This window comes from Polaribacter sp. 2305UL8-11, assembly GCF_058147165.1.
Genome location: NZ_JBYVJW010000001.1, coordinates 1 through 57,671, shown reverse-complemented (window position 1 = coordinate 57,671; position 57,671 = coordinate 1). Strand labels below are relative to the sequence as shown.

Genomic DNA, 57,671 nt, shown 5'->3' with positions numbered 1-57,671 from the left:
GAAACAGATTTTGTACATACACGCTTAACACACAGTTTAGAAGTGTCTGTAGTTGGTAGAACTTTAGGAAGAAGAGTTGGTAAAGTGTTGTTAGAACGTCATCCAAATTTAGCAGCATTAGGCTATACTTTTAACGATTTTGGAGCTATTGTAGCTGCAGCAGCTGTAATGCATGATATTGGAAATCCGCCTTTTGGACATTCAGGAGAAAAAGCCATTGGCGAGTACTTTAAAACAGGAAAAGGAGCAAAATACAAAGACCATTTAACAGAAAAAGAATACCAAGACTTAATAGATTTTGAAGGAAATGCAAACGGATTCAAAATTTTAACGGAATCTAGAGAAGGCATTTCTGGAGGTTTACGATTAAGTTATGCAACTTTAGGGGCGTTTTTAAAATACCCAAAAGAGAGTTTGCCTAAAAAACCGACAACTCATATCGCAGACAAAAAATATGGCTTTTTTCAATCAGAAAAAAATGAGTTTTTAGATGTTGTTAATGAATTGGAGATGCAAGAAAAATCTACATCAGCAATTTCTTATTACAGGCATCCACTAGCGTATTTAGTAGAAGCTGCAGATGATATTTGTTACACCATTATAGATTTTGAAGACGGGATAAACTTAGGTTTAATTGATGAAGATTATGCATTAGAATATATGTCTAAATTAATTAAAAACATCAATAGAGATAAATATTACGCATTAAAACATACTACAGATAGAACCGCATATTTAAGAGCGATAGCAATTAGTGCTTTGATAGAAGAAGCTGTAGAAATTTTCTTAGCAAACGAAAAAGCCATTTTAAATGGAGTTTTTGATAAATCTTTGTTAGACAAATGTAAGTATGAAGCACAAATTAACGACATTATTAAAATAAGTGTCGAAAAGATCTATAAAAGTAAAGAAGTTATAGAAAAAGAAGTGGCAGGTTATCGAATTATTGCAGATTTATTAGATGTTTTTGTCACTGCTTTAAACAACAAGTTTGATGGCAACCAATCTAACTTTGACAATTTAGTATTGAATCTGTTACCAAAAGAATATCAAACGGAAACAGCTAATTTATACAATAGAATTATGCAAATATGTAGTTATGTTTCTAGAATGTCAGATAGTTATGCAATAAGAATGCATAAAAAATTAACAGGGAATATTATTTAATTTATAATTATAATCCCTAAATTTGAGAATTCCAAAAATTAAACATAAAAAATGAAGAAAAAATTACTATTTATCCTTACAATTACTTTAGGAGCATGCTTAGCTTATTTTACTTTAGACACAGAGACTAAATTAGAAAAAAGCAGAAAAAATTACGCTAAACTTGTAAATAATCATCGTTTTAATAAAACAATGCATTTATCTAAAAAGGAAAGAAAATCTTTAGGATTACCTCCTAACGCGTATTTTGAGCAAGAATACTTAAATCAAATAAACCCAGTAACAGGTAGAACACATCCAGAAAACATTTTAGCTGTTCAAAAGAAATTAAACTCAGAAAGAATTCAAAGAAGAGTTCCTGGAGATGAAGCAAATAATCCTTGGGTAGAAAGAGGGCCAAATAATGTTGGTGGTAGAACAAGAGCAGTTTTGTTCGACCCAAATGATGCAACACATAAAAGAGTTTTTGCTGGAGGTGTAAGTGGAGGTTTATGGGTAAATAATAACATTACTAGTGAAGAAACTTCTTGGCAACAAGTGGGGATTTCAGAAAATTTAGCAATTACATGTATTACTGTAGACCCAAATAACCCTCAGATTATGTATGTAGGTACAGGAGAGTCTTACACAGGTGATAATGGTTCTGGAAGTGGAGTTTGGAAATCTATAGATGGTGGTAATTCTTGGTCAAACGTTTTCACAGAGACAAGTTCTAACTTATCTAGAAGATTGTTTTTTATTAACGATATTTTAGCTTGGAACAACCCAACAACCAATAAAACAGAGGTTTTTATTGGAGTGGGTGGAGGTTATTATAGCCCAAGTGGTCAAAGTTTGGGTACTTTTAAAACAGGTTTGTATAAAACAACAGACGATGCTGCAACTTGGACTAAATTAACTGTAGATACACCTGCATTAAATTCTTACGAGCCTAATGATTTTGAAGTTGGTGCAGACAATACAATTTGGGTAGGTACAAAAAGAAATAGACTAAACAGTGGAGGAGGTACTGTTTTAAAATCTACAGATGGTACAAACTTTAGTGAAGCACATACAATTTCTATAACAGGATCTACAGTTTATAGAACAGAAATTGCTGTTTCTAAACAAGATCCAAAAAAAATAGTTGTTTTAGCAGAAGTAAGAACATTTTCTGGAGGAGAACAAGTTGCTCCATTTCTATCTTTCTTTAAAACAGATGATTCTTTTGTTACAACAAAAGACATTATTTTACCAAAGGATGCAGATAATGGCATACCAGATGAAGATTTTACTAGAGGTCAAGCTTTTTATGATTTAGTAATAGAAACAGACCCAACTAATGATAATATTTTATATGCAGGAGGTATAGACCTTTTTAGATCTTCAGATAGGGGTTCTTCTTGGACACAAATATCTAAATGGTCAGATAATAATAATTTAGCACGTAAAAAAATACCACCAGTTCATGCAGACCAACATGGTTTTGTTTTTCATCCAACAGATAGTGACAAAGCTATTATAGGTAATGATGGAGGTGTGTATTATGCAATCTCTTTAGAAGAGGCAGGGAAAATACACATCCCAAATAACTTTATTGTCGCAAGAAATAAAGATTATAATACATTACAATTTTATGATGGTGCTATTGGTCAAAATTCTGCATCAGATGATATAATGGCTGGAGCACAAGATAATGGGACACAATTTATTAATGGAGCAGCAAACAACTCATCTAATGCAAGTGTAGATGTTTTTGGAGGAGATGGAGCATACACATTCATAGATAAAGATGGTGAATATATGATTGCTTCTTTTGTGTATAATGTAAAAGGTAGAATAAATTTACCATATACAGGTGCAAGTGCTTCTCTAGACGAAGATCAAGGTTCAGGTAGTTTTATAAATCCACAAGAATTAGATGATAATTTGGATATTTTATATGCTAATGCACATACATCTACAGTTAATGCCATAAGAAGATATAAAGGAATTAAACCAGGAGAAACATTAGAAAAAATAAATTTAACAAACCCTCTTTTAACAGGAAGAGCTACTGAGTTAAAAGTGTCTCCATTTACAACATCTTCTAGTACTCTATTTGTTGGTTTATTTAACGGAGCTTTATTAAAAGTAACCAATACAAATTTTGCAAATCCTACTTGGACAAGTGTTAATACACCAGTTACTGGTGCTATTTCTGCAATTAATTTTGGGAATAGCGAAAACGAAATTTTTCTTACATACCATAATTATGGAGTAAAAAGTATTTGGTATACTGCAGATGGAGGAGCTACTTGGCAAGATAAAGAAGGAGATTTCCCTGATATTCCTGTAAAAGATATTATGATGAATCCTTTAAACAATGATCAAGTAATTATTGCTACAGAATTAGGAATTTGGACAACAGGTAAGTTTGGAGTTGCTTCTCCTAAATGGGTGCAAGCTCAAAACGGAATGTCTAGCGTAAAAGTAAATTCTTTGAGTTTAAGAACTTCAGATAATACAGTATTAGCTACTACTTATGGTAGAGGTATGTTTACAGGTAAATTTACTGCTGCTGTTGCTTCTGTAGATCAAGTTTTATCAGGAAATAAAGCTTTTACAGTTTATCCTACAATATCTAATGGTAACTTTACAATTCAGGCAACAAATCAACTAGGAAAGACAAACATGAATATTTTTGATATTAGTGGTAGACAAGTATATCAAACAAAAGTAAATTTTGCAAGTAATAATAAACAACGTATTTCTACAAAACTAAATGCAGGTGTTTATATTGTAAATCTTATTGATGAGAATAACAAAAAATCTTCTCAAAAGATTATCATAGAATAATTTAGTGTAACATATAGATTATAAACATAAAAAAGACGCTTTTAAGCGTCTTTTTTAGTTGCTATAAATGCAAATTGATTCGCCAAACTTTTTGCGTCCAAACCAATTTTATGTTGTAATTTTTTTATATTACCATGTTCTATAAACACATCTGAGATTCCTAAAACCTTTATAGTTTTTTTATAGTTATTTTCTGATGCAAATTCTAAAACAGCACTTCCAAACCCACCTTTTATAGTACCATCTTCAACAGTAATAATTGTTGTGTGTTCTTCAAAAATTTGATGTAATAACTTTTCATCCAAAGGTTTTACAAAACGCATATCGTAATGAGAAAAATTGTCTTTATTTTTAAGCGATTCTAGAGCCTCATTAACATTTTTTGCAATAGTTCCTATAGATAAGATAGCAATATTTTTACCTTTCTTTAAACAAAGTCCTTTACCAATTTCTATGCTTTTAAAAGGCTTTTGCCAGTTAATTATATTTCCAGATCCTCTTGGATAACGAATTGCAATTGGTTGATTCAACCTTTTTTGAGCAGTAAACAAAATATTTCTGAGTTCAATCTCGTTTCTTGGTGCAAAAACAATTAAATTAGGTATACATCTTAAATACGCCAAATCATAAACACCATGATGAGTGGCCCCATCTTCGCCCACTAAACCAGCTCTATCTAAGCAAAAAATTACAGGCAAATTTTGTAAGGCAACATCATGTATAACTTGGTCGTAAGCTCTTTGTAAAAAAGTTGAATAAATATTGCAAAATGGTACTAAACCTTGTGTAGCCATTCCAGCAGCTAAGGTAACAGCATGCTGTTCTGCAATACCTACATCAAAAGTTCTCTTTGGGTATTTTTCTAGCATAAATTTTAAAGAGCTTCCTGTTAACATTGCAGGTGTAATTCCTATAATTTTATCATTTTTATCCGCTAATTCAACAATCGTTTTGCCAAAAACATCTTGATACTTAGTGTATAAATTAATTTCTTTTTTTTCTCTTTCTCCAGAAATTTTGTCAAATTTTCCTGGAGCATGATAGGTTACTTGGTCTTCTTCTGCTTTTTGCAATCCTTTTCCTTTGGTTGTAATAACATGTAAAAATTTAGGTCCTTTTACAGTTTTTAACCTATTTAATTCGGATAAAAGTTTGGGTAAATTATGACCATCAATAGGTCCAGAATAATCAAAATTTAATGCTTTTATAATGTTGTTTTGTGCAGCTAATTTTTTATCACTTTTTACCTTTGTTAGATATTCTTTTAAAGCCCCTACAGAAGGATCTATTCCAATAGCATTATCATTTAAAATAATGAGTAAATTTACGTTAGAAACTCCAGCATGATTTAAAGCTTCAAATGCCATTCCACTTGCAATAGAAGCATCACCAATAACGGCTATATGCTGTTTTTTTGTTTCACCTTTTAAGTTGGATGCAATTGCCATACCTAAAGTAGCAGAAATAGAAGTAGAAGAATGCCCAACACCAAAAGTATCGTATTTACTTTCTTTTCTAGAAGGAAAACCAGCTATACCTCCAAATTGTCTGTTGGTATGAAAAATATTTTTTCTGCCTGTTAAAATTTTGTGCCCATAAGCTTGGTGTCCAACATCCCAAACTAATAAATCGTTAGGTGTATCAAACAAATAATGTAGGGCAATAGTTAGCTCTACAACCCCTAAACTGGCACCTAAATGACCTTCTTTTGTAGCAACAACATCTATAATAAACTCCCTTAATTCTTTAGCCAATAAAGGCAGTTGTTCAGGATTTAATTTTCGTAAATCTTCGGGATTTAATATGTTATCTAACAAATTCTTCATTCAAAACAAAAATACAACTTCAAATTTTGTGTCCGTAAAACAGACTGTTAAGAATTACAAATCTATCGTAAATATTTTACTTAAATTCGTCATTATTAATCCACTTTAAATATGATACAACCTTTTGACGATACTTATTTTATGAAAAAAGCTTATCAAGAAGCAGAATTTGCTTTTGATAAAGGTGAAATTCCTGTTGGTGCAATTATCGTTTTAAAAAATCAAATTATTGCTAGAGCACATAATTTAACAGAAACTTTAAATGATGTTACAGCTCATGCAGAAATGCAAGCTTTTACAGCTGCTGCAGACTTTTTAGGTGGTAAATATCTAAAAGATTGTACTTTGTATGTGACATTAGAGCCTTGTCAAATGTGTGCAGGAGCTAGTTATTGGGCACAAATTGGTAAAATTGTGTATGGTGCCTCTGAACCAGAAAGAGGTTTTATTAATTTAAAAACAACATTGCATCCTAAGACAAAAGTAGTTGGCGGAATTTTAGAAAACGATTGTTCTCAAATTTTAAAACGTTTTTTTATTGAAAAACGCAATCTGAATTAAGAGGCAGAACTGTTAAAATTTTAACAAACTCTTCTTAAAAAATTTGTAGTGTAGATTGTTTTAATCAACTTTATCATTAAAATTAAACTAAACCAACTTCTATACATGAAAAACTTTATTTTAAGTTTCTTGGTTATTTTTACTGTATCAGTAATTTCTGCACAAGAAACTCCCAAGCCAAACTACAGAGCAGCAGCAAAATACTCACCAAAAAATTTAGCTAAAATGGTGCACTCTACAAGTGTAAGTCCACATTGGCTAAAAAAAGGAAACCGTTTTTGGTATGCTTACAAAACTTCTAATGGTTCTAACCATTACATTGTAGATTTAGATAAAAAAACTAAAAAACCATTGTTTGACAACGTAGAAATGGCAAAATGGTTAACAGAAATCACTAAAGACCCTTATGATGCTAAACATTTACCTCGTTTTCGTTTTAAATTTAATGAAGCTGAAAATGCGATTCGTTTTAGGGTAACATCTACAGAAGAAGTAGAGGTTGTAGATGAGAAGAAGAAAGAAACCAAAAAAGATACAACATCTACTAAAAAACCGAAAAAGAAAAAACCTAAAATGGAGAAAAAAGTCTACCATTTAGAATATAGATTAGGTGGAAATGGGTTAAAAATTATAGATACAAAAAAACCGAAGAAAAAGCCTTGGCAAAAATGGGCAAACATTGCTCCAGACAGTTCTATTGTTTTGTATGGTAAGAATCATAACATTTATTGGATGGATAAAGAAAACTTTAAAAAGTTTATTAAAGATGAAAAAGATAGCACTGTTGTAGAAAATCAATGGACCAAAGATGGCGAAGAAAATTATGGTTACACTTGGGGAGGAAGAGGACAAGATAATGTAGATAAAGAAAAAAATAAAGACAAACGTAAAGGAGTTTGGGGCACTTGGTCTCATGATTCTAAGAAGTTTGTGTTTCAAAAATCAGATTCTAGACATATAAAAGATTTATGGGTGATTAATTCTACAGGTAAAAAAAGACCGACTTTAGAAACTTACAAATATCACATGCCTGGAGAACAGGAATATTACAAATCGGAATTACTAATTTTTGATATTCCAACTAAAACACATATAAAAGTTCCTTTAGATACAGTTCGTCAGCAAAGTATTTCTGTGTATAGAGCTCCAAGAAAACAATCTAGTAGAGATGATGATTTTAAACCATCTTTACTACTTTCTAAGAAAGGCAAAGTGTATTTTAGCGTCATTTCTAGAGACCGAAAAAAGTTAGATATTAATGTAGCTGACATTAATACAGGCGAATATAAAACGTTAATTGAAGAACGGTTTAATACCTATATAGAATCTCGCCCTTTAATTTTATTTAACAACGAAACAGAAATGTTACATTGGGCAGAAAGAGATGGTTGGGCACATTTTTATTTATATGATGCCAATGGAAATTTAAAAAACCAAGTTACAGAAGGAGATTATCATGTAGATGGTTTCCAAGGTTTGGACGAAAAAAGTAGAACTCTATATTTTACTGCAAATGGAGTTAATAAAGAGCAAGATCCTTATTACGCACATACTTATAAAATCAATTTAAATGGTGGTGGAATGCGTACTTTAAATAGTGGAAATTTTACCACAAGAACAAGTATGTCAGATTCTAACAAATACTTTGTAAATAATTTTTCGCGTGTAAATTCAATTCCGAAATCGGATGTTAGAGATGTAAATGGACGTAAAGTGATGGATTTAGAAACAGCAGATTTATCGCAATTATTTGCATCTGGTTATAAATTTCCTGAACCTTTTAAAGTGAAAGCAGATGATGGGATTACAGATATTTACGGAGTTATGTACAAACCTTTTGATATGGATTCTACCAAAGTATACCCGCTTTTAGAATATGTATATCCAGGGCCACAAACAGAAGCTGTAAACAAGTCTTTTTCTTATAGAATGGACAGATTAGATAGAATGGCTCAGGTTGGTTTTGTGGTGATTACTTTAGGAAACAGAGGTGGACATCCAGACAGGTCTAAATGGTACCATAATTATGGTTATGGTAATTTACGTGATTATGGTTTGGCTGATAAAAAATACGTTGCACAACAATTAGCAAACAAACACAAGTTTATAGATATTGAAAAAGTAGGTATTTACGGACATTCAGGAGGAGGTTTCATGTCTACAGCAGCAATGTTGGTATATCCAGACTTTTTTAAAGCAGCTGTTTCATCTGCAGGAAATCATGATAATAATGTGTACAATTCTTGGTGGAGTGAAACACATCATGGAGTGAAAGAAGAAATCGACGCAAAAGGAAAAATTACTCATAAATATAAAATTGATGACAATCAATCTTTGGCAAAAAACCTAAAAGGACATTTAATGTTGATTCATGGAGATATGGACAATAATGTAAACCCAGCAGGAACTATAAGAATGGCAAACGAATTAATTAAAGCTCATAAACGTTTTAAATTTATGATTATGCCTGGGCAAAGACACGGTTTTGGAAATATGACTGAATATTCTTTTTGGTTAAGGGCAGATCATTTTAGTAAATATTTATTAGGTGTAGAAAACACAGATGCAGATTTTCTGTTTATGAATTTGAACAAACCTTTAAAAAGGTAAAACTTATTATTCTGTGTCTGTTCGAGCGCAGTTGAGAACTTATAAAAAAAAGGCTGTCTTAAAAGTATTAAAATTTGTCATTTCGACTGTAATGGAGAAATCTTATTTACTCAAAATCAATTACATAGATTTTTCGACAAAGCCTGTCTTGAGCGAAGACGAAAGGCTCAAAATGACAGATAAATTAACTTTTCAGACAGCCTCTTTATTTAATCTGTATATTCTAATATATCTGCTGGTTGACAATCTAACGCTTTACAAATAGCTTCTAAAGTAGAAAAACGGATTGCTTTTGCTTTCCCAGATTTCAAAATAGATAGGTTTGCAGTAGTAATGCCAATTATTTCTGCCAATTCTTTACTACGCATTTTACGTCTGGCAAGCATTACATCTAAATTTACTATGATTGCTATTGAAGTAAATATAATATTGTGAGGAAATAAAGAAAATTAAAAAACTTAAAAAAAAGTAATAATATTTGACATTAAAATAAACTTTCCTGCTTTGAAAAGATATAATAAAAAGTAATTTTTTACTTTTTATATAGATTGGGAGTTACAGATATTTTCATTACAAATTCTTTATTTTTATCGTAATAAATATAATCCATAGTTATATTATTATTTCTAAAAATCTTTAAACTTGGCTCTTCTTTTACTCCTTTAATAATGTTAGGTTCAAAATAACTTCTTAAGGTATCTAAATTAATTTCAGCTTTTTGGGTTTGTAAAAGAGTGTAGTAGTATATAAAATTTGTTTTTCCAATAGATGCAGCACTATCTAGCCTTGTATATTCATCTATTTGTTGAGGAGATTGTTTGTTTAACTCAATTGCACCTTTTTTTAGTTCTTTAGCTATATCTTTTTTAAAAAGATATTTTACACCAGCAAAAGCAATTGCAAAAACAATTACACCTACAATTGCACCAAAAGATTTTCCTTTCTTTTTTTCTTGATTCATTTATCTAATCTCTAGACATAAATATCTGTAAAACATACCAAAATAAAAGCATTAAAGAAGCAAATAAACCTAAAGAAGCAGGTATATAATCTTCTGTACTGTATTTATTTACCAAGTTAGAAGTTTGGTATAAAATAGAGCCTCCAGCCAATAAACACATAGCTACAGAAAACCATAAACCTAGATTAAAACCAAATAAAGAACCAGCAATTATTAAACCGATTGCAATAAAAAAACCAATAGTTAGCCCTGCTTTTAAGAAAGAAAAATCTTTTTTAGTAATAAAAACAACAGCAGAAATACCTACAAATAATGCAAGTGTTACTACTGCAGCTTGCTGCACTAAAGCTGCACTTTCTGTATAGTAAATAGCAATATATAAAAGAGGTATAAAAATAATAGCTTGTGCAAAAACGTATAATGCATACGCCATATATTGTATGTTTTTGTCTGCAGTTTTTAAAACAGTACTTTCTGCATAGTTGGTAACTAACATAAAGCCACCTAACATTACTAACCAACGCCAACCTTCTGTCATAGACATCATAAAGTTAACAATAACTTCGCTTTGTAATAATAAATATTCAAATAGCACAAATAACAAAACTCCACCACCAACATGTGCATAGGTTTTTTAAAGAAGGGTTTTTATACTTTTTTTATCACATTTGTAACAATGCCCCAAATTACAAAATCGTTGTCTTTTGTTATGTTTATAATAGGATAATCTGGATTTTCTGGTTGCAACCAAATTTCGTTGTTTTGTACACGTAAACGTTTCACTGTAAACTCTCCATCTATAAAACAAACAGCAATTTTTTTATCTGTAGGTTCTAAACTTCTGTCAATTACTAGCAAATCGTCATGATCTAACCCAGCATTAATCATAGATTGTCCTTTAACTTTTGCATAGAAAGTAGTTTCTTTATTTTTAACAAGTGCATTGTCTAAAGAAATTTTCTTACCTTCAACATCTTCTGTCAAAGAAGGAAAACCAGCAGAAATACCAGTGTCTAAAAACACGCCTAGATTATCTGAGTTTGTATCTGGTTTAAAAAATGTAAGTGTTTGTGAACTATTCATAGGTGCAAATTACAATTTTTCTGTAAACTTTTCTGCATATTCTTTAATCACATTTTTATCAAAATAAGGTTCTTCATTTATGCGTCCAATAATTTTTGCCTTTGTCATTTTTTGTATGATGGTTTCAGTAGTTTTATGCTCATTACCAGAAAATATTATAAAAACTTCAAGCCCTTTTTCTTTTAGCAAATTTACAGTTAATAATGTGTGGTTTATACTGCCTAAATAATGGCGAGAAACTACAATAACTTTATAATTAGATTTTATAAGATCTGAAATAGTATCAGAATTATTTAATGGTACTAACAAACCTCCTGCACCTTCTATAACCAAATGATTGTTGGTTTTTGGGGCATTAATATCTTTTAGATTGATGTGAATTCCATCTATTTCTGCAGCTGCATGAGGGCTCATGGGTGTTTTTAAAGCGTATGAATTTTGATGAAATACAGATGTAGAATTAGATATTAAACGTTTCACTTTATGCGTGTCAGAATTGTCTAAATCTCCAGCTTGTACAGGTTTCCAGTAATCTGCTTTTAAAGCTTCTGTTACAATTGCAGCAGCTACTGTTTTACCAACTTCTGTAGAAATACCTGTTATAAAATATGTGTTCATTTTTTTAGTTGCTTTTTGTCAACCTGAACTTGTTTCAGGTTCTCATTTTACATTAATAATCCAATGTTTTTAAGGTAGGATTCACTTTTCTAACTAAATTTAACTTCCACTCTTTATGCCAATTTTTTAATTTTTTTTCTCTTGCAATAGCTTGATTAATATCAGTAAACTCCTCAAAGTATATTAAATCTTTTATGTTATATTTTTTAGTAAATAAAGATGCAGTTTCGTTATAATGTTCATATAATCTTTTTGATAAATTTGCAGTAACTCCAATATAGAAAGTAGTTCTATATGTATTTGTTAATATGTAAACAAAGTTCTTTTTCATTTTCTTGTGCGACCCTGAAACAAGTTCAGGGTGACGTTAATCATTTAGCAAAAATACTCAACAACTCCAACACTTCACTAATTTGTTTTGTAGAATTATAACTATGCAAACAAAAACGCAGACGTTCTTTATTTTTAGGAATGGTTGGAGATAAAATGGCTTTTACTTCAAAACCATTTTGATGTAATTTTTCTGAAATTAATTTTACGTTTTCATTCCCAGGAATCACACAACAATGTATTGCAGAACAACTTGGTATAAAACCCCATTTTCTTTCAGAAATTTTATTATTTTGATTTTCTTTAATAAAGGATTCTGTAAAAACTGGAAAGTTCCTTTTTTTAATTTCTGAATTAAAAAAATCAATATTTTCTTGTAATTTTTTTATATGTTGATGTTGTTTTAGCATTTCTGCGTAAGCAACTTTTATAGTCGCTAAAGAATGAGGAGAAAGTCCAGTAGTATAAATAAAACTACGAGCAAAATTTATCAAATAATTTTGCAGCTTTTTACTCCCTAAAATCGCAGCTCCATGACATCCTAACCCTTTTCCAAAAGTGATGATTCTTGCAAAAACTTCATTTTCTAAGCTAAGGTTCTGTACCAAACCTTTTCTAAAAACGCCAACAGCATGTGCTTCATCAACAATTAAAAAAACATTGTGGTTTTTACAAATTTTAGAAATTTTGACCAAATCAGGAGAATCCCCATCCATAGAAAAAACAGATTCTGTAACTACATAAATTTCTAAAGGCTCAGTTTCATGATTCATGTTATTCTTAGCTTGTCTAAGAATTTTTCTTTCTAAATCCTCTAAATCATTATGTTTAAATTTAAATGATTTGGCATTACTTAATCGAATTCCATCTCGAATAGAAGCATGAATAAACTCGTCATATAAAATAACATCTCCTTTTTGAGGAATAGAAGAGAAAAACCCAACATTGGCATCATATCCAGAATTAAATATGGTTGTAGATTCAGTTAGGTGCAGTTCACTTAAAAATGATTCTACTTCTTCATATAAAAGATGGTTTCCAGACAATAACCTACTTCCTGTTGCACCATTTTGTTTGATATTTCTATCTACTAAAAACTGATGTGTTGCATCAAAAATACTTTCAGATTTTGCAAAACCTAGGTAATCATTCGAATAAAAATCAGCCAAATGAGAAGTAGTTTTTAAGAAGCGCAAAGCATTATTTTCTTCGCGTTCTTTTAATTTTATTGTTAACTTCTTTGGTAGTTTCATCCCTACAAAAATAGGGATTTTTATATACCTTTACAGATAAGTTTTTAGGCTATTTTTATATTTAGATGGCAATAATTTTTGAACAATGACATTACAAGAAAGAGATAAAAAACACCTTTGGCATCCTTTAAAACAACACCAAACACATCCAGAAAGTTTGGCAATTGTAAAAGCAAAAGGTTGTATGATAACAGATGAAAATGGTAACGAATATATAGATGCAATTTCTTCTTGGTACACCTGTATGTTTGGGCATTGTAAAGAGTTTATTACTAATAAAGTTTACGCACAAATGCAAACACTAGACCAAGTAATGTTTAGCGATTTTACGCATGAACCAGCCATAAAACTATCAGAAGAATTAATAAAAATACTACCTAATAATCAAAATAGAATTTTTTTTAATGATAATGGATCAACAGCAGTAGAAGCAGGTATTAAAATGGCTTTGCAATACTATTTTAATTTAGATGAAAAACGAAGTACTTTTATTGCTTTTGAGGATGGTTTTCATGGAGACACATTTGGAGCAATGTCAGTTTCTGGGCTGTCTGTTTACAATGGACCTTTTGAAGATTTTTTGATGGATGTAAAAAGAATTCCTGTTCCAAATGGAGAAAATCATCAAGAAATTTTAGCAATTTTAAAAGAATACTCAAAAAAATATAAAATTGCAGGTTTTATTTATGAGCCTTTGGTGCAAGGAGCTGCAGGAATGAAAATCCATAATTTAGAAGGATTAAATGACATTTTAAAATTCTGTAAAGCCAACAATATTTTAACAATTGCAGATGAGGTAATGACAGGTTTTGGTAAAACTGGTCGCAATTTTGCATCCGATTTTATCCAAACAAAACCCGATATTATTTGTTTAAGTAAAGCGTTAACAGGGGGTTTGGTGCCTTTGGCGATTACTTCTTGCACTGAAAAAATTTACGAAGCTTTTTTAAGCAATGAAATGGCAAAAGGTTTTTTCCATTGTCACACTTATTCTGGTAATCCGTTAGCTTGTACTGCTGCAAATGCAGCAATAGAATTATTACAATCTTCTGAAATTCAAAAAAACATAAAAGATATTTCAGCATCACATAAAAAGTTTCAAGAGCATATTATAAAACATCCAAAAGTAAAAGAGGCACGTTCACAAGGAGTAATTTTTGCGTTAGATTTAGACACAAAAATGCAACGTTATGGAAGTTTACGAGATAAATTACTCAATTTTTTTATGGAAAGAGGTGTTTTTTTACGTCCTTTAGGAAACACCATTTACATTCAACCACCTTATGTGATTTCTGAAAAAGAGCTGCAAAAAGTATATAAAGTTATTGAAGAAAGTTTGGAGATTGTTTAGGGTGTTCAGTGGTTTGCATAAATGCAACAAACCACTGCAGGCTTTCGGCAGTCGCTATTTTTTTTCGCAAACTCAAAAAATGAGCTCCAACAATGCCTCAATCCTTAACGCGAAAGTTTATCTTTGTATCCAGAAATTCTAACGTCACCCTGAACTTGTTTCAGGGTCACACAACAACATGAAAAAAAGTTTTGTTTACATATTAACAAATACCTATAGGACTACTTTTTATATTGGAGTAACAGCAAATTTATCAAAAAGATTATATGAACATTATGATGAAACTGCATCCGTATTTACTAAAAAGTATAATCTAAAAGATTTAATTTATTTTGAAGAGTTTTCAGATATCAATCAAGCAATTGCAAGAGAAAAACAATTAAAGAACTGGCATAAAGAATGGAAACTAAATTTAGTTAGAAAAGTAAATCCAACTTTAAAAACATTAGATTATCAATAATAATGTGATACTGAAACAAGTTCAGTATGACACAAGTTTAATATGAACCAACCCACATCCATAACAGCATTCGCATCACTTTCTGCAATAGGAAGTTCGCAAGAAGAAATCTGGCAAAACTATTTGTTAGACAAACATTTTTTGTCAAAAAAAGAGATTTCTCCACAAGGTCGAAATGACAAAGAAAGTGTTTTTGTAGGGCAATTATCCAAAGAAAATCAACAAAAAATTGAGGAGTTAAGAAAATCAGATTCAAAATACAGAAATTTAGACGACACTGTTTTGTTTGCCATTTATGTTTCTAGAGAAGCTGTAAAAAATGCCAATTGGAAATCAAAAGATAGTTTTGGAGTTAATTTTGGGTCCTCTAGAGGAGCAACAACCTTGTTTGAGAAATATCATAAAGAGTTTTTAGGCACTCAAAAATCATCAACCATAAGTTCTCCAACCACAACTTTGGGTAATATTTCTTCTTGGGTTGCACATCATTTACAAACTTCTGGTCCAGAAATTTCACACTCTATAACCTGTTCTACAGCATTGCACTCTTTGTTAAATGGTGTTGCTTGGCTCAATGCAGGAATGTCAGAAAAGTTTTTAGTGGGTGGTAGTGAAGCTGCTTTGACCCATTTTACAATCGCTCAAATGCAGGCTTTAAAAGTTTATTCTAAAAACGAAATGTCAGATCGAGCGCAGTCGAGATCTATTTTAGAAAAACAAAGACCTTTCGATTGCGCTCAAGGTGATAATCTAGAATTTCCCTGCAAATCTTTCGACCTAAAAAAGAAACAAAACACCATGGTTTTGGGTGAAGGTGCAGCTGCAATTTGTTTAGAAAAAGGAATGGTAGAAAATGCATTGGCAACCATTTCTGGAATTGGTTTTGCGACTGAAGTTTTAAAACACAATACCTCTATTTCTACAAATGCAGTATGTTTTCAAAAATCGATGAAAATGGCTTTAGGTGAGATTTCTCCTGATGAAATTGATGTAATTGTGATGCACGCACCAGGAACCATAAAAGGAGATTCATCAGAATTTAATGCGATTTCTAAAATATTTTGTAACAAAACACCTTTTTTAACTACTAATAAGTGGAAACTCGGACATACTTTTGGAGCCTCAGGAATGTTAAGTCTAGAATTAGCACTCTTAATGTTGCAACATCAAAAAGTAATTAAAGTTCCTTTTGCCAACAACCAACCACATCCTAAATCTTTAAAAAAAATTCTAGTGAACGCTGTAGGTTTTGGCGGAAATGCAGTTTCCGTTTTATTGACGAAATAAGTCCTTTTATTACGTTAAAAAATAGTTATATTTATTCACTTTTTAAATCGAATTGTTATGCTAGAATGGTTTCAAGAATTGACTGCTTTTCAAAAAACGTATTGGATAATTACAGGAATCTCTTCACTCTTTTTTGTATTTGTTTTAGTTTCTACTATAATTGGTGCAGAAGCAGATGATATAGAAGATTTAGATGATGTAGATGCAGATGGTGGTGTGGGTTTCCAGTTTTTTACCTTTAAAAACTTAGTTGCATTTTTTACCATTTTTGGTTGGAGTGGAATTTCAAGTATAGATTCTGGTAATTCAAAACCAACTACGGTTATTATTTCTATTTTTTGTGGTTTATTAATGATGTTTATAATGGCTTCATTGTTTTATTACATTAGCAAATTAACATCAAGTGGAACTTTAAAAATGAAAAATGCATTAAATGCTGTTGGAGAAGTCTATTTAACTGTTGGAGCAAATAGATCTAGAACAGGAAAAATTCAAATTAAAATCCAAGGATCTTTAAGAGAATTAGAAGCTTTAACAGATTACAGCGAAGATTTAAAACAAGGAAGAATTATTAAAGTGATTGAAGTCACAAATAACGGAGTATTAATTATAGAACCACAAAATAAAACAAAATTACTATGCTAGATTTAATGATTTTACAAATTACCCAATTTTCGGGTTTAATAGGAGTAGGAATTGCAATACTATTCATTTTTATACTAATAATTGCTATGATAAAACGCTACAAAAGATGTCCATCTGACAGGATTTTAGTAGTGTATGGAAAAGTTGGTGGAGGAGAATCTGCCAAATGTATTCATGGTGGAGCTGCTTTTATTTTTCCAGTAATTCAAGATTACGAATATTTAGATTTGACACCTATGTCTATAGAGGTAAACTTAGTAAATGCACTTTCTAAACAAAACATTCGTGTAAACGTACCCAGTAGATTTACAATCGGAGTTTCTACAGAACCAGGAGTGATGCAAAATGCTGCAGAAAGACTGTTAGGTCTTGGCTTACCAGATATACAAGAATTAGCAAAAGAAATTATTTTTGGTCAGTTGCGTTTGGTAGTAGCATCTATGGATATTGAAGAAATTAATAACGATAGAGATAAATTTTTAACCAATATTTCTCAGTCTGTAGAAACAGAATTAAAGAAAGTAGGTTTAAAACTAATTAACGTAAATATTACAGATATTGTTGATGAATCTGGTTATATAGAAGCTCTAGGTAAAGAAGCAGCAGCACACGCAATTAACGCAGCAAGAAAATCGGTTGCAGAAAAAAATAGAGATGGTTCTATTGGAGAAGCAAATGCTGTACAAGATGAAAGAACTCAAGTTGCAGCTGCAAATGCACAAGCTGTAGATGGAGAAAATACTGCAAAAATTGCGGTTGCAAATTCAGATTCTTTGCGTAGACAAAGAGAGGCAGAAGCAGAAAGAGTTGCAATTGCATCAGAAAAAGTACAAGCTGCAAATGCCTTAAAAGAATCTTATGCAGCAGAGCAAGAAGCAGAATTGGCAAGAGCAGAAAGAGAACGTTCCTCTCAATTAGCAGATATTATTGTGCCTGCAGAAATAGATAAAAGAAAGGTAGAAATAGATGCAGAAGCAAGAGCAGAAAATATTAGAAGAATTGCAAAAGGAGAAGCAGATGCAATTTTCTTAAAAGCAGAAGCAGAAGCAAAAGGTTTGTACGAAGTTTTAACAAAACAAGCACAAGGTTTAGACCAAATTGTAAAAGCAGCTGGAAACGATTCTCAAAATGCAGCATTGTTATTAATTGCAGACAAATTGCCAGAATTAGTTAAAACACAGGCAGAAGCAATTAAAAATATCAAGATTGATAAAGTTACGGTTTGGGAAAATGGAGGAGGAAAAGATGGAAAAACATCTACATCTAACTTTATTTCTGGGATGTACAATGCAGTACCACCTTTGCAAGAAATGTTTAACATGGCTGGTATGCAATTGCCAGATTATTTAAAAGGAAAAGAAATTCCTGTAGATGTTGTAGAAGATAAAAAAGAGAACCCAAAAGGAGAAACTAAATAATCGAGTTTAAAATTCCGCTTTAACAGCGGAATTTTTTATATTTTTGAGATATCAAAACAACCCATTTTTATGAGCGCAATAAGACATAATTGGACGAAAGAAGAAATATTAGAAATTTACAACAAACCCTTAATGGAATTGTTGTACGATGCAGCAACCATCCATAGAAAACAACACGATCCAAATGTAGTACAAGTTTCTACTTTGTTATCCATTAAAACTGGTGGATGTTCTGAAGATTGTGGTTATTGCCCACAAGCAGCTCGTTATCACACCAATGTAGAAGGAAATGATTTAATGTCCGTAAACCAAGTAAAAGCTCAAGCTTTGCGTGCAAAAGAAAGTGGAAGTTCTCGTGTTTGTATGGGCGCAGCTTGGAGAAATGTAAAAGACGGTCCAGAATTTGACCAAGTTTTAGAAATGGTTAGAAGCATTAATAAATTAGATATGGAAGTTTGCTGTACATTAGGTATGGTTACAGAAAACCAAGCACAACGTTTAGCAGAAGCAGGTTTGTATGCTTATAATCATAATTTAGATTCATCAGAAGAATATTACAAAGAAGTTATTTCTACAAGAGGTTATCAAGACAGATTAGATACGATTGATAATGTACGTAAAACAAATGTAACTGTTTGTTCTGGTGGAATTATTGGTATGGGAGAATCTGCAGAAGATAGAGCAGGTATGTTAGTGGCTTTATCAACCTTAAATCCACAACCAGAATCTACACCAATTAATGCTTTGGTTGCAGTTGAGGGAACGCCTTTAGAAGATGAAAAACCTGTTGAAATTTGGGACATGATAAGAATGGTGGCAACTACTAGAATTGTATTGCCAGAAACGCAAGTGCGTTTAAGTGCTGGAAGAACTCAAATGTCTAGAGAAGGGCAAGCCATGTGCTTCTTTGCAGGTGCAAACTCTATTTTTGCTGGTGATAAATTATTAACCACACCAAATCCAGATGTAAATGAAGATATGAAAATGTTTGAGTTGTTGGGGTTAAATCCACAAAAACCATTTACTAAAAAAGTACAACCACAAACTGTAGAAGCTAAAGATTCTCAATTTGAAGCATTAGGAGAAAAACCAAAATGGACTCGTCCAGAACATAAAATAGAAAGAAACGAAGCAGCTAAACAGAAAGGAAAAGCAGTAAAAGTTTAACTTTTAAAAACAATATTTGTATAAGAATCCATTGTCTTTTTAGATGATGGATTTCTTTTTTAAAATGAAATTTGATAACATTTTATTAACTTTGCGTTTTTAATTTTTAGCAATATGAGCTTAAATTTATCTCAAATAGATAGGGTAAAAACCATTACCAAAGAAGATTTTATAAAAAACTATTTCAAGCCCCAAAAACCTGTTGTAATAGAAAAATTTATAGAAGATTGGCCAGCCTATAAAAAATGGAATTTAGATTATATGAAAGCAGTAGCAGCAGATAAAACTGTGCCTTTATATGATGATAGACCTGTAGATTATAAAGATGGTTTTAATGAGCCACATGCTACAATGAAAATGAGTGAATATGTAGATTTATTAAAAAGTAAACCTACAAAATTTAGAATTTTTCTTTGGAATATTTTAAAGGAAGTTCCTATTCTACAAAAAGATTTTACTTACCCAGATTTTGGTTTGCGTTTAATGAAAGGATTGCCCATGTTGTTTTTTGGGGGTACAGATTCGTATACTTTTATGCATTATGATATAGATTTGGCAAATATTTTTCATTTTCATTTTGAAGGAAAAAAAGAAGTGATTCTATTTGACCAACAACAGAATGATTACTTGTATAAAATTCCACATTCTTTAATTGTAAGAGAAGATATCGATTTTTCAAATCCAGATTTTAAGAAATGGCCAGCTTTAAAAAAAGCAAAAGGCTATAAAACGTATTTAGAGCATGGGCAAGTTTTGTATATGCCAGAAGGCTATTGGCACTATATGAAATACATTACTCCAGGTTTTTCTATGAGTTTAAGAGCCATTGCACGCAAACCTAAAAATTTATCTAAAGCTATTTATAATGTATTTGTAATGCGTACCATAGACAATGTAATGCGAAGAGTTAAAGGACAAAAATGGATAGATTGGAAAAACGAAAAAGCAATTTCTAGAACAAATAAATTAAATAAAATATAGAAAAAGGGTATTTATACCTGTATCTATTTCTTTAGTTTTCATTACATTGCAGCTGTTTAAACAAATATTTTTATTATGAAAGCCTGCCCAAGATGTAAATCTGTGTCTAGGCACAGAATGAAAAGAAAAGGAATTACAAAATTAATGCCTGGAACCAAAGGATATGCGTGTGACAAATGTAATACACAGTACACATGGTTTCCTTTGTTAAATCGGTCATTAAGAATTTAAAAAAAAGCCTCACAATATTTAAAATGTGAGGCTTTTTTTATTTATAACTTACTTTTAAACACTTTGGTAGTTTTAAAGTATTAAAAGGTATATTACTTTTAATAATAATTGTTTCAGACTCTCCAGGTTTTAAATTCAAATTTTGACTTTTTAAATATAAAAAATCGGAATGTATACGCTTGGTAAATGTTGAATTACAAATATTTGTTACCTTAAAATATTTCCATTTACTAGAATCCTTTTCTTTTTTTTCTTTTCGAATACTGTTGCCAGCATTATCAGTAAAAATAGAATTTGCCTCATCTCGTTGTTTTTTAGACCAATTAAAATTGGGTTTTGTATAAGTTATAGTTTTTTCAACAAAAGGTTTATGACCTAATACCAACCATATATCTTTTGTATTTCCTAAAAACTCATAGGTCACTATTTGCTTACTATCATTGGTAATTAAAGATTTTATACTATTATTTAAATTACCACTAAAACTAAGATTTTTATTAGATATAATTTTAGAATTATAATCTCTAACAATTATTTGAATAGTTTTAGCACTTTTGCTTTTGTTTATTAGCGTAATCAAACCTTTAACTCTTTCATATTTTTTAGAAGAGAAATTTGTTAGCAAATCATTATAATAATGAAAGAAATTGTTTTTATTAAAGCCATATTTAATTTTTTCTTTGTAAAATACAATGTTACCAAATTCTTTATCATTTAAATCAGATAGAACTTCTGCACCAGTTGCAACATATACATTTCCTTTTATGTTTTTAAAGGAATAAAATTTTGCCTCATTTTTAGGTGGTAGGTATAAAAATGGTTTGTCTTCATTAATTTCGATATTTTTTTTAAAAACTGGACTTATGTCCTCAAAACCTATTTTTTCGGGTTTAGAAAAACCACTAATTAAAAGACTACAAGGAACACCATCACATTTTAGTGCTATAAATTTTCTTAATCCATCTTGTTTTATAGTTGGTTTATATTTTGAAACTAAGCCAACGTAACTAACCTTGCCTTTAATTTGCTCTCTAGTTGCAAAATTTGTTTCTACAGGTCTAAATTGAGAAGTTAGAAACTTTTTTAAGTTGGATGTAATTTTTGAATTTTCTTTATAAGAATAAACGTAAACATCTGTTTTGTTTTGATCCGTTTCTTTAGATTGTAAAAATTTTAAGAAAGATTCTGTATTTATAAAGCCGTTTTTAAAACCTATAACAGCTTCTTTTGTAAGGATTGCTAAAGCTGGTGTTGCTTCTCCTTTTCCTGCAGTAATAGCTTTAAAAAAAGAATGTTTACCTCTTTTGGTTTTTAAACCTGGGTGTAAATTGCCTCTATAGTTAACTGCTTCTTTAGATTCAATATTAAATTTTACTGGGTAGTAATCGGTATTTAATTTATTGATAATATTTGCATCTGTAAAAGTCCTTTTTAGCATTAATTTACTAGGCATACACCAATTCGCATAAAAAAAGACAAGTATTTTTTTGGGTTCTTTTTCTTGAAGTGTTATAGCTTTATCAAAAGTAATCCAATTAACTTTTTCTTGTGTATATGATTTAGATTTAAATGCGAACAGAAAAATGACTAAAAGAATTATTTTTTTCATAATTGAATCAATAAAAATGAATTTTAAATTTATAACTTTTTTTATTTATGTTTAATCGATTATGATTTTTTTAGAAATTATAGCATCAACATCTGTTTTTAAAGTTATTAGATATAGACCTGGTTTAATATTTAAAGGAATATTAACATTTTTAGTATCCTGTTTAAATTGTATATCTTTTAAAACTTTACCTAATATATTATATACTTTTAATGTTCCTTTTTTAGACTCTAAACCTCTAATATGAATATTTTTATGATTGTAGAATAGTTTAATATTTTTTAAATTATAATTTTTTAGAGAAGCTGTGGCATTATCTCCTATTTTATACAAACCACTTGTGGTTTGATCTCCTGTACCACCAATAAAAAAAAGCTGATTGTTAAATTGATAAAATCCAGTTGCTGTAAAATCATTTCTGCCAGAATTTGTATCTGCCACTAAAACAGTACCTGCTTCTGTACCATCTGTTTTCCACCATTCTCTGCCTGTAACACCATGTTGATAGGATTGAAAATACAATTTATCATCAACAACAAAAAGATTTTGAGGATAAGAATCTTTAATACTACCAGTAGCTGTATTTTTAAATAAGATTGTTCCTGCCACAGTTCCATCAGTTTTCCAAAGATGCTCACCTTCACTTCTACTTACTCTTCCATTAAAATAGAGTTCGTTTTTGTAAACTGCAAAACTATTTGTTGCTACAGGCACACTTAGTGCTTTTAAGAGTGTTGTGCCAGCTTCAGTACCATCAGTTACAGCAATACCACTTGTTCCATTAACACTCCCATTAAAATAAATTTTATTATTAAAATTAGCTATAAAACGATTTGCAAATATAGCTTCACTTACTGGTTTTGTGTTTGCAGGTGTTCCATCAGTTTCGTATAAGTTATCAGTTTTGTCTTCTAAAGCAATGTATACTTTACCATTTAGTTCTTCTAAATAAAAATCGCCACCCTTTGTACCATCATAAAAATCTTTTAGCATTACAGTACTTTCTGGAGTTCCATTAGTTACCCAAAGTTCTTCTCCACTTGTATTGTTTTTTGCTTGAAAATATAATAAGCCATTTGAAGCTGCAAAAAAGTTAGTTACTTCAGAATTTGCTGAATTAGGATTAATATCTTTTAATAATATGGTACCAGCATCAGTCCCATCTGTTCTGTATAATTCTACACCAAGTTCGTCTGTTTTTGCTGTAAAGTATAAGTAGTTCCCAGCAACAATTTTTCTATATCTGTGTGTTCCAGAAAAAGCAAACGTTTCTAGTTCTTTAAAAACGCGGGTGTTTTCTTTAGTTCCATCAGAAGAAAATAAGTAAAATTTATTTTTAACCCCTTCTTTAACTTCACTATCAAAATAGATGTTATTTTTATACACTATAGGGTTATAAAAGTAATTTTCTATGATGTTTTCTATTGAGTTTCCATCATAAGAATAACCTCCTAAAGTGTTATTAATTCTAGCACTAAAAAATACTTTTCCGTCTTTTTTTAAGTTTCCTAATGGGCTAACAATACTATTGCCATTATCTAATATTTCATTTACTGTTCCATTTTCATATTCAAATAAATGTGTTTGAAAAGAGTTATTCATTACTGTAAATAGCAATTTATTACCTAAATGGGTTTGTATGGATATTGTTCTTCTGTTTTGGTTGGTATCTGTATTTAGTAATAACTCTATTTGACTAAAGGTTGTTAAAGAGACTATTGTTATTAAAATGGTTAGTAATTTTGTTTTCATAATATGTTTTTTAATTAAAAAAACAGCATCTATTCTTAAATTTAGGCTGTTAACACTCTAAAAATAGTTTAAGAAATAGATACTGTTTAAAAAATATTTTCTTTTTTTAGAGTAAAATGTTAACCCTACAAAATTATATTGTAAAACTAATTTTATAATAAGGTAATTTGCCTAAATAGATAAGGAGATTACCTTATTTTAATTAGAAAGATTATTTCTAATCGCAAAACGAACCAAAGAAACCACGTTATGTACGTCTAATTTACGCATAACATTTGTTCTATGAACATCTACAGTTTTAGGGCTAATAAAAAGTTTTTCTGCAATTTCAGTATTATTTAAACCTTTGCAAACAAGAGCAATAACTTCTTTTTCTCTTTTGGTTAATTCATTTACAAGAGGAGATTTTACCAAAGCTGTATTAGTAAAATTAGATGATGGCTTATTGTCTAATAAAGCTTTAGTAACGTCTGCGTTAAAATAATTTTCTCCTTTATAAATTTTATCTAAAGCAAATAAAAGTTCTTTGCTAGAAACTGTTTTTAAAAGATAACTATGCACGCCTATATCCATTACTTTTTTAATGGTAAACGCATCTTTATGCATAGAAATAATTACAATTTTAGCAGTATTATTCTCTTCAATTAATTTAGTTGCGCAATCTATACCATTCATCACAGGCATATCTATATCTAATAGTAAGATATCTGTAGGGTTTTCTCTTACATACTCTAATGCAATTTTTCCATTAGAAAGTATTTTTTTTACTTTATAACGATTATCGCTTTCTATAGCGTTTTTAATGCCTTCTGCAATTAATGGATGATCATCAGCAATAACAATATTTACAGACATTTATAAAGGGATTTTTATTGTTGTTAACATACCCGTTTTTTCTGAATTAAAATTGACTTTACCTTCGATTAAATTTATTCTTGCTTTTATATTTTTTATGCCAATACCTTCTTTTTTGTTTGATAAAAACCCAACACCATTATCTTCTATCATATAAATAATATCTGTTGCACTCTTGTACAACTGGACATGAACTTCTGAAGCACTGCTATGTTTTATAATGTTGTTAATGAGTTCTTGAGATATTCTATACAGCGTAATTTCTATTTTTTTAGACAACCTTTTCTCTATGTTTGCATGCTCAAAATTGTATTTAATTTTTAAAGGTTTTAAACAGCTATTAAACAAATTTGTTAAGGCAGTAATTAAACCAGCTTCTTCTAAAGCTCTTGGCATCATTTGATGAGAAATTGAGCGTAATTCTGTATTAGAGGATTCCAAATTTTGCAATAACTCTTTAGATTCTGGTTTGTTTTGTAAACCAAGTTTTTCAAAAATACTTCTAGATTTTATAATGGTTGCTCCAATTTGTTGTACAATACCATCGTGCAATTCTCTTGCAATTTTGGTGCGTTCTTTTTCTTCTGCTAAAATAATAGATTGTAAATTTTGTTCTTTTTGGTTTGCAATTGCAAGCTCATGCTTTCTTTTATTACGCTGAAAAAGCGCAAAACCTGCCAATAATAAAATAGCTAAACCACTAAATAAAGCAAAAGTTAGTTGTTTTTGATTTGTAAGCTTTAACTCTGTATTGGCTTTATCTGCTTTGGTTTGTAGTAATTCTCTTTCTTTCTTTTCTGTTTGGTATTTGGTTTCTAATTCTGTAATTTCTTTAGTATTTTTTAAAAAATTAAATTTTTCAAAGGCTTCATCACTTTTTTTCTTGTATGAGACAATATCTTTGTAATTTTTATTATTTGCCGATAGAATAGATAAATAATTATAGGTATTACCTATTCTACTATAATCTTGGTTTTTAATATAAACAGGTAAACATTTTAAGTAATAAAATTTAGATTTTTTAAATTGAAAATTATTAAAATAACCTTGAGCTAAAGAATAGTATAAGTTTATAATATCTATTTCTGAGTTTAAATATTTTCTATATTTTAATGCTTCTTCTGCTGTAGCTAATGCTTTTGGTAATTGTTTTTTATCGAAATAAATACCACTCAAATTATTTAAAGAGGTGCCTAATGAATAAAAATTTTCATTTTTCTTAGAAATATTAATAGATTTTAAGAAATACTTTTCTGCATTAACTGTGTCTTTCGTATAAAGATAATTATTTGCAATATTACCATACAACTTGCCCATTAAGCTATAATTATTGGTGGTTTTTGTAAAATATAAAACTTCAAAATTATATTCTAAAGCTTTTTTATAATTCCCAATAGATTCATAAATAGTGGCAATATTACTTTTTAATGTATTTGCAAAACTTTTGTATCCTTTTTGATCAAAAATCTTCATAGCTTTGACAGCATTATACATTGCAGAATCTAAATGATTGTATTTTGTGTAAACAGCTGATAAGTTTGCTCTTATTTTTGCAACACCTAAAGTATCTTTTATAACTTTTCTTATTGAAAGTGATTTCCAATACATTTTTTGACTTTCGCTAAAATTACCTTTTAACATATAAACACCAGCTATATCACTAAATACCTGTGCTTGTAAATTTTTATTATTAGTTTTGTTAACTATGGCTAATGCTTTGCTAATGTAATTTAAAGAAGAGTCAATTGATTTTTCTTTGTATTCCCAAATTAAATCATCATAAATTTTAATCTTTTTGTCTATATCTATTGTAGTTTTTAATTGATTTTTTAAAGTATCAATTAATTTACCTTCTTGAGAATAAAAAAAGGAGGATACAAATAGCAAATTGAGTATAACTATTTTTCTTTTAAATAAATTCATGTTATTCTTTAATCTAATTCATTGTTTATAAATTTAGCAATTTTTTGAAAAAATTTTACAAAATGGAAAAAAATTAAACCTAAAAATAAAAAATTATAAATCTTAAAGAGGAATTTTAATAGTTGTTAAAGTACCTGTTGTTTCAGAGTTAAAATTTACAAATCCCTTTATTAAATCGATTCTACTTTTTATGTTTTTTAACCCTAAACCTTCTTTTTGGGCTGATGAAAAACCTTTTCCATTGTCTTCTATCAAATAAATAATATTGTTTTCATTTTTAAACAATTGAATATTAACTTCTGTAGCGCTACTGTGTTTTATAATATTATTTATTAATTCTTGTGATATTCTATAGAGTGTAATTTCAATATTTTTGGGCAATCTTTTATTAATATTTACATATTCAAAATAATGTTTAATTTTTAAAGGTTTTAAACAGCTATTAAACAAATTTGTTAAGGCAGTAATTAAACCAGCTTCTTCTAAAGCTCTTGGCATCATTTGATGAGAAATTGAGCGTAATTCTGTATTAGAGGATTCCAAATTTTGCAATAACTCTTTAGATTCTGGTTTGTTTTGTAAACCAAGTTTTTCAAAAATACTTCTAGATTTTATAATGGTTGCTCCAATTTGTTGTACAATACCATCGTGCAATTCTCTTGCAATTTTGGTGCGTTCTTTTTCTTCTGCTAAAATAATAGATTGTAAATTTTGTTCTTTTTGGTTTGCAATAGCCAACTCGTGTTTTCTTTTATTACGCTGAAAAAGCGCAAAACCTGCCAATAATAAAATAGCTAAACCACTAAATAAAGCAAAAGTTAGTTGTTTTTGATTTTTTAGTTTTAGCTCTGTTGTTGTTTTATCTGCTTTGGTTTGTAAGAGTTCTTTTTCTTTTTGAGATACTTTAAATTTTGTTTCTAATTCTATAACTTTATCAGCTAAATTTACATCATATTTTTTAAGTGATAGTTGAAATATAGTGTCTCCAATTGTTGTAGCAGATTTAAATTTTTTCAAACCTTTTAAAGCTTCTTTTTCAAGAACATAAGTGTATATTTGCATGCCAAAATCATTAGTTTTGTTGTATATTTTTTTGGCATATTGTATTTCTTTTAATGCTGATGAATATTTTTTTAATCTATTCAGTGTTTGACTTTTTTTTACAATCGCAAATGCCTCTAAAATGGTATCTTTTTCTTTTTTTGCATATTCAAATGCGTTATTTAAAGCATATAAACCTTTTTGTGGTTGATTAATTTCGTTATAACAACCCGCAATAAAACTTAAAACTCGAGACGCTTCTTTATAATTGTTGTTCTTGATATAAAAAGATAAAATAGAATAATACTTATTTATAATTTTTTTTATTGTAGCATCATATTTCTTTTGGAGGATATTTTTTTTATTGAGCTGAAGGATTTCCAGCTCACAAGTCAATTTATTTTGTTGAGCTTTTATTTTAAAGTGTTGGTTTAAATACTCTTTAAAAACTAAACTTTTCTCATAATAATATTTTGCTTTTTCTCTGTTTCTTAAATAGTAAAGTGCTTTACCCAAATAATAGTAAGTTTTGGCAATTAAAACAGTGTCTTTTTTAGTCTTAAAAAAAGAGAGTGATTTTAAAAGTTTATCAGAAGCATTAGTAGATTTTTTTTCTAAAATTAATAATGATGATTCTAATAACTGTAATCTGTAGAAGTTGCTACTATCAGCTTTATTTTTTTTGTAAAATTGATTTGCTAAAACTGTTATAATCTTTAAACTATCTTGTTTTCTGTCAAATTGTAGCTTTTCTCCAATAGCAAACAAATGACTTAATTTTTCATTTCTATTAAGTTTTTTTTGACTAAAAATAAAAATAGGGATAAAAAAAAGGCTCCAAAAAAGATGTTTCAACAAATTTAAAATTTAATTTATAAACAATAAATATAGAAAAAGCCTCACAATATTTAAAATGTGAGGCTTTTTTTGTTTTGTATGTCTTGTTTCTTACTTAAACAACCTAAAAATATCATTACCATTTGCAAAAAGCAACAAAGCAATTAGCAGAATAAAACCAACTACTTGCGCATATTCTAAGAATTTATCTCCTGGTTTTTTACCAGTAATCATTTCCCAAAGGGTAAAAACTACATGCCCACCATCTAAAGCAGGTATTGGTAGTAAGTTCATAAACCCTAACATTATAGATAAAAATGCGGTGATTTCCCAAAAAGCTTGCCAACTCCAAGTAGAAGGGAAAATTTTACCAATAGAAATAAAACCACCTAAACCTTTGTAAGCACCTGTTTTCGGATTAAAAATCTTTTTTAGTTGCTTCATGTAGTCTGTTAACGTTTTTACAGACTTATTCCAACCTGCAGGTATTGCTTCTGCAAAAGTATATTGAAAGTTTGCCAACTTGTAATAACCCAATTTTTCTAATTCACTAGATTTAAAATTCGTTGCAAAAACGCCTAATTTTCCTTCTTCTGTAACATGAACAGGAATTTGCTTTAATTCATTATCTCTTTTTACTGTAATAGAAATACTGTTATTTTTATGTTTGTTCAATTCATCTTGAACTTGATCATAATATTTTACATCTACCCCATTAACTCCTACAACAATATCTTTAGGCTCTAAACCTACATTAAAGTTTTTAGAAGCTTCAGGTACTTCTGCAATCATAAATGGAATTCTTACAGAAACTACTGGCCCTTCATCATTTTTTTTTCTATCTATTAATTTTTCTATAAAATTTACAGGAAGTTTCTTTTCAATAATTTCTCCATTTCTATCAAGTGTTACATTCTCTCCATTGATAAAAGCTAAAGTAATACCTCCAAATTTTCTTATTTTTTCTCCATTAACGGCTAAAATCTTATCTCCAGTTTTTAGACCAACTTTCATAGCTAAAGAGTCTTGAACCCAAATACCATCTTTTGCGTTTACATTTTCATTTGGTAAAAAATTTTCTCCATAAGCCCACATTAAGCAGATGTAAATAAAAATACCTAAAATAAAATTTACAAAAACCCCACCTAACATAATAATTAAACGTTGCCAAGCTGGTTTAGAACGAAACTCCCAAGGCTGTGCAGGTTGTTTCATTTGCTCAGTATCCATACTTTCATCTATCATTCCAGATATTTTTACATATCCTCCTAAAGGAATCCAGCCAATACCATAAACAGTTTCACCTATTTTTTTCTTGAAAAGTGAGAATTTATAATCAAAAAACAAGTAGAATTTTTCTACTTTGGTTTTAAACAATTTTGCAGGGATAAAGTGCCCCAATTCGTGCAAAACAATTAATAAAGATAAACTTAGTATAAATTGCGATGCTTTTATTAATATTTCCATTCAGCGTTAAATCATAATTTAAAAACGCACAAATGTACGTTTTTAAAGAGAGTTGTAAAAGAACTATTAAAACTTGATTTTTATTTTAACAAAGATTTTACAAAGTATTTGGTTTTGTTTGTTTTTCTATGGGTTTTTTAAGTCGTAAATTTGCAATTATAAAGCCAATTTATGGAACTAAAGTTTTTTAAAAAATCCATTCCTACTCTTATTTTTTTAGCTGTATTTTCGGCTGTGGTAATTCCTGTTTTTTATCATTTATTAAAAAATGAAACTAAATTAAAAGTATACAACCCAGTAGATGTAAATCCTAGTTTGGTAGATAGCTCTATAAAACACATCACAAAAGATCATACTATTGGTAATTTTGAATTGATTAATCAGAATGGAGAAATCGTTACAAACAATACCTACAAAAATAAAATTTACATAGCCGATTTCTTTTTTACACGTTGCCAAACCATTTGTATTGCAATGGCTTATAATATGAGCGAGCTACAAGAATTTTATAAAGCTGATAATGACATCATGTTTCTTTCTCACTCAGTAACTCCAGTAATAGATAGTGTTTCTGTACTTAAAGAATATGCAGAAAACAAAGGGGTTATAGATGGCAAATGGAACGTAACTACAGGGACTAAAAAACACATTTATGAATTAGCCAGAAAAAGTTATATGGTGGTTACAGAAAGTGGAGATGGAGGAGAAAATGACTTTATACACACAGAAAACTTTGTTTTGGTTGACAAAGAAAGGCGTATTCGCGGATATTATGATGGTACAGCAAAAGAAGATATGGAAAAGCTTAAAAAAGATGTGGCTTTGTTAAAAGAAGAATATGCATCTAAATAACTTGTTTAGAATCATTCTAAATGGTTATCTTTGTTTTCCCAAATAAAAAGCATTGAGTACAATTGCCACTTTACATATTGGAGAAATTGGTTATATCTCTGAAGAATCGTTAGATTTTATTCCTCTAAAACTATTAGAAATGGGGTGTTTACCAGGTGCTGAAGTAAAATTGGTACAAATAGCACCACTAAAAGATCCAATTTATATTTGTGTTAATGGAAGTCATTTAGCCATTAGAAAAGAAACTGCAGCTCAAATTCAAGTTTTGAAAATTTAGAATTTTTATGGCAAAAAACAATATAAAAGTAGCCTTAATTGGGAACCCAAATACAGGAAAAACTTCACTTTTCAATCAACTTACAGGTTTAAACCAAAAAGTAGGTAATTATCCAGGAATTACTGTAGATAAAAAAGAAGGTATAAGTAAATTGTCTGCAACTCAAAACGCAATTATTACAGATTTACCTGGCACTTACAGCATAAACCCAACTTCTTTAGACGAAAGCATTGTTTTAAAAACCTTATTAAATAAAGATATAAAAGCATCACCAGATGTTATTTTGGTTGTTGCAGATGTAGAAAATTTAAAAAGAAATTTGTTGCTTTTTTCACAAATTAAAGATTTAGAAATCCCTACTGTTTTGGCTATAAATATGGTAGATCAAATGCATAGAAAAGGAATTTCTATTGATTTATCACTTTTAAAAAAAGAACTAAATACAGAAGTTGTCTTAATCTCTGCAAGAAAAAATGAAGGGATAAATGATGTAAAAGCTGCCATTATTCGTTGTCATGTAGCTGCAAAAGCATCACCACTTTGTGGTATAAATCATAAAATAGACCCAGATTATTTTGATAAATTAAAAGAAATTAGTCCTAATTATTCTTTGTATCAATTATGGTTAATGGTAACTCAAAATAACTATCCAGAAACCATTAGTAAAGAAGAAAAAGAAAAATTATTAGCTTTTAAACAAGACATTTCTAAGTTAAAAAGATACCAACATAAAGAAACCATTTATCGTTATCAAGAGATTAACAAAATCTTAAAAAAAACATATATAGTAGATAAAACAAAAGCTACAGATTTACGTGGTAGGTTAGATAAGGTCTTTACACATAAAGTTTTTGGCTATGTGTTTTTTGTTTTTTTATTGTTAATTATTTTCCAATCTATTTTTGATTGGGCAACCTTACCTATGGATTTGATAGATGGTACTTTTGCAGAAATTGCAAATTATGCTAAAAACAATTTACCTACAGGCATATTTACAGATTTATTAACAGAAGGTATTATTCCTGGAATTGGTGGTGTACTCATTTTTATACCACAAATTGCCATTTTATTTATGTTCATTGCCATTTTAGAAGAAACAGGCTATATGAGTCGTGTAGTTTTTTTAATGGATAAAATTATGAGACGTTTTGGAATGAATGGAAAAAGCATTATCCCATTAATTTCTGGAACTGCTTGTGCAATACCAGCAATAATGGCAACTAGAACTATTTCTAGTTGGAAAGAACGATTGATTACCATTTTGGTTACTCCGTTTACAACCTGCTCTGCAAGATTACCAGTGTATGCAATTCTTATTGCATTGATTATTCCAGATAAAAAAATCTTCGGATTTTTAAACCTACAAGGTTTGGTTCTCCTTTCACTGTATGCTTTAGGTTTTATAACTGCAATTTTAGCAGCTTATATTTTACATAAAACTTTAAAGATAAAATCAAAGTCATTTTTTGTAGTAGAAATGCCAAACTACAAGTTGCCATCTGTAAAAAATGTGTTTATAGAAGTAGTTGAGAAAACAAAATCTTTTGTTTTAGAAGCAGGTAAAATTATTTTAGCCTTGTCTATTGTATTGTGGTTTTTAGCCTCTAATGGTCCCTCTTCTTTTGATTCTGCAGAGAAAAATACCACAGAAAATGTTGCAAATCAAAATTTATCAGATGAAGAATTACAACAAAAAATTGCATCAGCAAAATTAGAAAATTCTTATATCGGAATTTTAGGAAAAAGTATAGAGCCAGCAATTAAACCTTTAGGTTACGATTGGAAAATAGGAATTGCTTTAATCACTTCTTTTGCAGCAAGAGAAGTATTTGTTGGTACTTTAGCCACCATTTACAGTGTAGAAGCAGATGATGAAGATACTTCTACCATTAAACAAAAAATGGCGTCAGAAATAAACCCAGATACAGGTAAAAAACGCTTTAATTTCCCTGTAGGAATGTCTTTAATGGTTTTTTATGCTTTTGCAATGCAATGTATGGCAACTTTAGCAATTGTAAAACGTGAAACCAAAAGCTGGAAATGGCCTTTAGTACAATTATTTGGAATGGCATTATTGGCATATATTTCTTCATTAATCACGTATCAAATTTTAAGTTAATGCAAGAAGTAATCACATATTTATTAGTTGTATTGGCAGTTGTTTTTTTGTTAAAAAAGTATATTTTTCCTTCAAAAAAAGATAAAAACTGCAATCCAGATTGTGGCTGTCATTAAATCTTAACAGAAAATTAGTACCTTTAAAGGGTAAGGAATTTTATTTTTGAGGACTTACAAGAATTATCAATTTAAAACACATATAAAAATGAAAAAAATATTTTTAACAATTGCAGTTTTTACTCTTGCAGTTATTTCATCTACAGATGCTTTTGCACAAGAATTTGATCCGTTAGATAAAAGTCCTATGGATGTTGCTAGATATCCATATAATTGGAGAAACCCTGATAAAGTGATTAAAGTTGTTTATAGTAGACCTCAATTAAAAGGGAGAAGTGTAGGAAAACTTGCTCCTAATGGAAAAAGATGGAGATTAGGTGCTAATGAAGCTACAGAAATCACATTTTATAAAGAAGTTAATTTTGGAGGTAAAAACATTAAAGCAGGTACATATACAATGTATGCCATTCCAGGTGAAAAAGAATGGATTGTAGCTATTAGTAATCAATTAAATGTTTGGGGAACTTATTTTCATAAACCAGAAAATGATGTATTAAGGGTTAAAGGTATAGTTGAAAAATCTGATAAAGAATATGAAGCATTTACAATTGCTTTTGGTGATGATATGACTATGTATTTTGCATTTGGAAAGACTAAGGTTATTATTCCTATAAAAGAATAAAAAATCAAATTAAAATTAATAGAAAGTCATAAATTTATTTATGACTTTTTTATGCTTAAAATTTAGCAGTTTGCAAACTATTTTCTTTTGAAGAATAAACGTAAATTTGCACCCTTAAAAGCAGAAAAAATGCAATACAATCATCAAGAAATAGAAAAGAATTGGCAAAAATTTTGGGCAGAAAACCAAATTTTTAAAGCTAGTAATGAAAGTGAAAAACCTAAATATTATGTGTTAGATATGTTTCCTTATCCTTCTGGAGCAGGGTTACATGTTGGGCATCCTTTAGGGTATATTGCAAGCGATATTTATGCACGTTACAAACGTCATCAAGGATTTAATGTATTGCATCCTCAAGGCTATGATTCTTTTGGTTTGCCAGCAGAACAATATGCCATTCAAACTGGGCAGCATCCAGCAAAAACAACAGAAGAAAATATTAAAACATATAGAAAACAATTAGATAAAATTGGTTTTTCTTTTGATTGGTCTCGTGAAGTAAGAACCTCAAATCCAGAATATTACAAATGGACCCAGTGGATTTTTATTCAGCTTTTTAACTCTTGGTATAACAAAGATTCTGACAAAGCAGAAGACATTTCAACGTTAATATCCATTTTTGAGACATCAGGAAATGGAACTGTAAATGCAGTTTGTGATGAAGATATTATACCGTTTTCAAGTGATGATTGGAGTGGTTTTTCATCAACTAAACAACAAGAAATTTTATTACAATATCGTTTAACATTCTTGTCAGATACAGAAGTAAATTGGTGCCCAGCTTTAGGAACAGTTTTAGCAAACGATGAAATTGTAAACGGAGTTTCAGAACGTGGAAGTCATCCTGTAATCAGAAAAAAAATGACTCAATGGTCTATGAGAATTTCTGCTTACGCACAACGTTTGTTAGATGGTTTAGAAACGATAGATTGGCCTCAACCTTTAAAAGATTCGCAAACCAATTGGATTGGTCGTTCTCAAGGAGCAATGGTTAGTTTCCAAGTAGATATTACTAACGAAATTAGAAATAGAAATCAAGATGTCATTTCGAGCGCAGTCGAGAAATCTCCATTTGTTATTTCTGTTTTCACAACTCGTCCAGACACCATTTTTGGAGTTTCTTTTATGACTTTAGCTCCAGAACATGAGCTAGTTTCAAAAATCACAACAGAGGCGCAAAAAGCAGAAGTTGAAGCCTATATACAAGCCACAGCAAAACGTTCTGAACGTGATAGAATGGCAGATGTTAAAACTATTTCTGGTGTGTTTACTGGTGCTTATGCAATTCACCCTTTTTCTGGTGAAAAAGTACAGATTTGGATTGGAGATTATGTGTTAGCAGGTTATGGAACAGGCGCAGTTATGGCAGTTCCTTGTGGAGACCAACGTGATTATGATTTTGCAAAACATTTTGGAATTCCGATTCCAAATATTTTTGAAGGCATAGATATTTCTGAAAAAGCGCATACAGAAAAGCAAGGAACTGTCATTGCAAATTCCGATTTTTTATCAGGATTAAAATATCAAAAAGCATTAAAATTATCCATTTATGAAATGGAGAAACGTGGTTTTGGGTATGGAAAAATAAATTATAGATTGCGTGATGCAGTTTTTAGTAGACAGCGTTATTGGGGAGAACCTTTTCCTGTGTATTACAAAGATGGAATGCCACAAATGATAGAAGCAAAACATTTGCCAATTGTGTTACCAGAAGTTGAAAAATACCTGCCAACAGAAGATGGAAAACCGCCTTTAGGTAATGCTACACATTGGAGTTGGGATGCAAAAAAAAATAAAATAGTTTCTAATGATTTGCTTAGACAAGCTCAGCAAAACAATGGAAAAGAGAATTTTATTTCGAGCGAAGTCGAGAAATCTCAAAACCATAATGAAGTTTATCCTTTAGAACTCAACACAATGCCAGGTTGGGCAGGAAGTTCTTGGTATTTTAATAGATATATGGATGCTAAAAATTCAGAAGAATTTGCATCTGCAGCATCATTAGATTATTGGAAAGAGGTAGATTTATATATTGGTGGTTCAGAACACGCAACAGGACATTTGTTGTATGCTCGTTTTTGGCAAAAATTCTTGTTTGATAAAGGTCTTGTTCCTGTAGATGAATTTGCGAAAAAGCTAATTAACCAAGGAATGATTTTAGGAACTTCTGCAATTGTTTTTAAAGCAACTTCTTTTGTTAAGAATGGTTGTAATATTAATAAATCGAATGATGATGTAATTGAGAAAATACCAACAGTATTTGTTTCTAAAAACTTATTTTCTAATGATAATGAGTTTGAAACAGTTGTTAAAAACTATCTATTAGATCATAAATTACTCGACCCTAATTTTGCAGACTTGGTAATGATTACCAAAACACCAATTCATGCTGATGTTTCTTTAGTAAATGCATCAGATGAATTAGATGTAGAAGGTTTCAAAAATCATCCTTTAAATGCAGATTATAAAAACGCTGAATTTATTTTAGAAGAAGGTGTTTACAAGGTGGGTAGAGAAGTAGAAAAAATGTCTAAACGTTGGTATAATGTTGTAAACCCTGATGATATTTGTGAGGAATATGGAGCAGATTCTTTGCGTTTGTTCGAAATGTTTTTAGGACCTTTAGAACAAGCAAAACCTTGGAAAACATCTGGTATTTCTGGAGTTTACAGTTTTTTAAAGAAATTATGGAAATTATACATATCTGAAGAAGGAGTAATTGTTTCTGATGAAAATGCGACAAAAGAAGAACTAAAAATTTTACATAAAACCATTAAAAAAGTACAAGAAGATATAGAGAATTTCTCTTTTAATACTTCTGTTTCTACGTTTATGATTGCTGTAAACGATTTAACTTCTTTAAAATGTAATAAGAAAGAAATTTTAGAACCTTTATCAATTTTATTATCTCCTTATGCACCCCATATTTCAGAAGAATTATGGAGCAAACTAGGAAATACAACATCTATATCAACAGCTCCTTTTCCAACTTTTGATGCAAAACATTTGGTAGAAAGTTCTAAAAATTATCCAATTTCTTTTAATGGGAAAATGCGTTTTACATTAGAATTACCTCTTGATTTATCTAAAGATGAAATCGAAAAAACAGTTATGGAGCATGAAAAAACAATTGCACAATTAGATGGTAGAACTCCTAAAAAAGTAATTATTGTACCTGGAAAAATTGTAAATATAGTTGGCTAAAGACGCAGATTTTTAGGTGATTGAGAAATCATTATAAATTAAATGAGACCTTATAAGATTCCTTAAAATTCTTTTTTAGGAATAACAAAATTTATAAAGTCATTACAGTATTTGTAATGACTTTTTTATTTAACTACCTTGTCATTCTTAAAATAACATAAAAATGAAACATAAATATTTTTTACTTTTCTGTGTTTTCGGAACGTTTTTTGTTAGTTGTAAACAAGAAGTTACATTAAAAGAGTATATGACAGATACTTGGCAAACTACATATTTAAAGTTGGAAATGCCAACGTATGAAAAATCAGACTCATTAAAGGTTTACGAAGATAAATTTGATAATAATCCAGAATTAATTGCAAGATCTAAATACAATGCAAACGGAACTTTTACAGCTTGGTTTGTCAATCAAAAAGGAGAACAAATGTTAGATTCTGATAGTACATGGTTTGTTAAAGGAGATTCACTTTTTGTAGATTTTTTCTATAATGGAAAACAAACTAAAGCAAGTTATCATATTGTAAGAACAGAGGAGGGCTTTTTGGGTAAAAGTAAATACGATTGGGATGAAGATGGAGCGTTTGACGATTTGCTAACAATGAAAACTAAAAGAATAAAAATACCATAAATAACTTGTTTCGATTTAAAAATATTTCTTTAAAAATTCGCATTTTTTTATCCATGATTTTATTGGTGTTATTGGCATCAATATTAATTTTGGTGGTTACAGTGTATCAATATGATGAGCAAACTAAAGACTACAACATACAGCGTTTTGAACGTAAAGAAGCAATTGCAAACGAAACAATTGAAGTTGAGCTAAAAAACAAAACCACTTATCCTGTAAATACAGAAAACCTGTCTAAAATTTTTCAAGAACGTATTTACGAGATTTCATCTATCAACAAAATAAATATTACCATTTTCGATTTGCATGGAAATTTACTCATTTCCTCAAAAACCAATGCATTCGAAGAAAATAACATACAACCTTTAGAATATAATACATTGAATGATTTGGCGCAAAACTCAAATCATAAAATTATGAAAATGAGAGATTTAGATGGGTTAAGTTACCAGTCTTCTTACTCTTATATAAATGATCCTAAATACAAAAGAATTGGTATCCTAGAATTGCAATTTACACAAGACAATACAGAGATAGAAAAAGAATTAGAAGAGTTTATAAAAAGGTTAAGCTTGGTTTACATTTTAATGTTTTTAATTGCAATTGCATTGGCTTACTTTTTATCAAGTTATATTACACGTTCTATAAAAACCATTTCAGATAAAATGCGCCAAACTCGTATTAATGAAAGAAATGAGAAGATTATTTTAGACGAAGCAAGTTCAGAAATAGAAGTTTTGGTAGATGCTTACAATAATATGATTGATCAGCTAGAAGAAAGTGCTGTAAAATTGGCAAAAAGTGAGCGTGAACAAGCGTGGAGAGAAATGGCAAAACAAGTGGCTCATGAAATTAAAAATCCGTTAACGCCAATGCGTTTAACTGTGCAGAGTTTTGAGCGAAAATTTAATCCAAAAGATGAAAAAGTTAAAGAAAAGTTGGCAGAATATAGCCAGACTTTAATTCAGCAGATAGATGTTATGAGTTCTATTGCTTCTGCTTTTTCTGATTTTGCAAAAATGCCAACTCAAAAAAGAGAAAGAATTGAAGTAGTTAGCGTTGTAAAATTAGCTTTAGATATTTTTAATAAAAGCTTTATTAAATACCACCCAACAGAAGAAGAATTGTTTGCTAATTTAGATAAAACACAGTTGATTAGAATTGTTACAAATCTGGTTAAAAATGCAATTCAAGCTTCAGATAAAGAGGAAAACCCACTCATAGAAGTAAAAGTTTCTTCTAAAGGAAAAAATGTAAAAATTGTGGTTTCTGACAATGGAAAAGGAATTTCTGAAGAGGTAAAAGATTTGATTTTTGAACCTAAATTTACCACAAAATCTAGTGGAATGGGATTAGGTTTGCCAATGATAAAAAATATAATTGAGGCTTATGATGGTTCAATTTCATTTACCTCTAAAGAGGGATTTGGAACAGTATTTACAGTAATTTTACCAAAAGAGTAAAAAAGAATTTTTTAAAAATATACAATTATGATTTTCGAAAATATATTAGTACAAAAAAACGATGCGTTAGCTCAAATAACCATTAACAGACCTAAAAAATTAAATGCTTTAAACAAAGCGACTATTAACGAGTTAAATACGGCTTTTGAAGCTTTAGAAGATGATGAAAATATTAAAGTAATCATCTTAACAGGAAGTGGAGACAAAGCTTTTGTAGCTGGTGCAGATATTTCTGAATTTGCACATTTTTCTGTAGAAGAAGGTGGTAGTTTAGCAAGATTAGGACAAGAATTGTTGTTCGATTATGTAGAAAATTTATCTACACCAGTAATTGCTGCTGTAAATGGTTTTGCTTTAGGTGGTGGTTTAGAGCTTGCAATGGCTTGTCATTTTAGAGTTGCATCAGACAATGCAAAAATGGGTTTACCAGAAGTTTCTTTAGGTGTAATTCCTGGTTATGGAGGCACACAACGTTTGCCACAATTAGTTGGTAAAGGTAGAGCTATGGAAATGATTATGACAGCTGGTATGATTTCTGCAACAGAAGCAAAAGAGTTTGGTTTGGTAAATCATGTAGTTGCTTTAGAAGAATTATTGCCATTGGCAGAAAAAATTGCGGGTAGAATTACACGAAATTCTTCTGTTGCCATTAGTGCAGCAATTAAAGCTATTAATGCAAATTTTGAAGATGGTATAAATGGTTTTGATGTAGAAATCGAAGAATTTGGAGAATGCTTTGGCACCAAAGATTTTGAAGAAGGTACTACTGCTTTTTTAGAAAAGAGAAAACCTAATTTTTAATAGTAAAAAAAACAAAAGCGAGCCAATTTTGGCTCGCTTTTTTCATCAAAATAATAAGTAATGATGAACAATTAACTAATCTACTTATATTTCAAAATTCTGAATGTAAGATCTTTTATTACTCTTTATAAGTACCTTATAATCTCCTTTTACTTGTTCAGAAACTTTGTAAATTCTATTTAAAACTGCTTTTTGATCTTTAATAGTTTCAGAAAAAATAACTTCATCTTTATAGAAAAGAATTACATCTAAAGGTTCTTTCTTAAAGTCTATTTTAGAAATCAATACCAAATTATTTTCTGTTCTAATTACAGGCTTAAAAATCATTTCATCCTTATCAAAAGAAACTTTACCATCTAATATTGTAAAGTTTTTTACAATAATTTCGTAGGCTTTTTCTAATTCTGCAGTATACCTACCTTTCTCTAATTTTGATAAATCGAATATTTTAGAAAATGTACCAGAATTTTTAATTTCTTGACTATAAATGACAACATCATTATCATCTTTAATAGATAAAATTTGTCCTTTTTTTACAGCTTTAAATTCTACTCTTACTTTTTTACCAGTTACAATATAAGAATTGTCTTTACTTTCGTTTGCGTAGCTAATTAATGTTCCTAACATCATTACTACTACTAAATATTTTTTAATTGTTGTTTTCATTTTTTTGTTTTTAAATAATTTTCAAATACTAATTTTTATTACTCTTTACAATCATTCCTATAATTACAAATTGAATAATTAAAAGAATTGCAGATAATGTCATTGTTGTTATAAACAAGATGTTTTCGTTTGCAATCATAACTTTATAATTTTATAATTAATAACACTGCAAATTTATAGCAGATTTAAAACCTCTAAAACATCAAAATTGACGAATATATGTGTTAAATTATCACTTTATATAATGATGAATTGATGTAAGGTTAAAATAGAATAGATTTGTGTTAATTCTATGGCTATTATTACATTTTTGTGTTGTAATTTTGTGATTGCAATATATTATCTATGAAAACAAAACCAACCCTAGAAAAAATAACACCAAGTTTTGGTAGTTCTTTATTAGTTAAGAAACACTTTCAGTTTTTAAAGAAAAACAAAGCTTTTTGGCATTTTCACCCAGAAATTGAAATTGTATACGTAAATAAAGGAAAAGGAAAAAGACATATTGGTAATCATATAAGTTATTTTAACAATAGTCAACTGGTTTTAATAGGTTCTAATTTGCCACATTTAGGTTTTGTAGATCGTTTAACAACCAATGGATCAGAAACACTAATACAGTTTAAACCAGATTTTTTAGGAGCAGATTTTTTTAAAATACCAGAAATGGCTGCTATAGAGCAACTTTTTGAGCGCGCAAAAAAAGGAATTCGTTTTAATATAGAAATTAAAAAAAGAATTGGAGCTAAGATTGAAGAGTTAGTAGATTTAGAAGGACCAGATAGAATTATTTCTTTTCTACATATTTTAAAAGAATTGGCATTAACAGATGATTATACTATTTTAAATGCAGATGGTTTTGCTTTTGAAACACAACCTCAAGATAACGAAAAGATAGATTTAGTCTTTAAACATATTAATGATAACTTTAAAAGACACATTGCTTTAGATGAAATTTCTGACTTGGTAAGTATGACTGTACCAGCTTTTTGTAGATTTTTTAAAAAAACCACAACTAAAACATTTACAAAATTAGTTAACGAATATAGAGTGGTGCATGCCACAAAATTATTATCTGAAAGCAAAATGAGTATTACTGATATTTGTTTTGAATGTGGTTTTAATAATTTTTCTCATTTTAACAAACTTTTTAAAGAGTTTACAGGAAAATCTGCATCAAAGTACAGAAGTGAGATGCTAAATCTTGTTCAATAGTGATAAAGAAATTTAAGATGAATGATAAAATAGAAGAAACATTAAACTATTATACTTTTAAAAGTAACGAGATTTTAAATTGTATAAATTCAAATTCAAATTTTACTGTTGATGAAATTATAGAGAAAGCAGCCAAACTCTCAGAACTTGAATATAAAATTACTGCTTTAGAAGCTGCAAAAGAGAATTAGGTAAAAAAATCTATTTTTAGGTGCTTTAAGCTGTTTTTAGATAGCCGTGTTTAGAATTTATTTAGTAAAATTAAAAACTCCTTTAAAAAGCAATTTTTAAAGGAGTTTTGTATAGTTTAAATTTATGATTATTTTTTTAGTATAATAATAAATTATTTAACTCCATTCCACTCATCATAAAATTGTTCTAAATATTTTTCCATGAATTGATGTCTTTGCAGTGCAATTTTTTTTGCAGAATCTGTGTTCATTTTATCTTTTAACAACAATAGTTTTTCATAAAAATGATTAATTGTTGGTGCTGTAGAAGTTTTATATTCGTCTTTTGTCATATTTAAATTAGGTACAATTTCTGGGTCATATAAAGCCCTGTTTTTAAAGCCACCATAATTAAAACAACGAGCAATTCCAATTGCACCAATAGCATCTAATCTGTCTGCATCTTGTACAATTTCTAATTCTTTAGAAGTAAATTTTTTGCCATTTTTGGTAAGAGAATTTTTAAAAGAAACATGCCTAATAATTTTTACAACATGTTTGCCAATTTCTTTAGGTACTTTTTGAGCAATTAAGAACTCTTTTGCCTTTTTAGGGCCAATTTTTTCGTTTCCATTATAAAATTTTGGATCTGCAATGTCATGTAATAAAGCTGCCAAAGAAATGACAAAAACATCGGCTTTTTCTTCTCTAGAAATTAAAATAGCATTTTTAAAAACACGTTCTATATGAAACCAATCATGGCCACCTTCAGCTCCTTTTAATTCATTTTTTATAAATGCAATAGTATTAGAAATTATTTTTTCTTGGTTCATTTATTTGGTTCTTTGGGCAAGTTCTTTTTTTAGTTTCTTTAACTCGAAAAGCATTACAAATAACATCGGAATAAAAAATAAAGGTAAAAATGTCTGGAAAGAAATGCCTTTATCAATAGAGGAAAAAATACTAAAAAAAATCATTAAAAAAATGACAAACCCTTGTATTATTGCCATTGTTTTTTGAGTTTTAATTTTCTTTTTAAGTTCTTCTAGGGTGTAAGTAGATAAGTTTGATGCCATCTGATTTTTTTTATAAAATAAAAAAATCCACTCTAAAAGAATGGATTTTTAAAAGTCCTTTTCTTTAAAAAAGGATTAACAGTATTCTTCGTAAGCTTGTGCTAAATTCTGAGCAATCATTTGTGCAGAACGTCCTTCTATATGATGTCTTTCTAACATGTGTACTAAATTTCCGTCTTTAAACAAGGCCATTGCTGGAGAAGATGGAGGAAAAGGAATCATAAATTCACGAGCTTTTTGTGTAGATTCTTTTTCTACACCTGCAAAAACAGTAGCTAAGTTATCTGGTGTTTTGTCTGCGCCTAAAGAAGCAATTGCTCCTGGTCTTGCAGTACCAGCTGCACAACCACAAACAGAGTTTACAACTACTAAAGTTGTTCCTTTTTTAGCCATTGCTTTTTCTACGTCTTCACTTGTATATAATGCGTCAAAACCTGCGTTTATTAACTCATCACGCATTGGTTTTACTAATTCTTCTGGATACATAATTTCTAATTTTAAATTGCAAAGATAACTATTCCTTCATCAAAATTCAAGATTATAAAAATAGTTGTTTCAATAGATATATCAATAAAATTGATATGTAACAATTGGTTTAAAAAAGCGACCTATTTGTGTATATTTGAAAAAAAAATAAATACATAGTATGGGAAATTTCACAAAGTGGTTAGGAGCTGGACTTGGTTTTACTTTGGGAGGACCAATAGGTGCTGCAATTGGTTTTGCAATTGGTAGTTTTGTAGATGGTTTTTCTGAAAAAGACTTGTTATTAGAACAAGGAGAATATCAGCAAAAAACAAGAACCAGAAAGTCTCGTGTAAATACACAATCTGGAGATTTTGAAATGAGTTTATTGGTTTTAGCATCAATTGTAATAAAATCTGATGGTAAAGTTGATGAAAGAGAACTAGACTTTGTACGTGCACAGTTTTTAGATATGTATGGTAAAGAAAGAGCAAACAATGCTTTTAAATTATTTAAAGGAATCGTTAAAAAAGATGTTTCTGCACGTCAAGTTTGTATGCAAATAAGAGAACACATGTCACATGCATCTCGTTTACAGCTGGTTCATTTTTTATTTGGAATTGCAAAAGCAGATGATTTTGTAACAGATAATGAAGTTGAAGAAATTAGAAAAATTGCGGGTTATTTATACATCAATAATAAAGATTACACTTCTATCAAAGCAATGTTTTATGATGCTTCTGGTAACGCTTACAAAATTTTAGAAATTACTAAATCTGCCACAGATGATCAAGTAAAATCTGCTTACAGAAAAATGGTAAAAAAATACCATCCAGATAAATTACAGGGTTTAGGAAAAGAACATTTAAAAGGAGCAAATCAAAAATTTCAAAGCATACAAGAGGCCTATGATAGAATTAAAAAAGAGAGAGGTTTGTAATGAAAAATGTGACTTTTTTTTAAAAAAAGAGTCTAATTTTTAGGTATCTTAGTTTTTGTATACAATCAAAAAATTGTAATTTTATATCTCTGATACACAAAAATTATGAAAATAAACCAACTAATTTTCTTTTTTTTTATAGTATTTACTAGCAGTATTTTTGCACAATTAGATAGTGAGCATTATTTACCGCCATTAAAGCAGGTGTCTAATAACCAAGGAATCCAACAACAAGCTGTCTATTTTTCTACTCCAGAAACCACACCCTTTTCTATAGAAATTTACAGAGGAAATAGCACAACTCCCTTAAGAACTATTACAGGTTTATCTAAAGGAAATGGCAAAATTTTTGATAATTCTAATGGTTTAGGGAATGGAGATAACAACATAACTTTAGTAACTAATACAAATACGGGTGTTGTTTTAAGTAATGCAGGTTTAAGAATCATATCTCCTAGTGGGAAAAAGTTTTATGTAAATTATAGAGGTAGGTCTAATTCGCAAGCAGGTTCATTAACTTCTAAAGGAGCTAAAGCAAAAGGGACAGATTTTAGATGGGGTGGTATTCCTAATAGAGCTACTAATAACAATTTAACAACCAGTTTAGGAATGATGGCAACAGAAGATGGTACTACAGTTACAGTTTCTGGTTATGACCCTAATTGTAAATTTAGGTTGGGTAATAATAGAGGAGGTATTACAGCAAATACACAAACCATAACGTTAAATAAAGGACAATCTTTTGTTTTAGAAGCAGCAAAAAATGAAACTACTGCAAATATAGACGGTTGGTTAGGAGCTAAAATACAAGCAACAAAACCTATTGTAATTAGTAATGGGGGTTTAAATGTTGGTGTTAGAGCTGGAAATCAAAGTAGAGATGTAGGTATAGACCAGCCTGTAGATGTATCTTCTTTAGGTAGAGAGTATGTTTTTGTAAGGGGTTTAGGAGCAAATGAAACAGAATTTCCTATAATTGTTGCTACACAAAATAATACTCAAGTTTATGCAGGTGGTAACTTAATAGGAACCATAAATGATGGAGATTATTTAGAGATTCCTGGTAGTAATTACTCATCTGCAAGTGCAGGTGCTAGTATGTATGTAAATACATCTAAAGAAGTTTATGCGTATCAATGTTTGCAAGGAGCATCAGGAAATAAAATTCAAACAATTGGTATGAATTTTATTGCACCCGTTAATTGTTTGTTGCCGAATTTAATGGATGAGATTTCTGATATCGATAAAATTGCAGGATCAAATACTAATATATCAGCAATAACAATTATTGCTTCTTCAATTACACCAAATGCTAATATAGTAGTTAAACAAGATGGGGTTCAAGTAACACTTCCTACTCCAACAACTCCAGCTGGTACATCCGATTGGAAAACTTTTTATGTTACAGGTTTAAAAGGAGAAGTAGATGTAACTTCTTCTGGGCCTATTGCAGTAGGTACTTTTATGAGTTTAGGCTCAAATGCTGGTTTGGCTGGTTATTTTTCTGGTTTTGATACAGTGCCAGTAGTTGGTGTACAAATTACAGGAGGAGGTTGTTTTCCTTCTGGAGATTTAGAAGAAACAACAAAAGGTTTTGATGCCTACCAATGGTTTAAAGATGGTGTTGCTATAGCAGGCGCAACTTCAGCAGTATATACACCACCAGGAATTGGAGAGTATAATGTAGTAGTAACTGAAGGTACATGTTCGTATTCTTCTAAAATTGTATCTGTGTACAATTGTGACCCAGATATTGTTATAAGTAAAACAGCAGATAAGTCTAATGTTACTGATGATGATATCATAAATTTTACGGTTACAGTAAGAAGCTTTGGTTTACAACCTGTAACTAATTTGGTAGTAAAAGATATTTTCCCTACAGAATTAAATTTAATAAGCGTAACTCCTAGCCAGGGAACTTGGAATAGTCCAGATTGGACTATTGGAACTATGAATGCAGGCGAACTGTTTACACTAAAATTTGTGTCCCAAGTACCTAAAAAACCACAAGAAGGCACTTTTACAAATGTGGTTTCTAATACGCAAGATCAAGTAGATTCTAATCTTTCTACAGACGATTTAACAGAGAGTTTTACAATTACAGCTAAAAAAATAGATTTATCAATAGAAAAAAAGGTAGACAAACCTATTGTAAAGAAAGGAGATAATGTAACTTTTACTATTTCTGTAACTAATAAAGGGCCACAAGTTGCTACAGGTGTAGAAATAAAAGATTTATTACCATCTGGATTAACTTATGTTTCAGCAGGATCTATAATACCAACAAACACAACTTACAACGCAGCTACTGGTATTTGGAAATTTACAAGAAACATACAAAGTAACGAAACAATTACATTAACACTCAAAGCAAAGGTTACAGCTACAAATATTATATTAAATTCTGCAGAAGTTTTTAAAACAGAACAAAAAGATTCAGATTCAAACCCAAATTCTAATAATTAATTTTTAACCTAAAAATAATTTTTAAATAGCTGATTTTCAATTTTATTTATTTAATTTAGTTAAAATATGTTAAAAAAAGCTTATATTTGTTTATTAAATATGAATTAAAGTTAAACAAAATGTTTTTTTTAACCTTAATTTATTCAACAGTTCAATTTTAATAATCATCTAACAAATTAGTTATTTCAACGAATACTAATATGATTTAAATTTTAAATTGAATTTAAGTTTTAAATTTACTAATTATTTAAAAAAAAGATTTTGACAAAAAAATTACTTTTATCAATCACATATATATTTCTAATTTGTACATCTCTCTTTGCAGATGGTACCAAACAAGCAATGCCAGATTCAAATAATGGTGTAGCAATGTATATTACAGATGATGGTAGGTATGGACCATATCTAAACGCTCCAGCATCTCAAAGATTACAATTTAGAATTTTAGACCACACAACAGAAAATTTATATTTTGGAATAAATCCTAGGCAAAGAAGTGGTAATCCATTAATTTTAAGTACAAATTTATACTATAGAATAAAAAATTCTTCAGGAACAACAGTTGCAGGACCTTTTAATTTTAATACATCTGGTGCTGGTTACATTAGTACTTATAATCAGGCAGTTGCAGGGCCAAATATAGGGGGTGCTGTTCCAACCGGTTATACTCCTTTAAGTTTTAATCCTACTGCAAATGGAGATTATTATATAGAAATATATAAAAGTAATGATAATGGAGTTTCAAGAACAACTTCTGGAACAGATATTGTAATTCCTTATTTTGATTTTACAGTTTCTGATTCTTCAAATAATAGAGTAGAAGGACGTATTTTTTCTCAAAAATGGGGATTTATTACTTATAATCCAACAAATTTTGTTCCATCAATAAATTTTGACTTCAAAGGAAAGTTTTTTGGTTACACAGACGACAAAATTGTAGTAACAGTAGAGTTTCAAGAGGGGTTTAGACCTTTTGGATACTTGTTAGCAATGAATAAGTTTGGTATTGTAGATGATGATAATGACCCAACAAATGTCTGGACAACAACTCGAAAATCCATTTCTTATAATGGTTCTACAGGAAATACTATACCAGCACTACTAAATGGTTATCCTGTTTTCATAACGGAACCAGATGCTGCTGCTTTTCCCATAGGCGTTCAAGTTTCACCAGTTTCAGTAGGTCAAATTTTTGGTTGCCCAGGTAACTATTTAATCCCCGTAAAAACAGAAGAGGCAGGAGATGTAGATGTAACATTAGATTTAAATGGGATTGTCGGTTTCCAAGAGAATTCCAAAGATATTATTGTGCAAGCTTTTAATCAACCTAAAGGAAATATTGTAATTCCTTGGGATGGTCTAGATGGCCAAGGAAATCCAGTTTTAGGAAATACAACATCATCAGCAACATTAACAAGCTTAAGAGGTAGAACTAGTGTACCAATGATTGATGCAGAATTAAATCCTAATGGATTAATTATAAATTCTGTAAAACCAGTATTGGCAAATAGAAAAATGTATTGGGATGATTCTGGAGTAACTGTTACTCCTAATAACAATACAGTTGGCGGATTAAATAAATCTAATCCAAGTGATGGTCAATTAGGACCAACACATAAATGGAATGGAGACAATCCTCCAGGAGATAATACTACAAATATGCCAGCTCCTGCAGGTTCAAAAGGAAATGCAACAAATTCTACAACAGATGATTTTGGTAATGAAAGGGTTCTAAATACATGGTTTTATGGAGAAGAAGTTTCATCACCAAACAGCTCAGTAACAGTTCCAGATTGTGATATTGATAATGATACATATTCAGATAATGTAGATTTAGATGATGATAATGATGGTATTTTAGACACAGTAGAATTAGGTTCTTTTGATCCAGATGGAGATCATGATGGAGATACAATACCAGATTATATAGATCCTGATTTTCCTGGTTTTACAGATACAAACTCAGATGGTGTTGATGATAGATTTGATTTAGATTTAGATGGAATTATGAATCACTGGGATTTAGATTCAGATGGAGATGGAATTCCAGATACAGTAGAAGCACAAACTACAACAGGCTACACAGCTCCAAGTTCATCTGTAAACGGTAATGGTGTACCAACAAATTTTGCAAGTGGTATAACACCTATAAATACAGATGGTGATGCAAATCCAGATTATTTAGACACAGATTCAGATGGAGATTCTTTAACAGATACTGCAGAAGCAGGAATTACACTTACAAACACAGACACAGACAAAGATGGTTTAGACAATGCAACAGATGCAACAAATGGACCAACAGATAAAGATGGTACAATTAATACTCCATCAAGTTTGCCAGATGCAGATAAAGACGTTAATGTTGCTGGAGGAGATGTAGATTACAGAGACAGCACAGATAGTGATAACGATAATGATGGTGTGCCAGATGCAACAGATGTAGATGATGATAATGATGGTATTTTAGATACAGTCGAAGGTTATTGTACCCAAGTAGAAAACTTTTCTGGAGGAGATGGAGGTTCTATAAAAGATTTTACTGTAAATAGTGTTGTAAGCGTTGTTATTGACTTTAAGTTTGTAGATGATTCTGTAGGAATAATAATTAACAATAGAGGAGTAAACTCTGATAATCTTGGGTTAGAAACTGGATCTTTAAATGCTTCACCAATTAACTTTATTTCAGACAACGCTTTTATGGCAACACCATGGGTGGCTAACACAAATAATATTCCAAGACTAAGAGTCCTAATTAGTGAAAACGGAAAAGTAACTGTTTTTGGAAGCAGAACAACAAATTCTACAGCATTAGAAGAAATGAAACTTGCTAACGGATCAAATTTTTTAGGAGTTTTATTCAATAAAAAAGGGAATAATACTTTTAGAATAAGAAATATAAATGGAGGTGGGCCAGATGCAATAGATGGTGTTGCAACAATAACTTACGGATGTGACCAAGACAATGATGGTATTCCAAATTACTTAGATACAGACTCAGACAACGATGGTTGTCCAGATGCTGTAGAAGCTGCAGGAAATATTCAATTAACTCAATTAACAACACTTACTGGAGGAAGTAATGGAGGTAATTCTAATAATTTAGGTACAACTTCTGACACAGATGGAAATCCAATTGTAAATAGCACAGGTTTTGAGCAATTAAGTACAGCAGCAGTTTTAGATGCAAATAATAAAGACGCCTGTTTAACAGATTTAAACATTACAAAAACAATAAACAAAGCAGTACCTAAAAAGGGACAAACAGTAATATTTACTTTAACCTTAAAAAATAGCGGTAACCTAAGTGCAACTTCAGTAAAAGTAAAAGACATTTTACCAACTGGTTTAACATACAATGCAGCTTCATCTGTTATACCAATTAATACAACTTACAATGCTACAACAGGTATTTGGGATTTAAGTGCTTTAACAATTGCTAAAAACCAAACAATTGAATTAAAAATAGCTGCAACAGTTACAACAGCAGGTGCAATTGTAACAAACAAAACAGAAATCTTTTCTGTTACAGAAACAGACAAAGATTCAACCCCTAATAGCAACAACTAACAAAGAAATATAAAGGATGAAAAAAATGCACACAATTTTCAACTTACATAATAAAGTCAAGAACAGGACAAGAAAATTATTTCTTGTTTTAGCAATTGGCCTGCTATCAAGTTTTTCTTACGCTCAAGGTGTAAACATTATTGTAAACGCAACAACGCCAAATGGTAGTGATAACGCAGGTGATACTATAGAGTATTCAGCTTCTGTTATTAACACAGGAGGAACTGCATTAAATGCAGTAACACTTACCTCTTCTATAGGAACAACAATGACTTTAGATAGTGGAGATGTAAATAACAATTCTATTTTAGATCCTAATGAATGCTGGGTTTTTAAAGGAACACATACAATTACTACAGCAAATATAACAGCAACAAAAGTAGACAATGTATTTTCTTTAAATGCAACAGAAATAACAACTGCTCAAACTTTTACACATACAGAAAATGTGCACGAAGATGATATTTCTTTTGCAAGTGTAATTGCAATAAATGATATAGATGCAGTAAATGATGATTTTTCTACAACAATCGTTAATGGTATTACTGGAAGTGCATCTGGTGATGTTACAACAAACGATTTATTAAACAGTGTAGCAGTTACAGATGCAGACATCAACATAACTTTAGAAAACAATGGGGGTTTAACAGGAGTTACAATAAATGCAACAACTGGGGTTATTAATGTACCTGCAAATTCTGCAACAGGAACGTACACACTTACATATAAAATTTGCGAAAAAACAAATACAACAAACTGTGATACAGCAACAGCAATTGTAAAAGTAGATGGAGATACAGATAAAGATGGTGTTTTAGATTCTGTTGATAAATGTAATGGTTTTGATGATAATGCAGATAATGATAACGATGGTGTAGCAGATGGTTGTGATTTAGATGATGATAATGATGGTATTTTAGACTCAGCAGAAAACGCAACAAGTGGAAATCCGTTTGTAGACACAAACAATAATGGTGTTTTAGATTACAAAGACCCAGCTTTAGCAGGGTTTGTAGATACAAATTCAGACAATATAGATGATAGATATGATATAGATAAAGATGGTAAAATAGACCAATTTGATACTGATTCTGATGCAGATGGTTGTAATGATGTAATAGAAGCAGGTCATAAAGAAAGTACAACAAAACCAGGTGAAGTCCAAGGAACAGGTTACAATGCTACAGATGGTAAAGTAACAGGAGTTACCACTGCTTATACAGGTACAAATGCCAATGTATCTTCTGCAGGAACTGCAGCAAATATTACTGTACAACCACCAAATAGAAATATAGAGGTAGGAAAAAATACCACTTTTACTGTTACTACAGATGGGTCAGTATTTGGTTGGGAAATTAGTACAGATGGAGGTACAACTTTTACGACATTATTAAATGGAGGTGTTTACAGTGGAGCTACCACAAGTACATTAACAATAACTGGAGTAACAGCTGCGCAGAACAACTATCAATACAGAGCCTTAATTTCAAAAACAGATTATGTATGTCCAGTAATATCAAATGCAGGAACACTAACAACATTTACAAACGACCCACCAGTTGTTAGTAGCAATGCTATAACTGTAAATGAAGAAAGTACAGGAACATCTTTAGGGTTATCTCAACCAACAGATCCAGATGGTAATACACTTACAATTACTGTAACAGGCTTGCCAACTTTAGGTGTTGTTAAAAAAGCTGGAGGTCAGATTGTAGCAAATAATTCTACATTAACACCAGCAGAAGTTGCAGGTTTAATTTACGATGCTCCAACAGCTTACAATGGTACAGACAATCCAGGAGATTTTACCTACTCAGTTTCAGATGGTATAGCACCAGCAGTTACTGGTACTGCAGATATTACTATAAATGCAGTTAACGATTTACCAGTTGCAGTAGGTGAATCAGGTTCTGCAGCAGAAGACAACCTAATTACATTAACAACAATTGGAGGTAATGATACAGATGAAGATGGTAATGTTGTACCATCTACAATTATTTTAATAGACCCAACAAATGCTGCAAATACAGGTAAAACAGGAACACCCTTAGTAATTGCAGGAAAAGGAACATATACAGTAAATGCAGCAGGTACTGTGGTTTTTACACCAGAAGCAAATTTTAACGGAACTGCAGATATCAAATACACGATAAAAGATAATAGTGGTTTTGCTTCAAACGAAGCTACCTTAGGCTTTACTATCACACCTGTAAATGATTTGCCAGTTGCAGTAGCAGACACAAATTCGGTTACAGAAAACAATACACTATCTGTTAATGCTGCAAACGGAGTTTTAAGTAATGATACAGATGTAGACACAGGTACAACCTTAAATGTTACAACTTTTACAATTCCAGGAGATGCAACAACATACAATGCTGGTCAAACAGCAACAATTACTGGTGTAGGTACATTACAAATTAATTCTCTAGGGGATTATGTATTTACCCCAAACGCAAATTATTTTGGAGCAGTACCAGTCGCAACATATAATATTACAGATAATAATGGAGGTACTGCATCATCAACATTAACAATCACAATAAATGTAGATTCAGATTCTGATGGTGTTGCAGACATCGTAGATTTAGATTCAGATAATGATGGTATTTTAGATATTGTTGAGGGGCAAGGAACAGACCCAACAGCAGATGCAGATAATGATGGAACACCAAACTATCTAGATGCAGATTCTGGTGCTTTAGATGGAAATGGAATTGCAGCAGGTTTCGATTTTGACGGAGATGGAATTCCAAACCACTTAGATTTAGATTCAGATAACGATGCCATTCCAGACGTAATAGAAGCTGGTTATGCAGACACAAATAATGATGGTATTGCAGATGCTTCAGCAACACCAGCATTAGTAGGAGCTAATGGTTTTGGTAATGCTTTAGAAACTTCCGCAGAAAGTGGAGTTGCAGCAAATGCACCCATAAATACAGACGCAGCTACAGATATTCAATCTACATTAATCAACTCATTAGATAGAGATTCAGATAACGATGGTATTTCAGATACAGAAGAAGCATTTTCTAACAATGCAACTTATAATGACACAAATAACGATGGTATAGTAGATGGCTTTGTAGATAATGATAATAATGGTTGGCATGATACTATAGATGCAGAAGGCACTTTCCCAACATTTTTAAACTCAGATACAGACGTATATCCTAACTACTTAGATTTAGATTCAGATGGAGATGGTTTACCAGATACATTCGAAGGAAATTTTCAAGTTACAGATGGAGACAACAATGGTATTGTTGGCACAGGAACTCCTGCAGATGCAGACAAAGATGGTTTAGCAGATACAAATGATCCTGATGCTGCAGGAAATATTTTAGGAGGTTTTGGCTTTAATAAAGACAGAGATTCAGATGGCGTAAAAAACTACTTAGATATCGATATCGATAATGATGGTATTATAGATAATATAGAAGGACAATCTACAACATTATATCAAGCACCACTAGGAACAGACACAGATAAAGATGGTATAGATGATAGATATGATGTAGACAATGGTGGTACAGGAATAGGTTATACAAATACAGATGGTGGGTCTGCACCAGATTATGCAGATACAGATGCAGAAAATGACGGAATTGCAGACATCAGAGAAAACAATATTGCAAATAATATAGATGATGCAAATAACGATGGTGTTTTAGACACTTTCGCAGACGCAGATGGAGATGGTTTAGCAGATATTTTTGATACAGTTTCTGGAACAGCAACTGCAAATAATGGTACAAATGGAAACCAAGCTCCAAGTTCTCAACCAGATATAGATCCTACAGGTGGAGATAGAGATTGGAGAGAATCATCAACACAAGATAATGATGGAGATGGAGTTAATGATGTCGTAGATTTAGATGATGATAATGATGGTATTTTAGATACAGATGAAGATTTAAATTTAGATAATGATAATGACCCAAGAACCAATCCATCAGATTCAGATGGAGATGGTGTGCCAAATTACTTCGACTTAGATTCAGATGGAGATGGAATTCCAGATTATACAGAAGCAGGAGGTACAACAGATCCAGATGGAAATGGACAACCAGGAACAGGAGTTTTAGACAATACAGAAGTAAACTCTGTAGGTATTCCTTTAGCAGTTTCTCCAGATACAGCAACAACAGGTACAAGCACAACATCAAATCTTGCAAATCCAGACACAGATGGAGATACAGTTAAAAACTTTTTAGATATAGATTCTGACAACGATGGTATTGTAGATGCAATTGAAGCAGGAGGAACAGATTCAGATGGAGATGGAAAATTTGGTTCAGGTACTGCAAACGATTCAGATTCAGATGGTTTAGCAGATGCAATAGATCCTTATGATGATAGAAATGGTAATGCAGATACTGCATTAAACCCAGGAAATGCCTTAGCAATTCCAGATACAGACACAGATTCTAAAAAAGATTATTTAGATTTAGATTCAGATAATGATACCATTCCAGATAATGTAGAAGCACAAACTACAAATGGGTATATAGCACCTTCTGCAACTTTTACAGATACAGATAAAGATGGTTTAGATGATAAATACGATACCTCAAATTCTGGAACTGCTATCAAACCAGTAAATACAGATGGTACAGATTCTCCAGATTATTTAGATTTAGATTCAGATAATGATACTTTAAAGGATATTGTAGAGTTTGGTAACGCATCAAAAGATACAAATGGAGATGGAAAAACAGAAGGAACTGTTGGTAATAATGGTTTAGACAATACTGTTGAAGCTGCAGATACTTTTGCAGATGTAAATGGTAATTTAGACAACACACAAGCAGACAATTCTCCAGACGAAGATAATGATGTTGCTTCTGGTGGAGATGTAGATTACAGAGATATTTTAGATGCAGACAAAGATGGTGTTGCAGATGCAATAGATTTAGATGATGATAATGATGGTATTTTAGACACTGTAGAATCACCAGGAAACGTTAATCCAGATGCAGATTCAGATAATGATGGTACACCAGATTACAAAGACCCAGATTTTGCTGGTTTTGTAGATACAAATTCAGATGGGATTAATGATAATTTTGATACTGATTTAGATGGTAAACCAAATCATCAAGATACAGATTCAGATAACGATTCTTGTCCAGATGTTACAGAAGCTGGTCATAAAGTAAGTACAACAAAAGCAGGAGAAGTTGCAGGTACAGGTTATGGTACAGATGGTAAAGTAACAGGTTTTGCTACAGCTTATACAGGTACAAACACAAATGTAACTACAGTTGGTACTCCAGTTGTAATTAGCACACAACCTCAAGATCAATCAGGGTTTATTGCAGGAAGTGCTTCTTTTGAAGTTACTTCTACAGGTACAGTTTTCCAATGGCAAGAAAGTACAGATGGAGGTACAACATTTACAAATATTACCAATGGAGGTAAATATGCTGGAGCAACCACAAATAAATTAACAATATCAAACTTATCAACCACTGAGAATAATTACCAATATCAAGTAATTGTTTCTAAAACAGATTATGCTTGTGATATTCCTTCAACTCCACCAGCAAAATTAACTGTTAATAATAATCCACCAGTAGCAGTAGATAATTTAGGAACAACAACACCAGAAGATACTGCAGTTACAGTTGCAACAATTGGTGCAAATGATACAGATGTAGAAGATACAACCCCAGATGCATCAACAATAATTCTAATCGATCCAAATAATGCATCAAATACAGGAAAAACAGGAACACCATTGGTTATAGCAAATGTTGGTTCTTATACAGTAGATCCTTTAGGAAATGTTGCGTTTACACCAGCTCTTAATTTTAACGGAACTGCAGATATAAAATATACTATTAAAGACAGTAACAATAATGTTTCGAATGAAGCTACAATTGGTATTGCTGTTACTTCAGTAAATGATGCACCAGTTGCAGTAAATGATTCTTCTACTGGTTTAGAAGGAGCAACACAAACTTTAACAACAATTGGGTCAAATGATACAGATGTAGATGGTACTATAAATACAACGTCTATTATTTTAATAGATCCAAATAACGCTGCAAATACAGGTAGCTCAGGAACACCATTAGTTATAGCAAATGTTGGAACTTACACAGTAAACGGAGTTGGAACAGTTGTTTTTATACCTTTAGAAAATTTTAATGGTTCTGCAGATATTAAATATACAATTAAAGATAATGATGGTTTAATTTCAAACGAAGCAGTATTAGATATTACAGTTACACCAGTAAACGATGCACCAGTAGCAGTTGCAGATTCAGGTTCTACAAATGAAGAAACTACATTAAATGTGAATGCAACTAATGGATTGTTAAAAAATGATTCAGATGTTGATGGAAATCCTCTAACCATCACAAGATTTGTAGTAGATGGAGCCACCGTAAATGTAACACCATCAACAGCAGGCAGCACATTAATAGCAGGCAAAGGAACGTTAACAGTAAACAGCGATGGTAGTTATACTTTTGTACCAGTAGCCAACTTTAATGGATCAGTACCACAGGTAACCTATACAGTAAGTGATGGTACCAATACAGCCAACTCAACATTAGACATTACAGTAAATCCTATTAACGATGCACCAGTAGCAGTAGATGATACGTATACAACGAATGAAGATACAGCAGTAACTTTATTACCATTAACAGGCGATAGTGATGTAGATACAGGAGATACGATAACGATTCAAAGTATCAACGGAACTACGTTAACCCCAGGAACAGCACAGACTATTACAGTTCCAAATGGAACAGT

The 57,671-nt window shown here is 30.5% G+C and carries 42 protein-coding genes and 1 pseudogene (1 of these 43 running past the window's edge); 25 read left to right on the top strand and 18 right to left on the bottom strand.

All coding sequences use genetic code 11. The features are described from left to right. Nucleotides 1-1,167 carry the 3' portion of a deoxyguanosinetriphosphate triphosphohydrolase gene (locus ACY2RW_RS00215; RefSeq protein ID WP_490120671.1) on the top strand. 168 nt of this gene lie to the left of the window's left edge, so 1,167 of the gene's 1,335 nt are visible here — the last part of the coding sequence; the start codon falls outside the window, past its left edge; the stop codon is at nt 1,165-1,167. Between the two features lie 51 nt (nt 1,168-1,218). Next, on the top strand, nt 1,219-3,984 hold the full coding sequence (locus ACY2RW_RS00210) for a T9SS type A sorting domain-containing protein (RefSeq protein WP_490120670.1): 2,766 nt from the start codon (nt 1,219-1,221) through the stop codon (nt 3,982-3,984). 41 nt (nt 3,985-4,025) lie between these two features. On the opposite strand, the gene dxs is transcribed toward ACY2RW_RS00210, so the two are convergent. After that, nucleotides 4,026-5,810 (bottom strand): 1-deoxy-D-xylulose-5-phosphate synthase, encoded by a 1,785-nt coding sequence (gene dxs, locus ACY2RW_RS00205; protein WP_490120669.1) that lies wholly within the window; start codon nt 5,808-5,810, stop codon nt 4,026-4,028. Between the two features lie 111 nt (nt 5,811-5,921). On the opposite strand from dxs, the gene ACY2RW_RS00200 reads away from it, so the two are divergent. Continuing rightward, nucleotides 5,922-6,371 (top strand): nucleoside deaminase, encoded by a 450-nt coding sequence (locus tag ACY2RW_RS00200; RefSeq protein ID WP_490120668.1) that lies wholly within the window; start codon nt 5,922-5,924, stop codon nt 6,369-6,371. Nucleotides 6,372-6,476: 105 nt separating this feature from the next. Then, nucleotides 6,477-8,981: a S9 family peptidase gene (locus ACY2RW_RS00195; protein ID WP_490120667.1), complete on the top strand. Its 2,505-nt coding sequence runs from the start codon at nt 6,477-6,479 to the stop codon at nt 8,979-8,981. A 209-nt stretch (nt 8,982-9,190) separates the two neighbouring features. On the opposite strand, the gene ACY2RW_RS00190 is transcribed toward ACY2RW_RS00195, so the two are convergent. The 7 genes and pseudogenes from ACY2RW_RS00190 to ACY2RW_RS00160 all read right to left on the bottom strand — a co-directional run bounded on the left by ACY2RW_RS00190 (nt 9,191) and on the right by ACY2RW_RS00160 (nt 13,226). Beyond that, nucleotides 9,191-9,394, bottom strand: a complete 204-nt coding sequence (locus tag ACY2RW_RS00190; protein WP_490120947.1) for a helix-turn-helix domain-containing protein — start codon at nt 9,392-9,394, stop codon at nt 9,191-9,193. 119 nt (nt 9,395-9,513) lie between these two features. Continuing rightward, a complete protein-coding gene (locus tag ACY2RW_RS00185; protein WP_490120666.1) occupies nt 9,514-9,942 on the bottom strand; it encodes a DUF8479 domain-containing protein in 429 nt (142 codons plus the stop codon). Nucleotides 9,943-9,946: 4 nt separating this feature from the next. Next, nucleotides 9,947-10,564 (bottom strand): annotated as a pseudogene (locus ACY2RW_RS00180) (Bax inhibitor-1/YccA family protein); the annotation flags it as partial. A 26-nt stretch (nt 10,565-10,590) separates the two neighbouring features. Continuing rightward, on the bottom strand, nt 10,591-11,025 hold the full coding sequence (locus ACY2RW_RS00175; RefSeq protein ID WP_490120665.1) for a LexA family protein: 435 nt from the start codon (nt 11,023-11,025) through the stop codon (nt 10,591-10,593). A gap of 9 nt (nt 11,026-11,034) precedes the next feature. Then, on the bottom strand, nt 11,035-11,643 hold the full coding sequence (bioD, locus tag ACY2RW_RS00170) for a dethiobiotin synthase (RefSeq protein ID WP_490120664.1): 609 nt from the start codon (nt 11,641-11,643) through the stop codon (nt 11,035-11,037). Between the two features lie 52 nt (nt 11,644-11,695). Continuing rightward, a complete protein-coding gene (locus ACY2RW_RS00165; RefSeq protein ID WP_490120663.1) occupies nt 11,696-11,974 on the bottom strand; it encodes a GIY-YIG nuclease family protein in 279 nt (92 codons plus the stop codon). Nucleotides 11,975-12,014: 40 nt separating this feature from the next. Then, nucleotides 12,015-13,226, bottom strand: a complete 1,212-nt coding sequence (locus ACY2RW_RS00160; RefSeq protein ID WP_490120662.1) for an aminotransferase class I/II-fold pyridoxal phosphate-dependent enzyme — start codon at nt 13,224-13,226, stop codon at nt 12,015-12,017. Nucleotides 13,227-13,311: 85 nt separating this feature from the next. Between ACY2RW_RS00160 and bioA the strand changes: the two genes are divergently transcribed. The 7 genes from bioA to ACY2RW_RS00125 all read left to right on the top strand — a co-directional run bounded on the left by bioA (nt 13,312) and on the right by ACY2RW_RS00125 (nt 20,535). Then, complete coding sequence (gene bioA / locus ACY2RW_RS00155; protein ID WP_490120661.1) at nt 13,312-14,577, top strand: adenosylmethionine--8-amino-7-oxononanoate transaminase; 1,266 nt, start codon at nt 13,312-13,314, stop codon at nt 14,575-14,577. A 178-nt stretch (nt 14,578-14,755) separates the two neighbouring features. Further along, the gene (locus ACY2RW_RS00150; RefSeq protein ID WP_490120660.1) at nt 14,756-15,037 is read left to right on the top strand and encodes a GIY-YIG nuclease family protein; all 282 of its coding nucleotides are present in this window, start codon (nt 14,756-14,758) and stop codon (nt 15,035-15,037) included. A gap of 42 nt (nt 15,038-15,079) precedes the next feature. After that, nucleotides 15,080-16,324, top strand: a complete 1,245-nt coding sequence (locus ACY2RW_RS00145) for a beta-ketoacyl synthase N-terminal-like domain-containing protein (RefSeq protein WP_490120659.1) — start codon at nt 15,080-15,082, stop codon at nt 16,322-16,324. Between the two features lie 57 nt (nt 16,325-16,381). Beyond that, on the top strand, nt 16,382-16,969 hold the full coding sequence (locus ACY2RW_RS00140; protein WP_490120658.1) for a hypothetical protein: 588 nt from the start codon (nt 16,382-16,384) through the stop codon (nt 16,967-16,969). Continuing rightward, nucleotides 16,963-18,387, top strand: coding sequence for a flotillin family protein (locus tag ACY2RW_RS00135; RefSeq protein ID WP_490120657.1), 1,425 nt, complete (start codon nt 16,963-16,965; stop codon nt 18,385-18,387). Before ACY2RW_RS00140 ends, ACY2RW_RS00135 begins: the two co-directional genes overlap by 7 nt. Before the next feature lie 69 nt (nt 18,388-18,456). Next, nucleotides 18,457-19,554: a biotin synthase BioB gene (gene bioB / locus ACY2RW_RS00130; RefSeq protein WP_490120656.1), complete on the top strand. Its 1,098-nt coding sequence runs from the start codon at nt 18,457-18,459 to the stop codon at nt 19,552-19,554. 114 nt (nt 19,555-19,668) lie between these two features. Continuing rightward, nucleotides 19,669-20,535, top strand: a complete 867-nt coding sequence (locus ACY2RW_RS00125) for a cupin-like domain-containing protein (protein ID WP_490120655.1) — start codon at nt 19,669-19,671, stop codon at nt 20,533-20,535. Between the two features lie 268 nt (nt 20,536-20,803). On the opposite strand, the gene ACY2RW_RS00120 is transcribed toward ACY2RW_RS00125, so the two are convergent. The 6 genes from ACY2RW_RS00120 to rseP form a co-directional block, all read right to left on the bottom strand. After that, nucleotides 20,804-22,375 carry a thioredoxin family protein gene (locus tag ACY2RW_RS00120; RefSeq protein WP_490120654.1) on the bottom strand — a complete coding sequence of 524 codons (1,572 nt, stop codon included), beginning with the start codon at nt 22,373-22,375 and terminating at the stop codon, nt 20,804-20,806. 51 nt (nt 22,376-22,426) lie between these two features. Continuing rightward, entirely contained in the window at nt 22,427-24,127 is a 1,701-nt protein-coding gene (locus tag ACY2RW_RS00115) for a T9SS type A sorting domain-containing protein (RefSeq protein ID WP_490120653.1), read from the bottom strand. A 198-nt stretch (nt 24,128-24,325) separates the two neighbouring features. Continuing rightward, nucleotides 24,326-24,982, bottom strand: a complete 657-nt coding sequence (locus tag ACY2RW_RS00110) for a response regulator (RefSeq protein ID WP_490120652.1) — start codon at nt 24,980-24,982, stop codon at nt 24,326-24,328. Beyond that, nucleotides 24,983-26,905, bottom strand: a complete 1,923-nt coding sequence (locus tag ACY2RW_RS00105) for a tetratricopeptide repeat-containing sensor histidine kinase (RefSeq protein WP_490120651.1) — start codon at nt 26,903-26,905, stop codon at nt 24,983-24,985. Nucleotides 26,906-27,007: 102 nt separating this feature from the next. Next, on the bottom strand, nt 27,008-28,801 hold the full coding sequence (locus tag ACY2RW_RS00100) for a sensor histidine kinase (RefSeq protein ID WP_490120650.1): 1,794 nt from the start codon (nt 28,799-28,801) through the stop codon (nt 27,008-27,010). Nucleotides 28,802-28,894: 93 nt separating this feature from the next. Next, complete coding sequence (rseP, locus tag ACY2RW_RS00095; RefSeq protein ID WP_490120649.1) at nt 28,895-30,250, bottom strand: RIP metalloprotease RseP; 1,356 nt, start codon at nt 30,248-30,250, stop codon at nt 28,895-28,897. Between the two features lie 171 nt (nt 30,251-30,421). Here rseP and ACY2RW_RS00090 point away from each other — a divergent pair, with 171 nt between their 5' ends. The 8 genes from ACY2RW_RS00090 to ACY2RW_RS00055 all read left to right on the top strand — a co-directional run bounded on the left by ACY2RW_RS00090 (nt 30,422) and on the right by ACY2RW_RS00055 (nt 40,332). Beyond that, the gene (locus ACY2RW_RS00090) at nt 30,422-31,102 is read left to right on the top strand and encodes an SCO family protein (protein WP_490120648.1); all 681 of its coding nucleotides are present in this window, start codon (nt 30,422-30,424) and stop codon (nt 31,100-31,102) included. Between the two features lie 52 nt (nt 31,103-31,154). Next, nucleotides 31,155-31,379, top strand: coding sequence for a FeoA family protein (locus ACY2RW_RS00085; RefSeq protein ID WP_490120647.1), 225 nt, complete (start codon nt 31,155-31,157; stop codon nt 31,377-31,379). A gap of 7 nt (nt 31,380-31,386) precedes the next feature. Next, the gene (gene feoB / locus ACY2RW_RS00080) at nt 31,387-33,498 is read left to right on the top strand and encodes a ferrous iron transport protein B (protein ID WP_490120646.1); all 2,112 of its coding nucleotides are present in this window, start codon (nt 31,387-31,389) and stop codon (nt 33,496-33,498) included. 204 nt (nt 33,499-33,702) lie between these two features. Then, the gene (locus tag ACY2RW_RS00075; protein WP_490120645.1) at nt 33,703-34,236 is read left to right on the top strand and encodes a DUF2911 domain-containing protein; all 534 of its coding nucleotides are present in this window, start codon (nt 33,703-33,705) and stop codon (nt 34,234-34,236) included. Nucleotides 34,237-34,365: 129 nt separating this feature from the next. After that, nucleotides 34,366-37,440: a leucine--tRNA ligase gene (locus tag ACY2RW_RS00070; protein ID WP_490120644.1), complete on the top strand. Its 3,075-nt coding sequence runs from the start codon at nt 34,366-34,368 to the stop codon at nt 37,438-37,440. 163 nt (nt 37,441-37,603) lie between these two features. Beyond that, nucleotides 37,604-38,068 (top strand): hypothetical protein, encoded by a 465-nt coding sequence (locus tag ACY2RW_RS00065; protein ID WP_490120643.1) that lies wholly within the window; start codon nt 37,604-37,606, stop codon nt 38,066-38,068. A 53-nt stretch (nt 38,069-38,121) separates the two neighbouring features. Then, a complete protein-coding gene (locus ACY2RW_RS00060; RefSeq protein WP_490120642.1) occupies nt 38,122-39,531 on the top strand; it encodes a sensor histidine kinase in 1,410 nt (469 codons plus the stop codon). Between the two features lie 27 nt (nt 39,532-39,558). Beyond that, nucleotides 39,559-40,332 carry an enoyl-CoA hydratase/isomerase family protein gene (locus tag ACY2RW_RS00055; RefSeq protein WP_490120641.1) on the top strand — a complete coding sequence of 258 codons (774 nt, stop codon included), beginning with the start codon at nt 39,559-39,561 and terminating at the stop codon, nt 40,330-40,332. 84 nt (nt 40,333-40,416) lie between these two features. Here the strand turns inward: ACY2RW_RS00055 and ACY2RW_RS00050 are convergent, their stop codons facing one another. Beyond that, nucleotides 40,417-40,998, bottom strand: a complete 582-nt coding sequence (locus ACY2RW_RS00050) for a hypothetical protein (RefSeq protein ID WP_490120640.1) — start codon at nt 40,996-40,998, stop codon at nt 40,417-40,419. Nucleotides 40,999-41,343: 345 nt separating this feature from the next. On the opposite strand from ACY2RW_RS00050, the gene ACY2RW_RS00045 reads away from it, so the two are divergent. Continuing rightward, nucleotides 41,344-42,213, top strand: coding sequence for an AraC family transcriptional regulator (locus ACY2RW_RS00045; RefSeq protein WP_490120639.1), 870 nt, complete (start codon nt 41,344-41,346; stop codon nt 42,211-42,213). Between the two features lie 17 nt (nt 42,214-42,230). Continuing rightward, the gene (locus tag ACY2RW_RS00040) at nt 42,231-42,404 is read left to right on the top strand and encodes a hypothetical protein (protein ID WP_490120638.1); all 174 of its coding nucleotides are present in this window, start codon (nt 42,231-42,233) and stop codon (nt 42,402-42,404) included. A gap of 152 nt (nt 42,405-42,556) precedes the next feature. On the opposite strand, the gene ACY2RW_RS00035 is transcribed toward ACY2RW_RS00040, so the two are convergent. The 3 genes from ACY2RW_RS00035 to ACY2RW_RS00025 all read right to left on the bottom strand — a co-directional run bounded on the left by ACY2RW_RS00035 (nt 42,557) and on the right by ACY2RW_RS00025 (nt 43,945). Further along, nucleotides 42,557-43,216, bottom strand: coding sequence for an HD domain-containing protein (locus tag ACY2RW_RS00035; RefSeq protein WP_490120637.1), 660 nt, complete (start codon nt 43,214-43,216; stop codon nt 42,557-42,559). Further along, complete coding sequence (locus ACY2RW_RS00030) at nt 43,217-43,459, bottom strand: hypothetical protein (RefSeq protein WP_490120636.1); 243 nt, start codon at nt 43,457-43,459, stop codon at nt 43,217-43,219. It lies immediately after the preceding gene. Between the two features lie 75 nt (nt 43,460-43,534). After that, nucleotides 43,535-43,945, bottom strand: coding sequence for a BrxA/BrxB family bacilliredoxin (locus tag ACY2RW_RS00025; RefSeq protein WP_490120635.1), 411 nt, complete (start codon nt 43,943-43,945; stop codon nt 43,535-43,537). 160 nt (nt 43,946-44,105) lie between these two features. On the opposite strand from ACY2RW_RS00025, the gene ACY2RW_RS00020 reads away from it, so the two are divergent. The 4 genes from ACY2RW_RS00020 to ACY2RW_RS00005 all read left to right on the top strand — a co-directional run. Next, the gene (locus ACY2RW_RS00020; protein ID WP_490120634.1) at nt 44,106-44,864 is read left to right on the top strand and encodes a TerB family tellurite resistance protein; all 759 of its coding nucleotides are present in this window, start codon (nt 44,106-44,108) and stop codon (nt 44,862-44,864) included. A 105-nt stretch (nt 44,865-44,969) separates the two neighbouring features. Continuing rightward, complete coding sequence (locus ACY2RW_RS00015) at nt 44,970-47,330, top strand: DUF11 domain-containing protein (RefSeq protein ID WP_490120633.1); 2,361 nt, start codon at nt 44,970-44,972, stop codon at nt 47,328-47,330. Between the two features lie 261 nt (nt 47,331-47,591). After that, the gene (locus ACY2RW_RS00010; RefSeq protein ID WP_490120632.1) at nt 47,592-50,900 is read left to right on the top strand and encodes a DUF11 domain-containing protein; all 3,309 of its coding nucleotides are present in this window, start codon (nt 47,592-47,594) and stop codon (nt 50,898-50,900) included. A 25-nt stretch (nt 50,901-50,925) separates the two neighbouring features. Next, nucleotides 50,926-57,671, top strand: a 6,746-nt coding sequence (locus ACY2RW_RS00005) for a cadherin-like domain-containing protein (RefSeq protein WP_490120631.1), incomplete at its 3' end; no start/stop codon positions are given.

Excerpts from the sequence above, each read along its gene's own strand:
- ACY2RW_RS00050 (WP_490120640.1), bottom strand. The coding sequence starts at position 40,998 with ATGAAAACAACAATTAAAAAATATTTAGTAGTAGTAATGATGTTAGGA.
- ACY2RW_RS00015 (WP_490120633.1), top strand. The coding sequence starts at position 44,970 with ATGAAAATAAACCAACTAATTTTCTTTTTTTTTATAGTATTTACTAGC.
- ACY2RW_RS00125 (WP_490120655.1), top strand. The coding sequence starts at position 19,669 with ATGAGCTTAAATTTATCTCAAATAGATAGGGTAAAAACCATTACCAAA.
- ACY2RW_RS00110 (WP_490120652.1), bottom strand. The coding sequence starts at position 24,982 with ATGTCTGTAAATATTGTTATTGCTGATGATCATCCATTAATTGCAGAA.
- ACY2RW_RS00030 (WP_490120636.1), bottom strand. The coding sequence starts at position 43,459 with ATGGCATCAAACTTATCTACTTACACCCTAGAAGAACTTAAAAAGAAA.
- ACY2RW_RS00165 (WP_490120663.1), bottom strand. The coding sequence starts at position 11,974 with ATGAAAAAGAACTTTGTTTACATATTAACAAATACATATAGAACTACT.
- ACY2RW_RS00195 (WP_490120667.1), top strand. The coding sequence starts at position 6,477 with ATGAAAAACTTTATTTTAAGTTTCTTGGTTATTTTTACTGTATCAGTA.
- ACY2RW_RS00075 (WP_490120645.1), top strand. The coding sequence starts at position 33,703 with ATGAAAAAAATATTTTTAACAATTGCAGTTTTTACTCTTGCAGTTATT.
- ACY2RW_RS00040 (WP_490120638.1), top strand. The coding sequence starts at position 42,231 with ATGAATGATAAAATAGAAGAAACATTAAACTATTATACTTTTAAAAGT.
- ACY2RW_RS00145 (WP_490120659.1), top strand. The coding sequence starts at position 15,080 with ATGAACCAACCCACATCCATAACAGCATTCGCATCACTTTCTGCAATA.
- ACY2RW_RS00105 (WP_490120651.1), bottom strand. The coding sequence starts at position 26,905 with ATGAATTTATTTAAAAGAAAAATAGTTATACTCAATTTGCTATTTGTA.
- ACY2RW_RS00070 (WP_490120644.1), top strand. The coding sequence starts at position 34,366 with ATGCAATACAATCATCAAGAAATAGAAAAGAATTGGCAAAAATTTTGG.
- ACY2RW_RS00060 (WP_490120642.1), top strand. The coding sequence starts at position 38,122 with ATGATTTTATTGGTGTTATTGGCATCAATATTAATTTTGGTGGTTACA.
- ACY2RW_RS00065 (WP_490120643.1), top strand. The coding sequence starts at position 37,604 with ATGAAACATAAATATTTTTTACTTTTCTGTGTTTTCGGAACGTTTTTT.
- ACY2RW_RS00035 (WP_490120637.1), bottom strand. The coding sequence starts at position 43,216 with ATGAACCAAGAAAAAATAATTTCTAATACTATTGCATTTATAAAAAAT.
- feoB (WP_490120646.1), top strand. The coding sequence starts at position 31,387 with ATGGCAAAAAACAATATAAAAGTAGCCTTAATTGGGAACCCAAATACA.
- ACY2RW_RS00135 (WP_490120657.1), top strand. The coding sequence starts at position 16,963 with ATGCTAGATTTAATGATTTTACAAATTACCCAATTTTCGGGTTTAATA.
- bioB (WP_490120656.1), top strand. The coding sequence starts at position 18,457 with ATGAGCGCAATAAGACATAATTGGACGAAAGAAGAAATATTAGAAATT.
- ACY2RW_RS00140 (WP_490120658.1), top strand. The coding sequence starts at position 16,382 with ATGCTAGAATGGTTTCAAGAATTGACTGCTTTTCAAAAAACGTATTGG.
- dxs (WP_490120669.1), bottom strand. The coding sequence starts at position 5,810 with ATGAAGAATTTGTTAGATAACATATTAAATCCCGAAGATTTACGAAAA.
- ACY2RW_RS00090 (WP_490120648.1), top strand. The coding sequence starts at position 30,422 with ATGGAACTAAAGTTTTTTAAAAAATCCATTCCTACTCTTATTTTTTTA.
- ACY2RW_RS00185 (WP_490120666.1), bottom strand. The coding sequence starts at position 9,942 with ATGAATCAAGAAAAAAAGAAAGGAAAATCTTTTGGTGCAATTGTAGGT.
- ACY2RW_RS00200 (WP_490120668.1), top strand. The coding sequence starts at position 5,922 with ATGATACAACCTTTTGACGATACTTATTTTATGAAAAAAGCTTATCAA.
- bioA (WP_490120661.1), top strand. The coding sequence starts at position 13,312 with ATGACATTACAAGAAAGAGATAAAAAACACCTTTGGCATCCTTTAAAA.
- ACY2RW_RS00055 (WP_490120641.1), top strand. The coding sequence starts at position 39,559 with ATGATTTTCGAAAATATATTAGTACAAAAAAACGATGCGTTAGCTCAA.
- ACY2RW_RS00025 (WP_490120635.1), bottom strand. The coding sequence starts at position 43,945 with ATGTATCCAGAAGAATTAGTAAAACCAATGCGTGATGAGTTAATAAAC.
- ACY2RW_RS00020 (WP_490120634.1), top strand. The coding sequence starts at position 44,106 with ATGGGAAATTTCACAAAGTGGTTAGGAGCTGGACTTGGTTTTACTTTG.
- ACY2RW_RS00045 (WP_490120639.1), top strand. The coding sequence starts at position 41,344 with ATGAAAACAAAACCAACCCTAGAAAAAATAACACCAAGTTTTGGTAGT.
- rseP (WP_490120649.1), bottom strand. The coding sequence starts at position 30,250 with ATGGAAATATTAATAAAAGCATCGCAATTTATACTAAGTTTATCTTTA.
- ACY2RW_RS00175 (WP_490120665.1), bottom strand. The coding sequence starts at position 11,025 with ATGAATAGTTCACAAACACTTACATTTTTTAAACCAGATACAAACTCA.
- ACY2RW_RS00210 (WP_490120670.1), top strand. The coding sequence starts at position 1,219 with ATGAAGAAAAAATTACTATTTATCCTTACAATTACTTTAGGAGCATGC.
- ACY2RW_RS00160 (WP_490120662.1), bottom strand. The coding sequence starts at position 13,226 with ATGAAACTACCAAAGAAGTTAACAATAAAATTAAAAGAACGCGAAGAA.
- ACY2RW_RS00120 (WP_490120654.1), bottom strand. The coding sequence starts at position 22,375 with ATGAAAAAAATAATTCTTTTAGTCATTTTTCTGTTCGCATTTAAATCT.
- ACY2RW_RS00115 (WP_490120653.1), bottom strand. The coding sequence starts at position 24,127 with ATGAAAACAAAATTACTAACCATTTTAATAACAATAGTCTCTTTAACA.
- bioD (WP_490120664.1), bottom strand. The coding sequence starts at position 11,643 with ATGAACACATATTTTATAACAGGTATTTCTACAGAAGTTGGTAAAACA.
- ACY2RW_RS00150 (WP_490120660.1), top strand. The coding sequence starts at position 14,756 with ATGAAAAAAAGTTTTGTTTACATATTAACAAATACCTATAGGACTACT.